The 57,671-nt window shown below is 43.8% G+C and carries 50 protein-coding genes (2 of these 50 cut by a window edge); 26 read left to right on the plus strand and 24 right to left on the minus strand.

Annotated features, from left to right (window positions below; translation table 11 throughout):
* Positions 1 to 595, minus strand: the 5' portion of a protein-coding gene (locus K2Q13_RS03450) for a Maf family nucleotide pyrophosphatase (protein ID WP_292919266.1). It extends 5 nt beyond the left edge of the window; 595 of the gene's 600 nt are visible here — the first part of the coding sequence; the start codon lies at positions 593 to 595; the stop codon falls past the left edge of the window.
* Between the two features lie 72 nt (positions 596 to 667).
* Between K2Q13_RS03450 and K2Q13_RS03455 the strand changes: the two genes are divergently transcribed.
* The 10 genes from K2Q13_RS03455 (at position 668) to K2Q13_RS03500 (ending at position 10,515) form a co-directional block, all read left to right on the plus strand.
* A complete protein-coding gene (locus K2Q13_RS03455; RefSeq protein ID WP_292919267.1) occupies positions 668 to 1,168 on the plus strand; it encodes a YceD family protein in 501 nt (166 codons plus the stop codon).
* Positions 1,169 to 1,186: 18 nt separating this feature from the next.
* Positions 1,187 to 1,366 (plus strand): 50S ribosomal protein L32, encoded by a 180-nt coding sequence (gene rpmF / locus K2Q13_RS03460; protein WP_292919268.1) that lies wholly within the window; start codon positions 1,187 to 1,189, stop codon positions 1,364 to 1,366.
* Between the two features lie 66 nt (positions 1,367 to 1,432).
* Complete coding sequence (plsX, locus tag K2Q13_RS03465) at positions 1,433 to 2,473, plus strand: phosphate acyltransferase PlsX (RefSeq protein ID WP_292919269.1); 1,041 nt, start codon at positions 1,433 to 1,435, stop codon at positions 2,471 to 2,473.
* Positions 2,473 to 3,429 carry a beta-ketoacyl-ACP synthase III gene (locus K2Q13_RS03470; protein ID WP_292919270.1) on the plus strand — a complete coding sequence of 319 codons (957 nt, stop codon included), beginning with the start codon at positions 2,473 to 2,475 and terminating at the stop codon, positions 3,427 to 3,429. Before plsX ends, K2Q13_RS03470 begins: the two co-directional genes overlap by 1 nt.
* Positions 3,430 to 3,431: 2 nt before the next feature.
* Positions 3,432 to 4,376 carry an ACP S-malonyltransferase gene (gene fabD, locus K2Q13_RS03475; protein WP_292919329.1) on the plus strand — a complete coding sequence of 315 codons (945 nt, stop codon included), beginning with the start codon at positions 3,432 to 3,434 and terminating at the stop codon, positions 4,374 to 4,376.
* Positions 4,377 to 4,422: 46 nt separating this feature from the next.
* Entirely contained in the window at positions 4,423 to 5,166 is a 744-nt protein-coding gene (gene fabG / locus K2Q13_RS03480) for a 3-oxoacyl-ACP reductase FabG (RefSeq protein WP_292919271.1), read from the plus strand.
* A 185-nt stretch (positions 5,167 to 5,351) separates the two neighbouring features.
* A complete protein-coding gene (gene acpP / locus K2Q13_RS03485) occupies positions 5,352 to 5,594 on the plus strand; it encodes an acyl carrier protein (protein ID WP_103965054.1) in 243 nt (80 codons plus the stop codon).
* Positions 5,595 to 5,632: 38 nt separating this feature from the next.
* A complete protein-coding gene (gene fabF / locus K2Q13_RS03490) occupies positions 5,633 to 6,874 on the plus strand; it encodes a beta-ketoacyl-ACP synthase II (protein WP_292919272.1) in 1,242 nt (413 codons plus the stop codon).
* A 17-nt stretch (positions 6,875 to 6,891) separates the two neighbouring features.
* Entirely contained in the window at positions 6,892 to 7,887 is a 996-nt protein-coding gene (gene mltG / locus K2Q13_RS03495) for an endolytic transglycosylase MltG (RefSeq protein WP_292919273.1), read from the plus strand.
* Positions 7,888 to 7,932: 45 nt separating this feature from the next.
* Positions 7,933 to 10,515, plus strand: a complete 2,583-nt coding sequence (locus K2Q13_RS03500; protein WP_292919274.1) for a glycosyltransferase family 39 protein — start codon at positions 7,933 to 7,935, stop codon at positions 10,513 to 10,515.
* Between the two features lie 274 nt (positions 10,516 to 10,789).
* Here the strand turns inward: K2Q13_RS03500 and K2Q13_RS03505 are convergent, their stop codons facing one another.
* From K2Q13_RS03505 to K2Q13_RS03520, 4 genes are all read right to left on the minus strand, one after another.
* A complete protein-coding gene (locus tag K2Q13_RS03505) occupies positions 10,790 to 11,824 on the minus strand; it encodes a methyltransferase (protein ID WP_292919275.1) in 1,035 nt (344 codons plus the stop codon).
* Between the two features lie 65 nt (positions 11,825 to 11,889).
* A complete protein-coding gene (locus tag K2Q13_RS03510; protein ID WP_292919276.1) occupies positions 11,890 to 12,393 on the minus strand; it encodes an SRPBCC family protein in 504 nt (167 codons plus the stop codon).
* Between the two features lie 174 nt (positions 12,394 to 12,567).
* Positions 12,568 to 14,106, minus strand: a complete 1,539-nt coding sequence (murJ, locus tag K2Q13_RS03515) for a murein biosynthesis integral membrane protein MurJ (protein ID WP_292919277.1) — start codon at positions 14,104 to 14,106, stop codon at positions 12,568 to 12,570.
* A gap of 106 nt (positions 14,107 to 14,212) precedes the next feature.
* Positions 14,213 to 14,938, minus strand: coding sequence for a hypothetical protein (locus K2Q13_RS03520; RefSeq protein WP_292919278.1), 726 nt, complete (start codon positions 14,936 to 14,938; stop codon positions 14,213 to 14,215).
* Between the two features lie 167 nt (positions 14,939 to 15,105).
* Between K2Q13_RS03520 and K2Q13_RS03525 the strand changes: the two genes are divergently transcribed.
* Genes K2Q13_RS03525 through K2Q13_RS03535 form a run of 3 tightly spaced genes read left to right on the plus strand, consistent with a single transcriptional unit; the run spans position 15,106 to position 17,071 of the window.
* A complete protein-coding gene (locus K2Q13_RS03525) occupies positions 15,106 to 15,435 on the plus strand; it encodes a hypothetical protein (protein ID WP_292919279.1) in 330 nt (109 codons plus the stop codon).
* Positions 15,436 to 15,462: 27 nt separating this feature from the next.
* A complete protein-coding gene (locus K2Q13_RS03530) occupies positions 15,463 to 16,314 on the plus strand; it encodes a DUF692 domain-containing protein (RefSeq protein WP_292919280.1) in 852 nt (283 codons plus the stop codon).
* On the plus strand, positions 16,259 to 17,071 hold the full coding sequence (locus tag K2Q13_RS03535; protein WP_292919281.1) for a putative DNA-binding domain-containing protein: 813 nt from the start codon (positions 16,259 to 16,261) through the stop codon (positions 17,069 to 17,071). The genes K2Q13_RS03530 and K2Q13_RS03535 overlap by 56 nt, the downstream gene beginning before the upstream one ends.
* Positions 17,072 to 17,145: 74 nt before the next feature.
* Here the strand turns inward: K2Q13_RS03535 and K2Q13_RS03540 are convergent, their stop codons facing one another.
* The 10 genes from K2Q13_RS03540 to K2Q13_RS03585 form a co-directional block, all read right to left on the minus strand.
* Positions 17,146 to 18,015 carry a hypothetical protein gene (locus K2Q13_RS03540; RefSeq protein WP_292919282.1) on the minus strand — a complete coding sequence of 290 codons (870 nt, stop codon included), beginning with the start codon at positions 18,013 to 18,015 and terminating at the stop codon, positions 17,146 to 17,148.
* A gap of 168 nt (positions 18,016 to 18,183) precedes the next feature.
* Entirely contained in the window at positions 18,184 to 18,783 is a 600-nt protein-coding gene (locus tag K2Q13_RS03545) for a YfiR family protein (protein ID WP_292919283.1), read from the minus strand.
* Positions 18,771 to 20,810, minus strand: a complete 2,040-nt coding sequence (locus K2Q13_RS03550; protein ID WP_292919284.1) for a TonB-dependent receptor — start codon at positions 20,808 to 20,810, stop codon at positions 18,771 to 18,773. Before K2Q13_RS03550 ends, K2Q13_RS03545 begins: the two co-directional genes overlap by 13 nt.
* A gap of 610 nt (positions 20,811 to 21,420) precedes the next feature.
* The gene (locus K2Q13_RS03555; protein ID WP_292919285.1) at positions 21,421 to 23,376 is read right to left on the minus strand and encodes a diguanylate cyclase; all 1,956 of its coding nucleotides are present in this window, start codon (positions 23,374 to 23,376) and stop codon (positions 21,421 to 21,423) included.
* Positions 23,363 to 25,483, minus strand: coding sequence for an EAL domain-containing protein (locus K2Q13_RS03560; RefSeq protein ID WP_292919286.1), 2,121 nt, complete (start codon positions 25,481 to 25,483; stop codon positions 23,363 to 23,365). The genes K2Q13_RS03555 and K2Q13_RS03560 overlap by 14 nt, the downstream gene beginning before the upstream one ends.
* The gene (locus K2Q13_RS03565) at positions 25,480 to 28,233 is read right to left on the minus strand and encodes a response regulator (protein ID WP_292919287.1); all 2,754 of its coding nucleotides are present in this window, start codon (positions 28,231 to 28,233) and stop codon (positions 25,480 to 25,482) included. The genes K2Q13_RS03560 and K2Q13_RS03565 overlap by 4 nt, the downstream gene beginning before the upstream one ends.
* Positions 28,233 to 28,664, minus strand: coding sequence for a YfiR family protein (locus K2Q13_RS03570; RefSeq protein ID WP_292919288.1), 432 nt, complete (start codon positions 28,662 to 28,664; stop codon positions 28,233 to 28,235). The genes K2Q13_RS03565 and K2Q13_RS03570 overlap by 1 nt, the downstream gene beginning before the upstream one ends.
* 227 nt (positions 28,665 to 28,891) lie before the next feature.
* On the minus strand, positions 28,892 to 30,895 hold the full coding sequence (locus K2Q13_RS03575) for a TonB-dependent receptor (RefSeq protein WP_292919289.1): 2,004 nt from the start codon (positions 30,893 to 30,895) through the stop codon (positions 28,892 to 28,894).
* Between the two features lie 185 nt (positions 30,896 to 31,080).
* Complete coding sequence (locus tag K2Q13_RS03580) at positions 31,081 to 32,937, minus strand: ABC transporter ATP-binding protein (protein WP_292919290.1); 1,857 nt, start codon at positions 32,935 to 32,937, stop codon at positions 31,081 to 31,083.
* A 6-nt stretch (positions 32,938 to 32,943) separates the two neighbouring features.
* Positions 32,944 to 34,185, minus strand: coding sequence for a TraB/GumN family protein (locus tag K2Q13_RS03585; protein WP_292919291.1), 1,242 nt, complete (start codon positions 34,183 to 34,185; stop codon positions 32,944 to 32,946).
* A gap of 237 nt (positions 34,186 to 34,422) precedes the next feature.
* Between K2Q13_RS03585 and K2Q13_RS03590 the strand changes: the two genes are divergently transcribed.
* The gene (locus K2Q13_RS03590) at positions 34,423 to 34,866 is read left to right on the plus strand and encodes a hypothetical protein (protein WP_292919292.1); all 444 of its coding nucleotides are present in this window, start codon (positions 34,423 to 34,425) and stop codon (positions 34,864 to 34,866) included.
* Here the strand turns inward: K2Q13_RS03590 and K2Q13_RS03595 are convergent.
* From K2Q13_RS03595 to K2Q13_RS03610, 4 genes are read right to left on the minus strand one after another with little or no spacing between them, the layout of a single operon-like run.
* Complete coding sequence (locus K2Q13_RS03595) at positions 34,857 to 36,602, minus strand: hydrogenase maturation protein (RefSeq protein WP_292919293.1); 1,746 nt, start codon at positions 36,600 to 36,602, stop codon at positions 34,857 to 34,859. The two genes, K2Q13_RS03590 and K2Q13_RS03595, sit on opposite strands and share 10 nt — an antisense overlap.
* 10 nt (positions 36,603 to 36,612) lie before the next feature.
* On the minus strand, positions 36,613 to 37,671 hold the full coding sequence (gene hypE, locus K2Q13_RS03600; RefSeq protein WP_292919294.1) for a hydrogenase expression/formation protein HypE: 1,059 nt from the start codon (positions 37,669 to 37,671) through the stop codon (positions 36,613 to 36,615).
* Positions 37,671 to 38,825, minus strand: coding sequence for a hydrogenase formation protein HypD (gene hypD, locus K2Q13_RS03605; protein ID WP_292919295.1), 1,155 nt, complete (start codon positions 38,823 to 38,825; stop codon positions 37,671 to 37,673). The genes hypE and hypD overlap by 1 nt, the downstream gene beginning before the upstream one ends.
* A 23-nt stretch (positions 38,826 to 38,848) precedes the next feature.
* Complete coding sequence (locus K2Q13_RS03610; RefSeq protein ID WP_292919296.1) at positions 38,849 to 39,079, minus strand: HypC/HybG/HupF family hydrogenase formation chaperone; 231 nt, start codon at positions 39,077 to 39,079, stop codon at positions 38,849 to 38,851.
* A 145-nt stretch (positions 39,080 to 39,224) separates the two neighbouring features.
* On the opposite strand from K2Q13_RS03610, the gene K2Q13_RS03615 reads away from it, so the two are divergent.
* Complete coding sequence (locus tag K2Q13_RS03615; RefSeq protein ID WP_292919297.1) at positions 39,225 to 39,731, plus strand: L,D-transpeptidase; 507 nt, start codon at positions 39,225 to 39,227, stop codon at positions 39,729 to 39,731.
* A 271-nt stretch (positions 39,732 to 40,002) separates the two neighbouring features.
* On the plus strand, positions 40,003 to 40,293 hold the full coding sequence (locus K2Q13_RS03620; protein WP_292919298.1) for an Lpp/OprI family alanine-zipper lipoprotein: 291 nt from the start codon (positions 40,003 to 40,005) through the stop codon (positions 40,291 to 40,293).
* A gap of 263 nt (positions 40,294 to 40,556) precedes the next feature.
* Here the strand turns inward: K2Q13_RS03620 and K2Q13_RS03625 are convergent, their stop codons facing one another.
* Positions 40,557 to 41,543: a L,D-transpeptidase family protein gene (locus K2Q13_RS03625; protein WP_292919299.1), complete on the minus strand. Its 987-nt coding sequence runs from the start codon at positions 41,541 to 41,543 to the stop codon at positions 40,557 to 40,559.
* A 678-nt stretch (positions 41,544 to 42,221) separates the two neighbouring features.
* Here K2Q13_RS03625 and K2Q13_RS03630 point away from each other — a divergent pair.
* The 3 genes from K2Q13_RS03630 (at position 42,222) to K2Q13_RS03640 (ending at position 44,568) form a co-directional block, all read left to right on the plus strand.
* Entirely contained in the window at positions 42,222 to 43,427 is a 1,206-nt protein-coding gene (locus K2Q13_RS03630; RefSeq protein ID WP_292919300.1) for a porin, read from the plus strand.
* A 118-nt stretch (positions 43,428 to 43,545) separates the two neighbouring features.
* Entirely contained in the window at positions 43,546 to 43,986 is a 441-nt protein-coding gene (locus tag K2Q13_RS03635) for a hypothetical protein (protein ID WP_292919301.1), read from the plus strand.
* Between the two features lie 3 nt (positions 43,987 to 43,989).
* Positions 43,990 to 44,568 (plus strand): DUF2806 domain-containing protein, encoded by a 579-nt coding sequence (locus K2Q13_RS03640; protein ID WP_292919302.1) that lies wholly within the window; start codon positions 43,990 to 43,992, stop codon positions 44,566 to 44,568.
* Here the strand turns inward: K2Q13_RS03640 and K2Q13_RS03645 are convergent.
* Together K2Q13_RS03645 and uvrA are read right to left on the minus strand one after the other, a co-directional pair.
* Positions 44,552 to 45,823 (minus strand): glycerate kinase, encoded by a 1,272-nt coding sequence (locus K2Q13_RS03645; RefSeq protein ID WP_292919303.1) that lies wholly within the window; start codon positions 45,821 to 45,823, stop codon positions 44,552 to 44,554. The genes K2Q13_RS03640 and K2Q13_RS03645 overlap by 17 nt on opposite strands.
* Positions 45,820 to 48,639 carry an excinuclease ABC subunit UvrA gene (gene uvrA / locus K2Q13_RS03650; protein WP_292919304.1) on the minus strand — a complete coding sequence of 940 codons (2,820 nt, stop codon included), beginning with the start codon at positions 48,637 to 48,639 and terminating at the stop codon, positions 45,820 to 45,822. Before uvrA ends, K2Q13_RS03645 begins: the two co-directional genes overlap by 4 nt.
* Positions 48,640 to 48,705: 66 nt before the next feature.
* Here uvrA and K2Q13_RS03655 point away from each other — a divergent pair, with 66 nt between their 5' ends.
* Together K2Q13_RS03655 and ssb are read left to right on the plus strand one after the other, a co-directional pair.
* Complete coding sequence (locus K2Q13_RS03655) at positions 48,706 to 50,088, plus strand: MFS transporter (RefSeq protein WP_292919305.1); 1,383 nt, start codon at positions 48,706 to 48,708, stop codon at positions 50,086 to 50,088.
* Positions 50,089 to 50,541, plus strand: coding sequence for a single-stranded DNA-binding protein (gene ssb / locus K2Q13_RS03660; RefSeq protein WP_292919306.1), 453 nt, complete (start codon positions 50,089 to 50,091; stop codon positions 50,539 to 50,541).
* A gap of 137 nt (positions 50,542 to 50,678) precedes the next feature.
* Here the strand turns inward: ssb and K2Q13_RS03665 are convergent, their stop codons facing one another.
* The gene (locus tag K2Q13_RS03665; RefSeq protein ID WP_292919307.1) at positions 50,679 to 50,885 is read right to left on the minus strand and encodes a hypothetical protein; all 207 of its coding nucleotides are present in this window, start codon (positions 50,883 to 50,885) and stop codon (positions 50,679 to 50,681) included.
* A 175-nt stretch (positions 50,886 to 51,060) separates the two neighbouring features.
* On the minus strand, positions 51,061 to 52,200 hold the full coding sequence (locus tag K2Q13_RS03670) for an FAD-dependent oxidoreductase (RefSeq protein ID WP_292919308.1): 1,140 nt from the start codon (positions 52,198 to 52,200) through the stop codon (positions 51,061 to 51,063).
* Between the two features lie 216 nt (positions 52,201 to 52,416).
* Between K2Q13_RS03670 and K2Q13_RS03675 the strand changes: the two genes are divergently transcribed.
* The 5 genes from K2Q13_RS03675 to K2Q13_RS03695 form a co-directional block, all read left to right on the plus strand.
* Positions 52,417 to 52,932 carry a peptidoglycan-binding domain-containing protein gene (locus K2Q13_RS03675; protein ID WP_292919309.1) on the plus strand — a complete coding sequence of 172 codons (516 nt, stop codon included), beginning with the start codon at positions 52,417 to 52,419 and terminating at the stop codon, positions 52,930 to 52,932.
* 496 nt (positions 52,933 to 53,428) lie between these two features.
* Positions 53,429 to 54,547: an adenosyl-hopene transferase HpnH gene (gene hpnH / locus K2Q13_RS03680; RefSeq protein WP_292919310.1), complete on the plus strand. Its 1,119-nt coding sequence runs from the start codon at positions 53,429 to 53,431 to the stop codon at positions 54,545 to 54,547.
* Between the two features lie 47 nt (positions 54,548 to 54,594).
* On the plus strand, positions 54,595 to 55,734 hold the full coding sequence (locus tag K2Q13_RS03685; protein ID WP_292919311.1) for a glycosyltransferase: 1,140 nt from the start codon (positions 54,595 to 54,597) through the stop codon (positions 55,732 to 55,734).
* The gene (locus K2Q13_RS03690; RefSeq protein WP_292919312.1) at positions 55,712 to 56,347 is read left to right on the plus strand and encodes an ABC transporter substrate-binding protein; all 636 of its coding nucleotides are present in this window, start codon (positions 55,712 to 55,714) and stop codon (positions 56,345 to 56,347) included. The genes K2Q13_RS03685 and K2Q13_RS03690 overlap by 23 nt, the downstream gene beginning before the upstream one ends.
* Positions 56,348 to 56,384: 37 nt before the next feature.
* A protein-coding gene (locus tag K2Q13_RS03695; protein WP_292919313.1) for an MMPL family transporter crosses the window boundary here: on the plus strand, positions 56,385 to 57,671 show its start. It continues 1,377 nt past the right edge of the window; only the first 1,287 of its 2,664 coding nucleotides appear in the window; it begins with the start codon at positions 56,385 to 56,387; its stop codon lies beyond the right edge, outside the window.

Genomic DNA, 57,671 nt, shown 5'->3' on the forward strand with positions numbered 1-57,671 from the left:
TTATCTTGACTCCTTCAAGAGTCAGCATGTCGATTAAAGTGATGAGAGGCAATCCGATCAATCCGCTAGGATCATTTCCCGTCATTCGTTCAATCAGTGCAATGCCGAGTCCTTCAGATTTTGCGCTGCCGGCGCATTGATAAGGCTGTTCTTTTAACAAGTAATTCTCAATTTGTTGATCGCTCAACTGGCGGAATTTCACATGGTATGGAATAACACGTATTTGTAGCTTATCCGTGAAACTATTGAGGACACATACGGCAGTATGAAAAACGACTTCCTTTCCTCGGGTTTGTCGTAATTGCTCCACCGCATTAGCATGATTCAACGGCTTGCCAAGACGAACATCCCCTAAAGCTGCCACTTGATCTGAGCCAATAATAAGCGCCTGTGGATAAGTTTTGGCTACTGCGCGGGCTTTTGCCTCAGCTAACCGTGCCGCCGTTTGTTCGGGTAATTCGTCGATTAGCGGCGTTTCGTTAATTTGCGGATTGCTCGTTTCAAAAGAAATTTGCAGTCGTTGAAGCAATTCTTTGCGATAGATCGAGCCGGATCCCAGTATAATTTGTTGCGTAAAGTCGTTTTGTGTTTTCAAAATTTCCTTCTGTATTTTTTTGACACTGATGAGTAAAAAATATAACATGCGCGCCTTATGTCTGTTAGGTTAATGATAGACCCTCTAGATTTTGTTCAAAATGCGGGTATACGTCATGGTAGAATCCCGGTGGCTGATCTTGCGCGTCTGCATGACTTGCTGTTTGATAAAGAAGGGGAACTAATCTATCAAATTAGTGGCCAATTCGACAAGAATGCAAAGCCTGGCTTGCAGCTGGAAGTAAAAGGCAGAATTCATCTTAATTGTCAGCGCTGCCTAGAGAAACTGGCTTGCAAAATTGATCTTAAGACATTTTTGTTGCTGGCAAAAAATGAAGTAGAGCTGCAACAGGTTGACGAAGACGATACTATTGATGCTATTTTAGCAACACCTGACTTGGATATGGTCAATTTAATTGAAGATGAAGTAATTCTCAGTTTGTCGATTTCATCGCGACATGCAGAGGGTGAGTGTAGCCCGCTTAAACTAAAGTCAATTGAAGATAATCTGATCGACAAAAAAAAAACAGCACATCCCTTTGCAGCATTGGCGGCATTAAAAAAGACAAATTAAGCTTAAGGAGTTATCGCAATGGCAGTTCAACAAAACAAAAAATCACCATCGAAACGCGGCATGCATCGCTCGCATGATTTCCTAACTAGCCCACCATTAGCCGTGGAACCAAGTACGGGAGAAATTCACTTGCGTCACCATATTAGTCCGAACGGATATTATCGTGGCAAAAAAGTCGTTAAAACTAAAAACGATTAATAATTTCTCTCTATTGCTACGACATACCTGAATATAAGTTTTTCGCAGCCACAAGAGCACTGATAATTGGATATTACGGTAGCGATAGATTGTATGGGGGGTGATCATGGCCCACATGTCACAGTTCCGTCCGCACTCGATTATTTGCGCAACGATCCTGAGGCTAATATTATCCTTGTTGGCATTCCCGATGCTATCGAAGCTGAACTACGTGCCGCAAATTCTGAACTCGGAACAAGAATACGTTTGCATCCAGCAAGTGAAGTGATCGGTATGGATGAGTCTCCGGCAGTAGCGCTGCGTGGCAAGAAGGACTCTTCCATGCGAGTTTCCATCAATCTGGTTAAGACAGGCGAAGCACAGGCCTGCATCAGTGCCGGAAACACAGGTGCGCTATTGGCAACTTCCCGTTTCGTGTTAAAAACGATTCCCGGTGTTGATCGTCCGGCACTGGCTGTAGTTTTGCCCACTAGCATTGGCCATACTTATGTTTTAGACATGGGTGCAAACGTTGACTGTACCGCGGAGCACTTATTTCAATTTGGAATCATGGGAGCATCCTTGGTGTCTTCGGTGGAAAACAAGGCATATCCAAGCGTTGGGTTACTCAACATTGGTGAAGAAGAAATTAAAGGAAATGAGATAGTCAAACAGGCAGCTGAATTATTGCGCGCTAGCGGACTTAATTTTTATGGTAATGTCGAGGGCACCGATATTTATAAGGGAACGACTGATGTTGTGGTTTGCGATGGATTCGTTGGCAATATCACCTTAAAAACATCGGAGGGCCTGGCACAAATGCTAGGAACTTATTTGCGCGAAGAATTCAAACGCAATTTGCTGACAAAACTAGCGGGTGTCATTGCGATGCCTGTCATTAATTCGTTCAAACGCCGCGTTGATCACCGTCGCTATAATGGCGCCAGTTTTTTGGGCTTGCGTGGGATAGTAATTAAAAGCCATGGTTCCGCAGATAAATATGCTTTTGGCTTTGCTATAAAACGAGCTGCTGATGAAGTTCGTGGCGGAATGTTGCGGCGGATTAGCGAACGGGTGGCTGAGTTTTCTCAGCATCCACAAATATCTTCTAAAGAAATTACAAGATAATGTTTTCAAGAATTACTGGAACAGGTAGCTATTTACCGGAAAAAATACTTACCAATCTTGATCTGGAGCGTATCGTTGATACCAGTGATGAATGGATACGAACACGAACCGGCATTACCCAGCGGCATATTGCCGCTGAGGATCAGGTTGCCAGTGATCTAGCGTTGTATGCGTGCCAGAATGCCATGCTGGCTGCCGGCGTCACCGGAAAAGACATTGATCTTATCATTGTTGCCACTACCACACCCGATATGATTTTTCCAAGCACTGCCTGTATTCTGCAAAATAAATTGGGTATCGAGAACTGCCCGGCATTTGATGTGCAAGCGGTTTGCAGTGGCTTTATTTATGCACTGGCAACAGCTGATATGTTTGTCAGTTCAGGAAAATGCCGCAATGCCTTAGTCGTTGGTAGTGAAATTTACTCAAAAATACTCGATTGGAGCGATCGTAACACCTGTGTTTTGTTTGGCGATGGTGCGGGGGCGGTGGTATTGTCGCGCAGTGATCGACCCGGAATTTTATCAACACATCTGCATGCCAGTGGCAGCTATAGTAATATTCTGTCTGCCCCTGGATGCATCAGTGGCGGTAAAGTGCAAGGTACGCCTTACATCAGCATGGAAGGTAATGCCGTTTTTAAATTCGCGGTCAAAGTTCTGGAAGAGGTTGTGCACGAAGCAGTCGCAGAAAACAATCTGCAGTCCACCGATCTTGATTGGTTAATTCCTCATCAGGCTAATATCCGGATTATTCAATCAACTGCAAAAAAATTGGGGTTGTCCATGGAAAAAGTAGTAGTAGCAGTGGATAAACACGGCAACACTTCAGCAGCTTCCATTCCACTTGCGCTTGATATTGCCGTGCGTGACGGACGCATTCAGCCTGATCAATTGATTCTGATGGAAGGTGTTGGCGGTGGTTTTACATGGGGAGCAGTTTTGCTGCGTTGGTGATCATGAAATTTGCATTTGTATTCCCGGGTCAAGGGTCGCAATCGATTGGAATGATGCATGGGTACACAGATTTACCCATTATTCAAGAGACTTTTCAAGAAGCTTCCGATATCCTCAAGCAGGATTTCTGGTCGATGGTAAATTCCGGGCCTGCGGAAGACCTTAATCTCACACTAAATACCCAGCCCCTCATGCTTGCCGCAGGAGTGGCTGTATATCGCGCTTGGATTAGTTTGGGTGGAAAAGAACCAGTATTCCTGGCTGGACATAGTCTGGGCGAGTACACCGCGCTGGTTGCGTCGGAAGCGCTGAGTTTTGCCGATGCACTATCATTAGTGCATTTTCGTGCACAAGTTATGCAGCAAGCTGTGCCGGAAGGTATTGGTGGAATGGCTGCGATTCTTGGGCTGGATGATGAAGCCATCACAGCGATTTGTCGCGACATCACAAATAAGGGTAATGGAGAGTCTCTTGAGCCAGCCAACTTCAACTCACCAGGTCAGATCGTTATCGCGGGACACAAAAATGCAATTTTGCAAGGAATAGAATTAGCCAAATCCAAAGGGGCAAAGCGTGCAATTATGCTGCCCATGAGCATTCCTTCACATTGTTCTCTAATGAAACCGGCAGCTGAAAGATTACAGTTGCAATTGCAACGTGTCACGTTGCAAGCGCCTAACATTCCAATTCTGCATAATACTGATGTGAAATCACATTCAGATCCAGCGACAATCAAAGAAATTCTAGCTCAACAGCTCATAAGGCCGGTACATTGGGTGGACACTATCCGAGCTTTTGCGGCTGCTGAAATTACGCATGTTATCGAATGTGGTCCCGGCAAGGTATTGGCTGGATTGAATAAACGCATCGATCAAAATTTACAACAATTGTCATTGACTGATAGTGAAGCAATCAAGCAAGCTATTAACGATGTAAGGGCATTATGAACAATGTTTATTTGCAGCAAATCATCATGACTCTATGAAAGGAGATATGATCTTGGAGAATAAGATTGCTTTGGTAACTGGCGCTAGCCGCGGAATCGGACATGCTATCGCATTAAAACTAGGGCAGCTTGGTGCGGTAGTTATCGGTACGGCAACTAGCGAAAGTGGCATGACTGCGATTAATCAATACCTGGATAAGGCGGGCATTAAAGGCACCGGCGTCGTTTTAAACGTGAATGATGCCGAGCAAATCAACCATGCTATTCAAACCATTCGTGAAAAATTTGGTGAAGTGGAAATATTGGTGAATAACGCCGGGGTTACGCGTGATAATCTGCTGGTTCGTATGAAAGATGAAGATTGGGATGAAATCATGGAGACTGATTTGAAATCAGTTTTCCGATTAAGCCGCGCGGTTCTTCGCGCAATGATGAAGGCCCGATATGGCCGTATTATTAATATTTCTTCTGTTGTCGGTGCAATGGGGAATACGGGGCAAACGAACTATGCAGCTGCTAAAGCAGGAGTATTTGGGTTTAGTAAATCATTGGCGCGTGAAGTAGGTAGTCGCAATATTACCGTCAACTGTGTTGCTCCAGGCTTCATCGATACGGATATGACGCGCTCCCTGCCGGATGCGTTTCAACAAAACTTGATTCAGCATGTTCCCTTGGGGCGATTGGGGCGACCTGAAGAAGTTGCTTCAGCCGTTGCATTCCTTGCTTCGTTTGCGGCAGGCTATATTACGGGCACGACGTTGCATGTTAATGGTGGAATGTATATGGATTAGCACATAGATAAATAGAAATTAATTCAATCAATTGTGGAAGTAAGTTAATCACAAAAAATATTTTTATAATGTAAAACTGAATAAAACTAGACAATAGTTACATCCTGTACCATGTTTCGATTCTGTTGGCATGTAAAATTTGTTAGAATAAATAAGTTTTTCTTACTTGAGAAGGAAATACCCAGATGGAAAATATTGAGCAGCGGATTAAAAAAATTGTAGCTGAGCAACTTGGCGTTAATGAAGCAGAAGTCAAGAATGAATCATCTTTTGTCAATGATTTGGGCGCAGATTCGCTTGATACGGTGGAATTGGTTATGGCATTGGAAGAAGAGTTCGAGTGCGAAATCCCAGATGAACAAGCAGAAAAAATAAATACCGTTCAGGAAGCGATCGATTACGTCACCGCCAACACGAGTGCTGGTTAGTTTCTGGTTTTTTATATGTACATGGAAGTGGAGTAATTTTGTCCAAACGTAAGGTAGTGGTGACCGGATTGGGTATCGTGTCACCTGTTGGAAACACAATTTCAGGCGCATGGGAGAACATTATTGCGGGAAAGTCTGGCATTACTAGGATTTCCCGCTTTGATGCGTCTGGTTTTACTTCACAGATTGCTGGCGAAGTAAAAGATTTTGATATTCACCAATATCTCTCAGCGAAAGAAGCACGCCGCATGGATATTTTTATTCATTATGGTATGGCTGCAGCTATACAAGCAGTTAAAGATGCAGGTATCGATGAAATTTCTCAGTTAGATGCGGAAAAGATCGGTGTAAATATCGGTTCGGGCATTGGCGGATTGTCGATGATTGAGAGTACCGACATCGCATATCATGCGGGTGGGCCACGTAAAATATCTCCCTTCTTTATACCCAGCACTATCATTAACATGATTGCGGGAAATTTATCCATCATGTATGGCTATAAAGGCCCCAACCTAGCCATTGTGACAGCATGTACTACAGCTACGCACAGTATAGGTCACTCAGCGCGTATGATTGAATATGGCGATGCCGATATCATGGTGTGTGGTGGTGCCGAATCTTGTGTAACGCCTCTTGCTATCGGCGGGTTTGCCGCCGCTAAAGCTTTGTCAGTACACAATGATGAACCAGAAATTGCAAGCCGCCCTTGGGACATCGATCGTGATGGTTTTGTCCTGGGTGAAGGTGCCGGAGTTTTAGTATTGGAAGAAATAGAACATGCTAAGCGTCGCGGCGCTAAAATTTATGCTGAATTAGCCGGTTTTGGCATGAGCGCAGATGCATTTCATATGACAGCACCTTGCGACGATGGTGAAGGCGCCGCACGCTGTATGTCTAACGCACTGAAAAACGCCGAAATCAGTACCGCAGAAGTTGATTACGTTAATGCACACGGCACATCTACACCATTAGGTGACATTGCCGAGACCATTGCGGTCAAGCGCTGTTTTGGTGACCATGCAAGTAAACTTGCTGTTAATTCTACAAAATCAATGACAGGGCATTTATTGGGTGCCGCTGGTGGTGTAGAAGCTATTTTTTCAGTACTGGCGACGTATCATCAAATTGCCCCGCCGACTATCAATCTTGTCAATCAAGATCCGCAATGTGATCTTGACTATATCCCCAACACCGCTAGAAATATGAATATTAAAGTTGCATTATCAAACTCCTTCGGGTTTGGAGGAACCAACGGAACGCTCGTTTTCCGCCGCATATAAATTTTATCCATTGGCGCATGCAAAAGCTAAAACGCCTACTTTTTTCTGGGACATTGATAGCCATTTTGCTTGCTTCATGGTTCTATCTTCATGTTCATTCAAGTGTTAGCCTCCCTGCAATTCCTTATGATATGTCTATTCCGGTTGGTGCCAACCTGAAGCAGGTTTCTCAGCAACTAGAAGACGCCGGGGTTATTCTGAACAAATGGACATTTATACTATTGGCACGCTATCAGAATCAGGAATCTGCAATCAAAGCGGGTGATTATAGATTTAAGGAAAATCTTACTCAGGTTGCATTATTAAAGTCTCTGATCAAAGGTGATGTGATACAAAATGAAATAAGATTCATTGAAGGGTGGACGTTTGCTCAAATCAGGCAAGTATTGAATGAGCATCCAACAATTAGGAATTTTACGACTGGACTGAGTGAGCAGGAAATTCTGCGCGTAATAGGTGCAGTTGAAACCTCCGCTGAAGGTTTGTTTTTCCCTGATACTTATTATTTTGTTAGAGATAGTAGTGATATAGAGATTTTGCAACGCGCCTATCAGAATATGCAAAACCACTTGGAGAGTAGCTGGATAGTTCGTGCAGAATCATTACCATTAACCACGCCTTATGAGGCGCTGATACTGGCTTCCATTATAGAAAAAGAAACCGGCTTGGAAAGTGATCGCGCTGAAATCGCAGGTGTATTTATCAACCGGTTACGCAAAGGCATGCGTTTACAAACTGACCCAACCATTATTTATGGTTTGGGTGAACAGTTTGACGGTAATTTGCGCAAAAAGGACTTGTTAACCGACCAGGAGTATAATACTTATACGCGTTCTGGCCTGCCACCGACTCCTATTGCCATGCCAGGTCTTGCCTCAATCCGCGCAGCTCTTAATCCAAGCGTAACGGATGCGCTCTATTTCGTTGCAAAAGGTAATGGAGAATCTCAGTTTTCAACCAATTTGACGGACCATAATAAAGCAGTAAATAAATACCAGAAGCAACAAAAATAACATTATGCTGCCATTAATAAGCATCACTTTTGAGCTGTGAGCTACATGACACAATTTTCCATCGTAGTGCCCACGCTGAATGAATCCGAGAATATTGATTTACTTTTAACCCGCATCTTTGCATTGGATTTTGTTCCAAATTCTTTTGAAGTAATTATTGTTGATGATGGCTCAACCGATGGTACTCCGAATAAAGTACTTAACTGGGCAAATCAATCAAATGTTCGACTGATCGAACGCCGAGAGACACCGGACTTAACTGCTTCGATACTATCTGGTGTTGCTGCGGCTAAGAGTGACGTCATCGTTGTTATGGATGCCGATCTCAGTCATCCGCCTGAGCAATTACCAGCTATCGTTGCCCCGATATTAAATGATTCTCATGATGTGGTTGTTGGCAGTCGTTACATTGCGGGAGGCAGTACTGAAAATTGGCCATTGTATCGACAGCTCTTATCTCGCGTGGGTGGCTGGATAGCGCGACCCATCTGTGATGTGAATGATGCCACATCCGGTTTTTTTGCATTTCGCCGGAATCTGGCCAAAAATATTTCAAGTCACGCACATGGTTACAAGATTCTGCTTGAATTGCTCATGGCTAATCAGGGGAAAATTCGTGTAACAGAGATACCAATTTGCTTTCGCGATCGGACCTATGGCACTTCAAAGCTATCTTTATTTCACCAGCAAGCTTATATACAACGTTTGATCACGTTAGCAGGAGGAACGGCCACGATCAATACGGCAGGACGTTTTGCAGCAGTTGGACTGTTAGGTGTATTGATAGATGCTTTTGTTTTTCATTGGATGATCAGCCGTGAAGCCGGGCTTGCTCTGTCCCACTTCATCAGTTTTTTTGTTGCTGCAACCTTCAACTATGCCCTTAACTCTAAGTGGTCATTTCGTGAACATCATGAAGGCTGTTTACGCTGGCACCAATTTGGTCGATTTTTAACCGTTGGTACACTCGCGCTATTATTACGCGGGGGCGTGCTGGCTTTTCTAGTTTATGTTTGGCATGTCCCGCCTCTATTGGCCATTTTCCCGGCTATAGTTACCACAGCAGCGGTAAATTTCTTGGGCTCGGCTTTTTATGTGTTTCCCAATAAAAAGAACCTTCCCTCGTTGGAAATACGCTGGCGTATGGCGGCAATTGGTATTGTATTTTTTGCCATATTGCTACGGCTGGTTTATTTCGGCTTGGCGCAACTCATTCCAGATGAAGCTTATTATTGGCAATATGCGCAACACATGGATCTCAGTTTTTATGATCATCCCCCCGCAGTTGCTTGGTTAATCTGGCTTGGCACATCAATTCTTGGGCACAATGAGTTCGGTGTCCGCATCGGTGCGCTTCTCTGTGGCTTTATCACAATGGGTTATCTGTATGCATTGGCACAGAATTTGTATGATAAATCCACTGCAATGCGCACCCTGTTGTTACTAGTTATCCTGCCGCTCGGCTTTTCTACCGGTCTGTTAACGACGCCCGATGCACCTCTCTTTGCAGCGTGGGCAGCAACCCTCTATTACATGGAACGAGCGCTAGTCGCCCACCAGAATACGGCTTGGCTAGGAATGGGAGTTGCGTTTGGTCTTGGGTTGCTATCGAAATACTCGCTGGGATTGCTGGGGTTAGCCGCATTGGTGTTTGTAATTGTAGATCCATTAGCACGCCGTTGGATGAAACGTCCCCATCCTTATTTAGCAGCACTATTGGCATTGCTTCTCTTTTCGCCAGTGATTATCTGGAACTATCAAAATGATTGGGCGTCTTTTGCATTCCAGTCGAATCGGGTATTGGCAGATGACTATAAGTTTGCAGTCCATTTATTCATTCTCCACATTATCATTTTATTAACCCCTATTGGTTTTCTTGCAGCAATATTTGCCTTATTTTTTATCAAACGCCCCGAGTCTCAGTCTCTCGAACGCAGGCGCCATTTGTTTGTACAAGTTTTCGCCGGCATCCCAGTATTCGTTTGTTTCATACTCAGTACTTTTGATGCGCCCCGATTTCACTGGACTGCGCCGATCTGGCTTGCCCTATTACCAACCATCGCATGGATGATTGTTCATACCGACCATCTGAGCACTCTGTTCAAGCGCATTCAAACAGCATGGCGACCGACCATTATTGCTTGTATCTTTGGTTACGCCTTTGTGCTTCATTTTGTGGTGCTGGGAATACCAGGTATACCCTATCATTTATTCACAGAACACTATTTCTGGCGTGAGACCGCCGCTGAGATCGAGAAAATTGCAGCTGAAGTCAGGAATCAAACGGACCAAGAACCCATCATTGTGGGTATGAGCAAATGGTCTGTTGCCAGTGCGCTATATTTTTATACGCACGGTAATGCAAAGTTGGATATCCGTTCACGTAATATGTTTGGCGGTAGTGGGGCCATGTATGAATTCTGGCTTCCTTCCCAAAACCCCACTGATCGGCCGATCATTCAGGTTGGCATGAAACGCCGCCATTTAGAAAAAATACGGCCAGACATTGATGTTAAAGGAATGCTTAATCACCCCGGCGCGGTTGAATATCGTGTAATCGAACGCCACGGTGAGCCTGTGCGTCGGGTATATTACCGAATTTCCAAAGGATTTAAAGGGATTAATTAGGTTTCTTGGAATACACGCAACCATTCAAAATAGATAGCTAATAATTCGTTCTGTAATTTTCATTTCGACCGGAAATGCTAAAATTTTAATGCACTAGCATGCAGGTGTGCTGGTAGAAAGACAAGTAACGAAAACAAGAATGTAGAAAGTGCGCTGTATTGAGCGCCATTGTTGGCCACGTGGAATTGGGCTACCGAATGGCAAAAACTGTGAGATTCTCTAAAACACGTTTAAATAATCAATGGTATTGGCGGTTGCATGAAATAGGTGCAATTTAAGGCTTGCGGCCCGTTACAATGCTATAGTATCCGAAAGCTCGATGGACTTGAACTTCCTCAAATCCTATCTCCGTTAACATTGATGATAATTCTTGGCCAGAATACTGTCTTCCTTCGGTCCAGCCCATCATCATCATACTAAATGCTGCGGAGGGAAAAGGGCCTGTTTTTTGATCATCATAGAGCATTTCATGGATGACGATTCTTCCACCGGGTTCAAGACTGCTGAAACTCTTTGCCGTTAGAAAATGGCATTTTTCTGGAGGGAAATCGTGATAAATGTTTGAGAAAAGATGTAAGTCTGCGGAAGGCCAATGATCGCTCCAAATGTTGGTTTCTTGCGTCTTAATTCGTTCCTGTAAGCCATATTGATTGATATATTCTTGAGCTACCTCGCATACCTGAGCAAAATCCAGAAAGATTACTTTCAAGTTGGGTAATTTTGATGCTGCACCAATCGAGTGAGCCGCAGAACCTCCTGCAACGTCAAGCATCAGACGATTTTGAGAAAAATCCAAAACTTCGGGCCAAACGAACGCTGAAGAAATACTAATGCTATGCATGCCGCGAGTGAAGCGACGCAGCAATTTGATTTGTTCTTCGTGAGTCTCGAAAATATCACCGCCTCCGTAAGCCTGCGGAGAATCTGTAAAAACTGCTTTTTCCAAGCTTTCAAAGGAGGACACCTGGTAATTGTCAATCATCAGATCCCAGAAAAAACCGAAATAATTAGGACTCGTCTCCAGCAGATATTCCTCTGACACCGCAGTCAGAAAATAACGTCCTTCCTGCAAAGACAGGAAACCCAAAGCAGTAGCGGCCGTCAAAATTGCTTCTGCCGGGCGTTGCTTGATATTTAGTGCATTGCAAACATCGGCTAAGGTACGCGGGCTCTCTGCCAGTAACGGAAATATTTTTAATCGATGAGCTAGTAGTAATGCAGGGTAACCATAAACTGCAAAGACTACATCCCATAACGGACGATCATCAACTCGCGGTACCTGGTTGTTGGAAAAAGCATTTTGTACCATCAATCCTCCTTTTGTTCTGTTGGATGCATAGGACTGTTATACCGTATGATTCAGAATAATTCTAATTAAGAACCCTGCCTGGATTTCTCCGCTTCGAGCAAGCGTTTGATATTTTGCACCGTGCGTTCGGCACCATCCCTAATCGCAACGCGAACCAGTCCTTCAAAAGGTCGCATAATCGGCAGAATTTCAAGCAGTTCAAAAGAAAATGTCAGTTTGGTCGAATGCTCGGGATTGATAGCTTGTAATTCATACGTGCAGCGGAATGGATCAGATATCCCGAGAAGGGTTAGACGCACACCAGGTTCGTAAGCGGATATCTTGAATCTGGATTCTGTGCGGCGTCCTTGATCAGTACGCACTTGTCGTCCTTCAGTACCTAACTGTACCGGGCCTGGGGTCGTTTTTTCAAGCTCTTTAACTTCCGGAGACCATCGAGGATAGTTCTCAAACAAGCCATCCGCAAGATACTGGAAAATCGCTGTGGTAGAACATTCCACCAAGGTATGTGCCCTACCCACGACCGGTTCGGTAGAACCCAAATTGAGCATGGAACCTAAATTAAACATATTACTTGCCTTTACTGACTGATAAACGACTATTCAATCTATTGATCAGAATTAGCCTAGACGGTAAACGAATAAGACATCAATTTCAAGCACAATATCGGATAGTGATAAGTAAGCAAAATTCTGTTTTCAAGTGGGTGATGTGATGTTTGCGAAAGTATGGGGTACAGGCTGCTATACGACTTGTTGTTTGGTAAAGTCTTTTATGCGGAATCCCAACAGCCACAAAGCGGCAAAATAGCTCGAAGCGCCCATGATTATTATCCAGCTTAATCGGCCGACGCGAGTCATGGTGGAATCGGTCAACCAGGAAGCGTCACTACCTGCCGTGAACCATAAAACAATTCCCATACTTGCCAAAGCGATCAGTAATTTGACAAAGAAATTAAGCCATCCAGGTTGCGGTTGATAGATTTTGTGGCTGCATAATTTATAGTACAATAGCCCCGCATTCAAGCAGGCGCCTAGCCCAATGGCTAATGCGAGTCCGGCGTGTTTGAATGGAATGATGAAGGCCAGATTCATGAGCTGTGTGGCGATCAGCGTGATCACGGCGATTTTTACAGGGGTTTTGATGTTCTGGCGTGCATAGAATCCCGGTGCGAGGACCTTGACCAGAATTAATCCGAGTAATCCAATGCTGTAAGCAATTAATGCTTCACGCGTCATCCATACATCGTGCTCAGTAAAGGCACCATGGTAAAAAAGTGTTGTGATTAAAGGTGTTGCTAATAGTGCCAGTGCCAGCGCTGCGGGTAAGGTCAGCAACATCGTCATTCTTAGGCCCCAATCCAGCAGGCGGGAATATTCTTCAGTGCTGTTATTATTGTAATGCCGTGCCAAGGACGGCAGTAGTATGGTACCTAATGCGACGCCTAGCAGGCCAGCGGGGAATTCCATTAAGCGATCGGCATAGTAGAGCCAGGATACACTGCCCGTAACCAGTAAAGAAGCGAATATGGTATTGATCAGCAGACTGATTTGGCTGACCGATACACCGAAAACCGCTGGGCCCATCAGTTTGATTACTCGCCAGGCGCCTGTATCTCGATTGCGGAAACGAATGCGTGGCAATAATTTGAGGCGTAGTAGGAATGGTATCTGGAATACAAGTTGTAGTACGCCACCGATAAAAACTGCCCAAGCTAGTGCAAGAACCGGGGGATCGATAAGCGGTGTGAGCCACAATGCGCATCCGATAAATGACAAATTTAATAATGCAGGTGTGATCGCAGGCACATTAAACCTGCCATAGGTATTGAGTATGCCACCTGCTAACGCGACCAAGGAAATGAATAAAATGTAAGGAAATGTAATCTGCAGTAGTTCAACGGTTAGATTGAATTTTTCCGGATCAGCAGAGAATCCCGGTGCGCTGGCATAGATGATGAATGGCGCTGTCACGATTCCCATCAGCGTGACAACAAACAGCGTAATGCCCAAGAGCATGGTGATATGATCAATCAACTCGCGCGTTTCTTCGGATGTTCGGGTATTTTTGTATTCTGCGAGGATTGGAACGAATGCCTGGGAAAATGCGCCTTCGGCAAATAATCGTCTCAGCAGATTGGGAATCCGGAAGGCGACAAAAAAAGCATCGGTTGCCATTCCAGCCCCAAAAATCCGAGCAATCATGATATCGCGCACAAAACCGAGAATGCGCGATACGAAAGTCATGCTGCTGATCGCAGCGAGCGCTTTAAGTAAATTCAATGGTATTTATCTTTTTCTAGCGGCGGGCAGAAGATTAAACAGCGCTATTATTAAATTTATATTATCTAGACTCTATTAGTCAGTGCGTTTGCTAACGAGAGAGTAATTATTTAAAAAGACTGCCTAATTTTCCTAACAAGCCTGGTTCGGACCAATTCCATTGTAAGCAGTATTCCGCACCCAATTTCGGGTTTTTAACATCAGCTGCAATGGTTGTTTGCCCAGTTACAATCGGTGGCAATAAAGCTTCTTCTTTGCCATCATGCTTACAGAAAAAACGGGTAGTGGAAACGGCGCGGCCTTCAGGCAGTTGTACTGTCATATGCAGATGTTGTGTGTCATCATCGATCACGTGAGAAAGCGTGCCTTGGCTTTGTGTAAAAGCGTCTTGATATTCGCAGGTTAATGTCAGATCGGAGCCATCGATTAATTTTAATTCGGGCGGAATTCGCATGCAAACGTGATAGTTTCCATTTTCTTTTTGTTGATCATATGGTTGTCCATGGTTAATTTTGAAATTGCTGATACTGCCAATCGCGCGGATATTTTTAAACCAGTATTCTGAATTATCGATATGGCATGCGGTTGTCATCTGCGTTTGTGTCAATGTTGCTTTATTGCCGGTATTATCATGAACGGTTAACAATTTTTTTAAATCTGAAATGGTGAAAGCAGATTTGTTTTGCCTGAATTGATCAAGAATCAGCAGTGCTGCACAAATCGTAAAAATTAATCCAACAACGAAAAATGGGGTAAGCAGGGCAACCAATGCACCAAAGACAATGATCGATACATTGATGTAAAAAATCAGCTGGTTGGGTTTATTAAACATTCAAATCTCCTTAGATTATCAAGCATATTCTTATAGTATTTTTTGCAGCGCTGAGTTTAACAGAGAGCCGCAAGCAAAAAAAGCAACAAAGAAATCAACAATTGTTTAACAATTTGGGGTTATTATTATGATCCGATCTTATTCATCTTTTTTATGGAGAGAAAATCATGTCGAAAAAAATCATTAAACCTATTTCGATTGCTTTAGGCACAGCATTAGTCACCAGTTTAGCAGCAACCAATTTGACTGCTGAGACGCAGACTAATCCGTTTGCAATGAGTGAGCTTTCTAGTGGTTACATGCTTGCGTATGGAGATAGTGCAAAAAAAGCCGGGCAGGAAGGGCAGGCTGACGGCAAGAGTGAAATGAAAAAGGATATGGAAGGCAAGTGTGGCGAAGGTAAATGTGGCAGCAAGAATAAAATGAAGCAAAATATGGAAGGTAAAGACGACGGTAAGAATGCTGAGGGTGAAAGTAAATCCGGTGAAGGTAAGTGAGATTCTAAGAATTAATCTTTTTAATCCATGAGCGGATATCCTGTTCATGGCGTGGGTCTTGGTCTGCGGCGATCGATGATAGATTCGTTGGCAGATCAAACTCCGCAGCAGGTGAATTTCTGGGAAGTTGCGCCAGAAAACTGGATAGGTGTCTGTGGACGCTACGGAAAGAGGTTGCGTGAACTGACCGAGAAATTTTCTTTTATTTGTCATGGATTATCACTTTCAATCGGTGGACCGTCGCCATTGGATGAAGCTTTTCTGCACCGTTTGAAAAGATTCTTCAAAGAGCACCGCATCTGCTATTACAGCGAACATCTCAGCTATTGCAGTGACGACGGGCATCTGTATGATTTAATGCCGATACCTTTTACTGAGGAAGCGGTGCATTATGTAGCGAACCGTATCCGTTATGTGCAAGACATTTTGGAGCGGCGTATCGCAGTGGAGAATGTTTCCTACTACGCAACTCCCGGAAAACAGATGGATGAAATCGATTTTTTGAATGCTGTGTTGCAGGAAGCGGATTGCGATCTACTGCTTGATGTCAATAATATTTATGTCAATAGCATCAATCATCGCTACGATGCCGAAGTGTTTCTGCGCGGATTACCGGCTGAACGCATTCGTTACATTCATGTTGCCGGGCATTATCAGGAAGCGGAAGACCTCATTGTTGATACCCATGGCGCGGATGTCATAGATCCCGTTTGGCGGTTACTCGAGAAAGCTTATCAGCATTTTGGCGTCATTCCGACCTTGCTGGAGCGTGATTTCAATCTGCCGCCACTGGCAGAATTGCTGCAAGAAGTGGATACTATTCATGCGTTACAGTCAAAATGGTCGGCGCAACCCAGTGATTACCTACAACACGGCTGATCGTCCCGAATTTGTACGGCAGCAATACATTTTTGCGGCGCATATCCGCGATCCGGAAAACAATCCGTGTCCTGAAGCACTCGAAGAACGGCGCCTGAAAATATACCGTGAGCTGTTCTATAACAACGTAGAAGGCTTTATCGCCAACAGCTTTCCGGTATTGCGTCAAATCATGTTGGATAAACTCTGGCATGCAATGATTCGGCATTATTTTGCTAGGCACTTGTCACGTACGCCATTATTTCCGGAAATGCCGCGTGAGTTTCTAAAATATCTGGAACGTGAGCGCGCAGCGCAACCAGATGATCCGCCATTTATTTTGGAACTGGCTCATTATGAGTGGGTTGAACTAGCGCTTTCTATATCGGATGAGAAAGTGGAAGTGGCAAAAATAAATCCAGAAGGCGACTTGCTTGATGGGATCCCGATGATTTCCCCGTTAGCCTGGCCATTGAGCTATCGTTTCCCGGTGCACAAAATCAGTCCGGATTTTCAGCCAGGAGCACCCGGAGCGACACAAACACATTTAATCGTTTATCGAGATGCCGATTTTGACGTGCATTTTATTGAAATTAATGCAGTGACTGCACGTTTGTTGCAGTTGATTAGTTGCAATGATCACAAATCTACACGGACATTATTGCAACAAATAGCCGTTGAGCTGAATCATGCGCAACCCGATATTGTCATCTGCAGCGGAATAGGAATATTGAATGATTTGCGGAAACGTCAGGTGATTTTAGGGATTCACGTCTAATACACGCAAGGTGTGCAATATGAGTGATGGGATAACTTCCCAGTAGCTGAGAAGTTATCCTGGGGGAGCTACTTTTAATTGTTTACTTTGATAAAATTGCCGTTCTGCTTGATCCAGACATCTCCGGTGTAAGCATCATTAATCGACATGGCATCGGTTGCAAAACAATCCGTTACACCCTCTGTTCTATAGGTTCCCTTGGTAATATATTTGACCGGAGGAGTTAGCACAATGCCATCAACAGGCAAGCCAGCCAATGTATCCGTGAGAACAGTTGTAATGTCGAGACAAAGATCAGAATTTACGACCAAATTAGCTGTTTCGGCAGGTGCATTGATAGTGCAATGCTTCACGTCCGCTGCAGCATCGACAATAGCTTGGAATGGGTTAGGTAATCCGGGAATACTGGTTGACAAGCCCTCAATACTTGATGAAGTAATGGTGTTACTGCCCAACAACGAAATGCCGCTGGCAGTTGTTTGTTGCGGCACTTTGCAAAGATTGGTATTCGTCAGATCTGGAGCTTGAACACACGTACCATTAGTGGTCATTGTGACAACATTACCACTTTGACTATAACTGACGCCAGCCAGCGCATTGGTGATGTCGCAGGCGGCGATGCCACTATTTCCGCCGGAATTGTTAACTTGAGTGATCATGCTGGATAATGTATTGATTAATATAGGACTATTCCCCCAAGGACCTCCCATCACATAAACGTTGTTGTCATTTTTGTTAACACCCGCATAGACATTAGATTCTGGGTAATAGCGGAATAACCAGGGCTCAATGTTTTGTGTTGCTTGGTGACTGGGGAAGATTTCACGATGCGTATTTTCAGCCCAGTTAAGCAGTTTCTCGGTGTCACTGGCAGTCGTAGCAAAAACGAAACAAATATTCCCGAGTAAAGCGAAAGTGCAAGTAAATAGAATGATCTGTTTCATGGTAATAATCTCCGGTTGCTTTGATAATAAGTTAACTATTCGGATGAATGGGTTAATTGCTCGAAATTCAAGAAATGATGAGAAGCGATTTTATATGTAATGTTTCTTAATCGAAGGCGAGATATAGCTGTAAAAGAGGGGGTAATTCTTGCCAATAAAGTATCTTGATTAATACACTTTAGCGGCTAGTTGGAGTAGTTTGGAACTGAAATCGAGTCCGGATTTCCGTGCAATCGATAAATTAATTTCGAACACAATTTTTTCATTGACTAGGTTCATGTTGATGGTGACGCCATTGGATATGCCGTTAGAACTATCAGCTAAGGTAAGGATAGGCTTATTCTGTAACGTGCTTAAAATACTGGATAGATTGTAGCTAACTGAGTTAGAAAAAAATATGGTCTGACAATCTTCTAGTTGCTCTGGATTGCTTATTCGCAACACTTTAATATTCCGTTTATCAATCGGTCTATTTTGTAACTTATCGATTTCATTGCCGAAATAGTCTTCGCCATAAACACAGAGATGGATGGTTGCATTCGTATTATCGGGCCAATGTGTGAATGCGATGAAGTTATAAATAAAAGCTGCTTTGACTTGATATTCCAGGATGCTGTCGGCTCTGGCGAGTGAATGAGAAATAGGCAGGCCATAACCTAACCATAAAGCTAAAATTGTGTAGCAGGCACATCGACCGATGAATGTACCTGGAAGCTTGATGAGTCGGTTATAAAATTGCATGTCGACGTTTTGGGCTAGAAGCGCCATTGCGCTCCTGCATAAATTCCCCGTGGAATAACCACGGGTACTATAGGAATAAAGTCAGATACATACTCCCTGTGATTTTGACTGAACAGATTCTGACCGACAACGAAAAGCTCAGTATTCTTGGTTGGCCTATAGACCAGCTTTGCATCCATAGTAGCGTAGCCAGGGATATTGTATATCGAGACACCACTGGTATAGCGTAACCAAAGATTGAATTGCAATTTTTCAGATAAATCGTAATTTGAGCGCACTGACAATAGGTGTTGGGGGTTTGCTTTTTTTAAACCGCCTGCGGTTGGGTTAGTGCTACTTAAAAAGCTATTCGAAGAAAAATCTATATTGATGAAACTGTAGTTACCTTGCAGGCGCCAGTTATCTCTTGGTTTCCAATCAATCGATGTTTCGTAGCCATAAGTCAATGCAGATCCTTGATTATTTAGCATAACAGGCTGTAACAGTTGTATCGGTAATCCTGTGCTGAGCGATAATGCACCAAAGCTCAGATCGCGTAACTGACTATAGTCGTTGATAAAACCCGTCATATCGATGGAAGCTTGTGGGGAGAACTGATACCGGTACCCTAGTTCATATGCGATCAATTTTTCTGAATTAAATTTATTGTTGCCGAATAATGTTGCTGTGATAGGAAACGGCAAGTTAGGTAAGTTCAATCCAGCAGCTGATAAAGATGGTGTTACATCAATCTTGCCATCGATTTCACCCCGTGAAGGCGTTCGCACGGCACGAGATACTGCCATCCAAATTGAGTTCTCAGTATTAGGCGTCCACATTAACCGCGCATTGGGTTGTATTTCCATGCCGGTAAAATCGTTATGTTCGAATCGACTGCCTATTGTGAATAACAAGCGATCCGGTATCAGCGTGATGTCATCGCGGATGAAAGTGCTGGGCAAATGATTTGTACGCACACGAGGGGAAAATGTCACTAAATTGGTATCGGCAAGTGTGTTGTGATACAGCCGGTAATTGGCTCCCCAAGTCAGGTTATGTCGATCGAATAACGGAAAACGATACTGCATGTCGATGTCAAAGCTCTCGGCATCAAATTTTCCTATGGGCTGTAAGTTTGCCAGAGTACGGTCATAATAAACCTGCAGCATGAACGATGATTGTTCAGAAATGGACCGGTCCCAGCGAAAACGTACATTTCCACCTTCGCTACGTCCACTTATCTGACCTGTTGGGTTGGTCGAGAGATAGATAGCATCTTTCTCTAAAGTACTTCCGCTGAAATTGGAAAAATAATCACCCTGCAAAGTAAATTGATCAATGCCACGGTTATGGTCAAAGCGGAATCCGCCTCTGGCCGAATGCCATTGATCGTTAGCATTTTCCCCGGATAAGGATTGGGTTTGGCCTCTGGTAAATCCTTTGGCATAGACACGGAAAGGCGTTTCTTCATTGACCATACCGCCGTAGCGTGCGCCCACAAAACCGTGTTCAAAGCTTCCCCCGCCGGCAGTGAAGAGTGTGCCCTGGGTATCGGCGGCTCCCTTGGTGATAATGTTAATAACGCCATTGATTGCATTGGATCCCCAGGAAGTTGCCGCAGGGCCACGGATCACCTCGATACGTTCAATGTCTTCTATGAGCGTATCTTGCTGTTCCCAAATCACACCGGAAAAAACTGGAGAATAAACGCTGCGCCCGTCCATCAGGACTTGTAATTTGTTAGCATAGAGACCATTAAAGCCACGGATACTGACCGCCCATTTATCGGTGCCGACGCGTTCCACATTCACTCCAGGTGCCATTCTTAAAGCATCGGGAATACTGGTGGCGCCAGAACGGCGTATGTCATCCTGCGTGATTACAAAAATAGCGGATGCCACCTGGGAAAGCTTCTGCGGAGTTCTGGAAGCCGTGGTGACCTTGACATTCATTAGCTCGTCGATACTCAAGTTCAGGAATTGATTATCAACAGAATGACTTCCCGCAATGTTAAGTTTTGCAAAACAACCCAGAAGGATGAGAATTGATAAATTCAGAATCAGGTTTTTAGGCATATTTTGATTCATCAAACGAGTTAATTGTAGTGAATTGATTTAAAGGTATTCTCATTGAGGCTGTCAGCTAAGCCTACGATCCAGAGCTATGAGATTTTTACACAATGTATAGGCGTCCTAGAACGAGATATGACTGATAAAAAGTACATATTTCTCGAAACTGAATGAATCTATACAGCGGTGAGAGGTATCAGCTTAGAGCGCTGATATTTAGCAAGGGAACCGTCGGTTACTGATAGATCTTGGTGGCTAGCTGGAGTAGCTTGGAACTGAAATTCAACTTTCGATTCCCCCCGTGGTCTTGCCACGGGGTTGTATATTACACAGATCTACGAACTGATTTGCTGCAGTTTTTTTGCGGATATCGATGGATTACTTGCGATCACAAAATTTGCAAAACAGTATGAGGTCTAACAACTTCAGACTGCGCTGTATCGTTAACTCAGAGATCGAGATCCAAGCGATTAGCTTTCAGTTCGACTATCGTGGTTTTTTGTGAGTAAGGCTTATGGACTTTTCGACGCCAGGGGTTAACATATTACTTGTCCAATAATTACTTTGAAACCTTGATCACAGTTAATGTAGGCTTTCTTTCTTTCAAGGAATGACTTTACTTGGTTTTATCTGCAGATGGATCAATTTTCTCGGTAGATGCAGGCGCAGCCAGAAGTTTATCTTTTAGCGATAGATAGATTCGATTTCGTCCTGCATTTTTGGCTGCATATAGTGCTTTATCGGCCGCATTGACAAGATGATCTTCGTTTTTAATACCGGCTTCCTTGAAAGCAACGCCAATACTTATCGTGATTTGAATATGAACTTCGCCGATTTTGATTTGTTGCTGGCTTATTTGATGTCGAAGTCTTTCTGCAAAAAAGATAGATGATTTTACATCCGTATTTCCTAGCTGACATACAACCAGAAATTCTTCTCCTCCCATGCGGCAAAAGGTATCGCCTTTGCGTGCGGTTTTTCGAATAATCGCAGATACTTCTTTAAGTACTTTATCGCCTATTGAATGACCATAGTTGTCATTGATCTTTTTAAAATGATCAATATCGATGAGCATGACTGCCATCAGTTGACCGGTTCGGTTTGCGACACTCCATGTCTCAGACAGTGTTTCCATGCCAGAGCGCCGGTTGGGTAATTCTGTCAGCATATCGGTCAGGGCATAGTATTCTAATTTACGATTGGTAACCGCTAATTCAGCGGCAAAGCGCTTGAGTTGCTCGCGGTCCTGTTCCCACGCTTCCTGTAATTGTCGGTAGTGCCAGGCTGCTCGCAACCTGGCCCGGAAAGCCTTAATATTTATGGGCTTGGTCACATAATCGTCGACGCCCGCATTAAATGCTTTAATAACTTCTTCTTCATCTTCGATACTGGTGAGCATAATGACGTATAAATTTTGTCCCCATTCAGTTGCTCGTAATGATTTGGTTAATTCAAGACCATTCATGATGGGCATCATCCAATCGGTGATGACTATGTGCGGCAATACCTCCATAGCAAGTGCTAATGCCTGTTGACCATTATTGGCGGTATACACAGTGTGACCCAGAACATTGGAGAGCAATTCCATGGAAAGGATAAGATTGGTTGGGTCATCTTCAACCAGGAGTATTCGTAGTGAAGCGGCGTTGGTTGCATCTTCCGGCCGTGGCGCGGCTGCGCTCATCATTTTATGAAAGGATGGAAGTTGTTCCTGGGCTGTTATCTTAAGTATTTTCCCCCATGTATGCCATTCCCCTATGATTTGGTCGATAAAGTTGCCAAATGTTTCGGTATCCAGACCTATTTTTCCACCCAGTAATAACAGCCCTGAAATGCGCTGATTACGCTCAGATTCTTTGGTTAATGCAAAATCAGCAATCTGTTTCGCCAAGTAAAGCTGATGCAGAATTTGGTGAGGCCGAGAACCTTCAGAAAAACCAGATTCGTCAGGCACCTCATGATAGTAAATCGGTTCCACAAAAATATTTGGGAAGCCAAAATTAATTAACATCGCAGCAGTCAACTCATTATGATCAGTCTTTAAGTGCTGTTGTTCCAATTGGCTCAAAGGGATGTCTGGTGATTGTTTCTGTATGAGCTCGGAATACTGCTCGGGATAAATTGAAGCGAGTGCTAGGCAACCAATGCGCATCATCAAACCGCAAGAAAATAAATCCTCAGATGAAGAAACTTGAGTTGACTTATTCAATTCTTGCATTGCAATTGCCATCAATAGCGAATGAGACCAGAATTCCTGGTAATTAAATCCTTTGTTTGGGCCTTTTGAATATTGATCGATGAGCGAGAACCCCATGGCCAATTGCTTGACGGTGTTTAGCCCGACACGAGAAACGGCTTCTGCTATGGATGAGATTGCGCGCGTGGTTTGTTTAGTTGCATTGGCCCGCTGAATCAAGCGACCTGCAAGTGCAGGATCAGTTTGAATGAGCTTGGTGATTTCGTTGATGGATACATTCTCTTGACGGCAAGCTTCTAGCAGTGCCAGCGCCACGCCTTTAGGACTGGGCAATAATGTGCTAATTTTTAGTTGGTTAAGGTCAGCTATTTTCATGATCGATTGCGCTGGGATTGGATGCCTGAATTGACCACTTCTGGTCGATGATAGAATAAATTTTTTCTGCGGTGATTGGTTTGCTAAAGTAGTAGCCTTGCAGAGTATCACAACCGAAATATTTAAGAGCCTGAGCTTGCTCTAATGTTTCTATGCCTTCGGCAGTCACAGAAAAACCGAGATTCGCTGATAATGAAATCATCGCCAAGACGATTGCAAGATTGTTTTTATTTTCTAACATATCACGAATGAAGCTTTGGTCTACCTTTATATAATTTATGGGTAAGCGCCTCAAATAATTCATAGAAGAATAGCCTGCGCCGAAATCATCCAGGGCAATCTGAATCTGATGCTTCCGTAGCTCGTGCAGTGTAGTCAACGTATTTTCATCATGCTCCATCAAAGCGCCTTCCGTAATCTCCAGGATCAGTTTGCTGGGAGGAAAGCCTGTTTCGGTTAGAATGCCGAGTATTTTCTTCACCAGTTCAGGATCCTTGATCTGCAGAGGAGAGAGGTTGACAGCGACTTGCAAACATTTTCCGTTCTTATGCCATTGAACGGCCTCAGTACATGCTGTGCGCAACACCCACTCTCCGATTGGGAGGATTAAGCCATTTTCTTCTGCTAAAGGGATGAAATCAAGTGGAGAAACAAGTCCTTGTTTTGGATGCTGCCAACGTATCAGTGCTTCTACTGATTGAAAGTTGCCTTTTGCAATATCGAACTGTGGTTGGTAAACAAGATAAAATTCATTGAGCTGCAATGCATTACGTAGATCGTTTTCCAAGTGCATGCGCTTTTCCGCCTGAAGTGTCAGCTCAGCGTTGTAGAATTGGCAATTATCCCTGCCTTCATTTTTGGCATGGTACATTGCTGTGTCTGCATGTTTCAGCAGGGTTTCGGCATCATTACCATCACTCGGGTAGAGAGCAATGCCAATACTTGTAGTGAGTACGACATCACGGCTTTCGAGGTGAAAAGGGTGACGCATAGTTTCACGAATTCGATGCGCTAGAATTAGCGCATCTTCCGTGCGTAATAAATTAGGAATAATAACGGTAAATTCATCGCCTCCGAGACGAGCTAATTTAACTTCTGAAGGATTTTGATTAGTGCGTGATACAAAATCAGAAAGACGTGTGCTATTTTGTAAGCGGTCGGCTGCGCACTTAAGAATAGTGTCTCCGGCATTATGTCCCATTGTGTCGTTGATACTTTTGAATCCATCCAGGTCCAGAAAAAGAATTGCTAATTTGTTATCAGTATAGCGGGCACGTTTAATTTCTCCCTTTAAACGCTCCATAAAAGATTGACGATTTGGCAGTCCAGTTAGAGTGTCATAATAGGCAAGGTGGAAAATTTTACTTTCAGAGTCCTTACGATCAGTAATATCGCGAACGAGGCAAAGTGTTTCTTCAGAATCGATCACAACAATACGATTTTCATAGTATTTAGTTTCATCGTTATCCAGCTTGAGCGGGTAATCGAAAAGCTCAACCGTGCCGTTGTAGCGAGCTTGCCCTGCGGCATCTATATATAAATTGACGATATCTTGAGGCAAGCTTTGATGCAATCGATTTTCCGAATTTCGAATCAACCAGGGCGTAGTATCTGCATCACTGCAGATTTCCAAAATTTTTCCTTGGTTATTGATAATGAACATTGTATCGGGAATGGCACTGAAAATTGCTGCATTGCGCGCGTTAGCAGCTTTGAGTGCGAGCAAATTCAAGTAGGCGCGTTTCAAATACAATACCCGATAGCTAAGTAGATTCCAGTTGATCGGTTTGGGGATAAAATCTGTCGCGCCAACCTCAAAAGCGCGGGTAATGGATTGCATATCATCCATTCCTGTGACCATGATAATAGGAAGTTCATTGCCAACTTTTTCCCGCACGTATGAACAGACCGTATAACCATCCATGTCGGGCATTTCAACATCGAGCATAATCATATCGATAGGTGTTGTTTCAAACAAACGGATGGCTTCTGTTCCATTGCAAGCCAGCGTAACCTCGAAGCCGGCTTTCTCTAGCGCGGCTTGCATCAGGAGTCTGACCGTTGCATCATCATCGGCCAGTAAGATTTTAAAAAGTTTTGCAATCACGATGGTGTAAGTATTTTTCTTATCTCAGTGGTAACGCATTGATAATGTGAGCGCATATTTGCTTGTAGCGCTTTTGCGCGGATTAATTCTCCGGCATGCCCATCAATTTCCAGTTGTTTGAAGATGGCGGATAGGCTTTCAGCACCTATATTTCCCGAACTGGATTTCAAAGCATGCGCCGATTGGCGCAGGCCTTCAGCGTCATTATTCAGAATTGCCTGTTCAAGCTGTCGTAGACCGTTATCAGCAGACTCGAGAAAGGCCTGTAGAATTTTCTGCAGCAGGCTGCTTCCTCCGGTAGGGTCGAGTTCTCGAATCTCCTCAAGCCTAATCGGATTGAGTGCTGAGACAGCGTTACATTCCGACTCTATTGCAACGGGTTCCGAATTTTCAGCATTCATAGGATTGTCTTTTTTTGTGGGTAACCATTGAAGGATTTTTTGTTGTAATTGATTGAGCGAATAAGGTTTAGAAAGGAAGTCATCCATTCCCATTTTTAAACACTGGATCCGATCGTTTTCAGTAGCATTGGCTGTCAGGGCAATGATTGGTATCTTGTTAAACTGTTGCCGAATCTGAACAGTGGCTTCAAAACCATCCATCACCGGCATTTGACAATCCATTAAAATTATATCGTAGTGATTGTTGCGGATCAGATCGACAGCTTGCTTGCCATCATTTGCGATTACAGTATCCAGGCCCAGTCGACTTAACATCGCCTTTGCTACTTCTTGATTGACTGGATTATCTTCAGCCAGTAAAACAGATCCCTTTAAGAGCAGGGGGACAGACGGAGAGGGATTTTGTGCGGATGCAATTGGCTTATCGAGATTGCGTCCCATAACATCCATGATAATATCAATTAATTCTTTCTGGCGGATTGGTTTATTGACGTAGCGAAGAATCCCGGCATTTTCCCTTGCCAGTTGCGTGATATCACTATGGGTTGAAGTTAACATCATCATGCGGGTTTTGCTCCATTCAGGATCGGCATGAATTTTTTCTGCCAACTGCAACCCATTGATTTTCGGCATATGCATGTCCAGAATGGCTAGATGATATGGTTCTTTGTAATCAAGAGCATCTTTCATGGCAGCGAGAGCTTGTTCCGGACCATCAGTACACACCGCTTGAATTTGCCAGTTTTGCAGTTGGAGTTTAAGAATCTCCCGATTCGTCTGATTGTCATCCACAACCAGTACTTTGATGCCAGCTAAATTAGCTATATTAGGTTGGTATGCGTGCTTCAGTGGGGATTTCTCCAATTGAAGATTAATCCGGAACTTGGAACCTTGATCGAGATTACTTTCTACATGAATGTTTCCTCCCATCAATTCCAGTAATCTTTTGCAGATCGTGAGTCCTAGCCCGGTCCCTCCGTATTGCCTTGTAGTCGAACCATCTGCCTGGGAGAAATGATGAAAAATCTTCTCATGATGTTCCGGAGGAATTCCAATGCCGGTATCTTCAACGCAAATTTTGATGTCAACTAAGGATTCGGTTGTTTCACTCAATTGAGTGCGAATCACAACCTCTCCATGTGAGGTGAATTTAATGGCATTATTAATCAGATTTGCAATGATTTGTCGTAGCCGGAACGAATCTCCCCGCACCATAAAAGCTATATTGGGAGGTGAAAATTGTGCCGCTAACTCCAACCCCTTTTTGTCAGCAGGATGAGCAAACATTGTCAGCGTATCTTCAATCAGCTGTACCAAGTCAAAATCAATGATCTCCAGTTCCATATGATCTGATTCAATTTTAGAGAAATCAAGGATGTCATTGATAATCCCTAACAGATGCTGTCCTGAGCTTTGGACTGTTTCAGCAAATCTCTGCTGCTCCCGATTTAGTTGGCTGCCTATAAGTAATTCAGTCATTCCTAGAATCCCATTCATCGGGGTGCGGATTTCGTGACTCATTGTTGCTAAAAATTCGCTCTTAGCTTTGCTCGCAGCTTCCGCCGATTCTTTCGCAAGCACTAATTCAGTTGTTCTTTTTGTGACTTCTTCTTCAAGATGATCCAGGTGATTTGCAAGTTCTTCATCACGATCTTGAATCATTTCCAGCATATTATTGAATCCTTTGGATAGTGTATTCAATTCAACAATAGAACTGGATTTGGTTCGAGTTGAGTAGTCTGCCTGATTAGTAACATGATCCATGGTGGTGGAGAGCTCGTTGAGCGGGTCCAGTACGGATCGGTTCAATCGGTGTAGCATCAGGTTGGCGATCAGTAAGGCAAGTGAAGCTGCTGTGATGGTAATGACAATGTGCCAAAGAATTTGCCAGTAAAGTGGTGCCAAAGAAATTTCCAGGTACAGACCCCCCAAAACCTGGTCATTGAAGCGGATAGGTTGGGTAATTGTTAAGAAATTAAGACTTGCCTTAAAATTTTCTTCTAACGACGGTAAAGTTGGGGGAAGCAATTTACTGGTGACAGAGTATGCTACAAATTGTATTTTTGCCTCGTTGTAAATAGCGGCGGCTTGAATTTCATTGGTATTTTTCAGAGAATGCAATAGCGTTTGAGCGGTGTTTTTATCCTGAAACATTAAAGTGGCCACGGCATTCTCAGCCAATAACTTAGCTGTTGACTGACTGGTTTGTGATAATGAATAAAAACTGATCAAAAAACTGCTACAAATAACAAGAGTTGCAACCAGTAGCATGGCGGTGCACTGTGTGGCGAGACTGATTTGTTGCAATTTTGAGCGAAGCGTGATGGCTGTCGGTGATGAGTTCTTCATTATTGATAGATCTCACTGGCAAAACGTAGTAATTGAGAGCTGAGTTTTAAACCACTTCTCTTTGCTTTGGCGATATTGGCCTCAAATGTAACTTTTCCCTCTTTTACTGCCATGTTAAGCACAATACCTTTCGAGGCGGTACCTGGGGTATCGGCAACGGTAAGAATTGGTTTTCCATTCAGTAGATTAATGACGTGATCGAGATTGCCAATAGCTGATCGGGTGATGAAAATCATTTGACAATTGGTGAGGTCATCGATATTTCTTACATGCTTGATTACTATTTCTTCATTGTTAATTTTCTTTTGTTGTATGTGTTGTAAATATTCTCCGAACGGATTTTCATCATAAATACATAAATTCAAGTTTTGAATATGCCGGTCTGGCCATTCAGTATAGGCAGCAAAATTGTATAAAAAAGCTACTTTCATCCGGTACTCCGTTGGTTGTTCTGCGTAAGTCAGTGGTGAAAAACCTAATATTAAGAAGCAGGATAACGGCATTAGTGAAAGATAAATTGAGATTGGTTGTTTCTCTGTCAGGTAGTTGCTGCATAGAGTTACATATTCCCGTGCTAGGAATATCCAAATCTTTCTGTCCAGGCATTGGATGAATATTAGTCTCAGTTTTATACAAAATAATGCCATATTGAATTATCCTAGAATCGATAATCCAATCTGAGGCGCACAGTGCGGCCTGGCTGTAAGAAAGTATTTTGCCAGTTGGTATCGGCGGCCGGATGCAGATAGTTTTCATTAAACAGATTATAAAAACTGAGCGATGCTTCCAGTCCTTTTATCCGAGGGACATCAGATACTAGATTGAGATTGGAGAGCACATAATTGTCAGTATTAGAGCCGTCAAGCGTTTTACGTTTGCCGTAATATTGCAATTCATATCCAGCCCGCAAGCCGGTTATCAGTGGTATCGGGATAGAAATGTTTATCTTGCCCAGATGATAGGGGGAGTTAGGCAGATGCGAATCCTGTTGTTCTGCGTTTTGAATACCATAACTACTGCGCAGCCGTGCTCCGGAGTCCCAAGCTTTATCCAATGATATTTCCGCCCCTTTAGCTCGTATCTTGCTCGCACTTTGTTGATACTGAGTAAGTTCGCTGACCGGATCTATCCCTAATGTAATGATGTTGTGCATATCCCACACATAAGCTGTGGCGCGCAGATTAAAATTGGGTTGCGCCATATAATCTGCCACGAATTCAGCGGCATCAATTGCTTCGCTGCGGAGTCCTGGATTGGCGACCTGCGATGAGATATCGTTGTAATCACGTTCGAATGCATTGGGAGAGCGGTGCGCGCGCCCATAGAGCGCCTTGAAGGTTGTTTTAGGTGTAGCCTGCCATATGAGTGCGCCACGCGGACTTAACCGGCTGTTAATCCAGGTGTTGTAATCGTAACGCAGGCCGACGGTTGCTGACAATGTTTCGGTAATGCGCCATTCATCCTGGATATACACGCCGGCGCGAACCATAGAACTTCTGATAAATACATTATCATCTGGGTTGTCGAAACTCTGATAGGTTTGATGGATGCGCGTATTATTTTGGTATTCGACGCCGAACATCAGTTTATGATTGTTGATTGCTGTTGAAAGCAGGCGCAATTCAGAACCGTGCCAGTCACTAGGCCCGGTGGAGTGCACATTCTGTCCCTCATACACGTTATAACCATCCCAGTTATATTTTCCGAGAAACATCCGACCCAGCACATTGAGCGTGTTGTTGGCAAAATTATCGCTATATTGGATTTGTGTGTGCAGGCGACGGTCTCGTATAAATTGACCGGCTACTAGGGGATCGGAAAAATATCCACCGGTAGGATCTTCCTTCTTACGATTACCGTAAATGAAATCAAAAGAAAATGGGCCATACGCTGCATTCGCGAATAATTGCTTGACGTTTTCTCCATCCAGGCGGTGTGCTACTCCGGAAATGCCAGCTTCACCAAAATCAAAGAAGCGGTCTACGCCTCGAGCTTGAAGACCGGAAAAGGAAATTAATGCATCTAAACCATTGTCAAATTTTTTACCCATGGTGACACGTTCTTGTGGCATGACTTCCGCAGTTTGATAAGAAGCTGAAAGTTCGACACCTTTTACGTCAGAGCCTTTGCGCGTAATGATGTTGATCACACCGAGCATGGCGTTTGGGCCATAGACGGCACTACCTGGACCCGGAATAAATTCAATCCGATCAATCAAATCAATATCGAGCGGAAAATCCCGCCCCGTAGGTCCCTGATCATAGGTAGCGTCATTGATGCGGTTGCCATTGATCGTAATCAATACGCGGGTATTGAAATCTCCGGGTAAACCCAGACCGCGAGTGCCTAGATAATCGTATTGATAATCATATGTGGTATGAATACCTGGAAGACTGGCCAGTGCTTCACTCAACGTGCGCCAGCCGTAGGTTCTAATATCTTTACGGGTAATCACGCTGACAGCAGCGGCGACTTGCTGTTGTTTTTGCTCATACTTTGACGCACCGACGACACTGATATTCATCAATTGTTCCAGGCTCAATTGCTCTAAGTTTGCTGTAGCAAAGACCAGAGGTGTTTGTGTGAAAAGCAAAACGGATAGCAATCCTGCTCTTGTAGGAAAACGCAGAATAAGCGACTGAGATTTCTGTGGAATGAGCACGATGGGCTGCTTGAGTTCTAAATGTTAATATTTAAACATGTCAAGCGACTTCCCAATATCCGAGAAATAGGAGCTTTATTACCTTAAATCATTAGATGAGAAGGATAGAATTTGATTTGCTCAAGATTGCAGAGTCCCAACTCTCTATAATGCGTTGTGCAGATTGTATTTTTATATCGATTTAGCTAAGCCAGATCATTTTCTAGCAACCCAAGGAATCCACCTGATTGATGATTCCATAATTGCGCATAAAGTTGATTGTTGGCAATGAGTTTTGCATGGCTACCCTGCTCAACGATGCGGCCTTTGTCAAATACAATAAGCCGATCCATTGCAGCGATCGTCGAGAGTCGGTGCGCGATCGCGATCACCGTTTTTCCTTCCATCAACTGGTAGAGGCTTTGCTGAATGCTGGCTTCGACTTCGGAATCCAATGCTGAAGTGGCTTCGTCGAGGACTAAAATGGGTGCATTCTTTAACAGTACGCGAGCGATGGCAACGCGTTGCCGCTGACCGCCCGATAGAGTGACCCCACGCTCACCGACATGAGCGTCATAGCCTGTTCGACCTTTAATATCCCTCAATGATTGAATGAATTCATGCGCCTGAGCTTGTTTGGCGGCTGTGATCATTTGGTCTTCGGTAGCATCCGGTCTGCCAAATAGGATGTTATCGCGCACCGATCGATGCAGCAGGGAAGTGTCCTGAGTCACCATGGCAATATTGGCACGCAGACTATCCTGCGTCACGGTGCGAATATCCTGTTTGTCGATGGTGATGCTGCCTTGCTGCATATCGTAGAAACGCAATAGCAGGCTGACGAAAGTCGATTTTCCAGAACCTGATCGACCTACAATGCCCACTTTCTCGCCGGCAGCAATGTGCAAATTGAGATCATCGAAAATGTTGAGGGATTCTCGATGCTCAGAGTGATAGGAAAAGGAGACATGACTGAAGTGGATGGTGCCTTGATGTACCTGTAATTCTTTGGCATCGGGCAGGTCAGTGACAAGCTGCGGTTTGGAAATCGTGTTGATGCCATCTTGGACTGTACCCATGTTCTCGAATAGCGTGTTAACTTCCCACATGATCCAATGTGACATGCCGGTCAGCCGGATAGCGAGACTCATGACAATTGCTATGGCACCTGGCCCGATATCACCTTGTTGCCAGATCGTCAAACTCAATGCGCCGGTTGCGAATACCATCATCATATTGATGACCCAAACACAAAAATTCAGACCTGTTGATAAGCGCATTTGTGGGTGCACCGTTGCCATGAATTCTTCCATGCCTGCCTGAGCGTACGCTGATTCACGTTGACTGCGTGAAAACAATTTCAATGTCAGGATGTTGGTGTAACTGTCAACAATACGACCGGTCATGAGCGCACGTGCATCGGCTTGTAAGGTGGATATACGTTTTAAACGCGGGACAAAATATGACAGGATGGCAATATATAAAGCAAGCCAAACCAGCAAGGGCACACATAAAACCGGATCTGCATTGACGACCAGGAATAAGGTGGTGGTCAAGTAAACCGATACAAATAGCATGACATCGATCAGCTTGAGTACGGTTTCCCGGACTGATATTGCAGTTTGCATGACTTTGGTGGCGATGCGCCCGCTGAATTCGTGCTGAAAGAATGCATAGCTTTGGTTAAGCAGATAGCGGTGTGACATCCAGCGGACACGCATGGGGAAATTGCCCATCAGTGTTTGGTGGATTACTAATGAGTGCATTAATACTAATAGCGGTATTACTATCAGAATGAAAACTGACATGCCCAGTAAGGTTGGCCATTCCTCTTCCAGAAAGTGCTCGGTTTTCCTTTCTGCCAACCAATCGACCATTTGTCCCAGAACGCTGTAGAGCATGGCTTCACTGACTGCAAGGCAAGTGGTTAGAATCGCTAACAACACAAGATAAGGTTCGATTCCCTGAGTGTAGTGGCGGCAAAACTGGTACAACCCCAGCGGCGGTTCGATGGGGTGTTCCGGAGGGTAAGGGTTGATCAGGCGTTCGAAGAAGCCGAGCATAGCCGTCTAACTTGAGCTAAGCTGCTCGAAAATTCTGAATCCAGCGACATAAGTACCAATCGCAGAACCCAATGTAGATAAAATAAAAATCAGCAAGATACGAGTTACCCGATTGCTCCACCAGCCTTTCAATGTGGTTGTGTCAGTTCTGAGTCGGTTAAAATCGCCAACTTTCGGCTTGCGCAAATAAGTTTCTACGGCGGCCACTACCATACCTGCGCCAATGGTTGGATTGAGTGATGTTAGCGGAGCTGCCAGAAAAGCGGTCAGAATCGAGAGCGGATGCGCAAAAGCTATCGCTGCACCAAGCGCCGAAAGTCCGCCATTGATCACTATCCAGCTAACGACCATAGCTGTTCCCAGTTCCGGGCTGCGCATAAAGCCAATAACAAATCCTGTAAGTATGAGTGCAACAATCAGCCATGGTATAAATTTGAGCCATTGCGAGGAAGGGGGAATAGTATCCAATTGTGCAATTCGCTCTTCCGGATGGGTGATGCTTTGTGTCTCAAGCTGCTGCGCCATGCCATTCAGGTGGCCGGCGCCGATCACTGCGAGGATATGCTGGTAGTTATTTTCTTTGCTTTCTTTGAGTAGGCGGGCGGACATATATTCATCGCGCTCACTGATGAGGGGATGAAATAGATCTTTTTCATTTTCGGCGAATTGTGAAAAAGAACTTTCCAGAACATCACCTTCTTTGAGTTTCTCAATTTCCTCGGCGCTGAATTTTTCTTTGCTGATGACACTGCCTATCAAACCGGCAAAAAGATTCATGCGCTTCCACCAGGGAACGTTGTGATAAATCCGTTTCATCGTTGTGCCGATTTCTCGATCTATCAATAAAACTGGTAATTTAGCATCTTGTGCATCTTTAATGGCGACACGCATTTCAGCGCCCGGCTCAATACCGAACTGTTCCGCCATACGCTGTTGGAAGGCGCCTAATGCGAGACTGGCAGCGACCATGCTGGCTTGTCCTTTTTTGATTACTTGGAATAGATCCATTTTAGCCATAGCGTCGGGGTTGACGATGACTTTGTGTCGGCTTGGGCACAATTCAACTGCCACCGCATCATAATTTCCCGTCGCAATTAACTCCTGCACCTTATCTGCGCTCGCTTTTGAGACATGCGCAGTTCCCAGTAATGTGATGCTGCAGTTGTTGACTTTAATGGTTTTGATTGGCTCAGCATGAATGCTAGATATGCCCGGTTCTTCAGTAGGTTGCTCTTCAATATTGACCATGGGTTATTGGATGAAAATAAATCATTAAGGAATGGCGGATGATACCAGTATTGCATAACAGTACAGTAGTTATCACGACGATAGCTAGAGTGGATGAAATTTGGGTAAGGTTGAGTGATGGAGCAAAAGCATTGGTAGATGTAAAGAGTTGTGGTATCGGTGTACAATTCAACAAAATAGATGGTAGTGTGATAGTTATTTGCACGCATAAATAAATACGAGGGAAAAGTAATTGTCATGAAGAAACTTTTTACTGTTGTTCTTTTTGCCGCAGCTATTATGTTGTCTGGTTGTGTGTCTTCATCAGAAAAACTTAATTCGCCTTATATATCACCCGCACAATTTCAGACTTATAGCTGCGCCGAATTATTGGCTGAGATTGAGCGAATTCAAGCTAGAGTCAGTCAGTTAACAGGTAAATCAAATGGCAATGCGTCGACCAATGATAAGTTGACGTTAGATGCAGATTTATCACTTTCATGGGCAGCGTTATTTGCGTTGGCGGGAACTAAAGAGCAAGAAGCTGAATATGCGCAACTTAAAAGTGAGTATGATGCGATACAACAATGGGCGGCTATTAAACAGTGTCCGGGTGTGATTCCTCCCGCTGAAAAACCTCCTGAATTTGATCCCGATCTGGTGGAGACAATTATACCAAATCCGGTCGCTAGTCAAAGGTAGCTGTGATGGAGCCGTGTGTTGTTGATAGAGGTTTGTGAAAATCGGCGATGCTGGGCAAGGTAGCGGGGTGTCCAAGCATGGGGGCTTTTGTGCACAAAATGATAACGTGCGACGTGATAACTGGGGTCAAAGCCATAGAAATTTAGTTGCATATGCTTAAGTTCATGATCACGGTAGCTCTGTAATGGCTTTTGCTGCTCGTCCGATTGGCGCTGATGTATTTTTTTTTGCAGGAGCGACGGGAAATCTAGGCGAGCTGCGAGTGTTTCTGCAATGCTCATTATTTTTTTTCTGAAATCTTCCGGATTTAAATTGAAGCAGTCATCAATCAGTCCAATATTTCTGGCTTCTGTGGCGCCGACAGGGAGGCGATTTTGTATCAATAATTTCGCATTCGATGAACTGACTCTCCGAGGTAATAAATAGGTCCAGTACTCCGAGCCGTAAAGGTTTCCCATGCTTTTATAATGCGGGTTCAGGATGATACTGGCGCGCGTAAAAATATAATCAGCAGCCAGTGATAAGAAGACTCCTCCAGCACCAGCATTGCCTTGCAGTGCTGCAATCGTGAGCTGTCGATTGCTAGTAATGATGGTTTGTACCAGATTGTTCATGGCATTGATATTGCACCAGGATTCATCGGCAGGGCTGGTGGCATTCTCGATATGATTGAGATGAATGCCGTTGCACCAGAAATCAGATCCGCCCATTAGCACGATAACGCGAACTTTGCGTTCAGTCGCCGCGAGATATGCATCTCGCAGGCGATCGCATTGCGTGGTATCCATAGCGCCGTTATAAAATACAAAGTGCAGGTAACCGACATCATTCTTCTGCTCAAACCAAATATCACGATAGGTTTCACTCAGCTTTACTGCAAAGGGGTCTGAGGGTATTTCGGGTACATCATCTAGGTGATTCTTTAAAACCATAGTAGCAGCCAGTTTAAAAGTCTGTTCAGTGCCATTTTTACGTTTCAAATGACCAATCCACACTGCGCCATCAATGGTAGCACGGCAAATCGCATTATTGCGTTTGGCTATGATGGTTCCTGGTTCACCAGTCAGTTTTTCTTCATGGTGGGCATCAAACAGATAATAAGATTCACCAAGCAGCGTATCGAGTACCCCAGGAAATCCATCGGCAGCATGAATTTTTCTTATAACAGTGAGTGTTGTGTCCTGTTGCCAGTCGATGCTACGATCAATTTGTCGGATCGGGCTATGTAAGCAGCCATGCACATCCGAATGTGAGTAATCCAATAGGGTGGGACGATATGATCTGGATAAAAAACGTTTTATTGCTGTCAGTGCTGCGCCGGTTGCAGCCTCAACGACTTCATGGCGATATAAGCTGCTTTTGCTGGCGTAGCGCAGCGGAAAAAATTCTGTTGCCCAGATATCACCGGCATCCATTTCAGCATTGGCTTGTAATACTGTTACTCCCCATTCTGATTGATTTTCCATGATGGCCCAATCCAGCGCGGATGGACCGCGATCTCCGACAATTCCCGGATGCACGATAAAACAGGTTAGTTTGCGCCAGATTGTTTCAGGGATGGCCCTTTTCAGAAAGGGCGCAATAATCAGATCAGGCTGAAACAGCTCGACAGCTTCACAGGTGACAGCATCGTTAATATCAAATTCAATTGAAATGTCGTGCCCGAGCTGGGTTAACTCAACAAACAAGCGTTGTGTCAGGCAGTTGAAGCTGTGTGTGAGGAATAGAATTTTCAATTTGCAAGGCTTAGCAGATACGCGGTAATTGCTCGCCGTTTAACCAATCAACGACACGTTTGCCACCAAAACGAGTTTGCATTTGCACAAAGCAATGCGTGTCTTCGATGATTTCACCCACTATGGCGGCATTTTTGCCCAGTGGGTGGGTTTGCATCACAGTTAGCAAATTTTCAGCATCCTCCGCTGCGCAGATTGCAATAAGCTTACCTTCATTGGCAATATACAATGGATCGAAGCCTAGAAATTCGCAGGCAGCTTGGACTTGTTCGTGAATAGGTAGTTTATTTTCATAGAGCATCATTCCTACCGATGATTGCTGTGCGATTTCGTTGAGTGCTGCGGCAACGCCGCCGCGCGTAGGGTCACGCAGTACGTGGATGTTTGGTGTTGCGCTGATCATTGTGGCGACCAGATCATGCAAGGCGGCGGTATCGGATTCAATGTTAGTTTGAAAAGACAAATTTTCACGCGACGCCATGACGGCGATACCGTGATCTCCCAAAGTGCCGGATACTAAAATTTTGTCGCCAGGCCGCGCATTCTCGCTGGAGATATTTATACCTTCCGGGACCATGCCAATTCCGGTTGTGGTGATGAATACACCGTCACCACTGCCTTTCTCTACCACCTTGGTATCACCGGTAACAATGGGTACTCTGGCTGCTTTTGTCGCTTGCGCCATGGAATCAACAATGCGCTTCAAATCAGCCAGCGGGAAACCTTCCTCCAGAATAAAGCTGGCAGCCAGATAACAAGGCTTGGCACCGGACATGGCGACGTCATTGATGGTGCCATGAATCGATAAGCTACCAATATCTCCGCCGGGGAAAAATAAGGGCGTTATCACATGGCTGTCAGTAGATATGACCATACGTCCATTAAAACCCGGAAAGCAAGCTTGATCATTCATTGGTCTTAAGAATTCATTATCGAACGCTGCAACAAACATCTGTTGAATCAACTGTGCCATCGAGCGACCACCGCCGCCATGGACCATCTCGATACAGCCATGTTTCAAGTCAAGCGCGCGCGTGTAACCAAATTTGACTTTTACTTTGTTGGGCATTAATTCTCCGATGTTGCAGGATGTGTATGATTTTTTTCGCGAAAGCGACCATAACTGTAATGAGCGGCGCAAGCGCCCTCCGAGGACACCATGCAGGAACCGATCGGGTTCTCGGGGGTGCAGACTGTTCCAAAAATTTTGCAATCTTGCGGCCGTTTGACTCCGCGTAAAATGGCGCCGCATTCGCAAGCTTTGTTGTCGGCGATCGATAGTGCTGGAATTTGAAAACGACATTCTGCATCAAAGTCGGCATAGCCTGATTTGATTTTTAGCGCGCTGTAGGGCACTAATCCCAGGCCGCGCCATTCGAAGACTCGACGCAATTCGAATACTTCAGCTACGAGTGATTGCGCTTTGATGTTTCCGGTTGGCAAAACTGCCCGAGTAAATTCGTTCTCAACTTCTGCGCGGCCTGAATTGATTTGGCGTATTAGCATCAGTATGGCTTGCATTACATCGAGAGGTTCGAAGCCTGCAATGACAACAGGTTTCTGAAATTCTTCGGCAAAATATTCGTAGGGGCGGCTGCCAATTACAACGGATACATGGGCTGGTCCGATAAAGCCATCTAATGGAACTACGCCAAATTCGCGGACTTCAGGTGACTGCAGAATATGGGAAATCGCTGAGGGTGTCAGGACGTGATTGCAAAATACCTTGAAATTATCCAGACCAAGCGCTTGTGCTTGTTTGATTGCAACAGCCGTCGGCGGTGTGGTGGTTTCAAATCCAATGGCAAAAAATACCACCTGATGTTGCGGATTCTCTTGTGCAATTTTTATCGCATCTGCGCTGGAGTAAATCATACGCACGTCTGCACCTCGTGCTTTTGCTTTCTGTAAACTTATGCCGCTTGCAGTGGGTATGCGCAACATATCACCGTAACTGCATAATATCAGATCCTTTGTCTGAGCCAGTTGGATTGCATTTTCCACGCGGCCCATAGGTAAAACGCATACTGGACAACCAGGGCCATGAATCATGTGCACATTGTCTGGTAATAGGTCGACTAGACCGAAACGCGAGATGGCGTGTGTATGGCCGCCACAAAATTCCATGAAATGGTAATGACGTAGAGGGTTTGCTTCAGCTGCGATATTGGTTGCGATGTTCTGTGCTAAAGTGCCTTCACGGAATTCATTAATGTATTTCATGTCGTGTTGTTCGCTTTATCGAATCAGGGGCTTCTGTTGATGGAGGAGATTTCAGCAAACATTGCTAGAGTCAGTTCTGCTTCTGCCGGGTCCAGTTTTTGTAGTGCAAAACCTGCATGTAAAATAATATAATCTCCAGGAACAATATCTTCGACGAGTGCCAGAGAGATTTCTTTGTGAATGCCGCTTATATTTACTAGCGCATGATTGTTAGCTGTCAATTGCTCAACGTAGGCAGGAATAGCGAGACACATACGCGTTTAATGTGAGTTTCTAGAAGCTGAAATTATGACATAATTAATCATTCCAACTAACGAATAGACTTGAAAAGTGATTTGGCTAAATTTTCTTAGATATTTCTTAAAAATTTTGATAATTGGATTGTTTGTCTTTTCAGTTATGCAAAATACTGTTCGAGCTGATAACGGAGTATGGATTGATGTAGATACGGCAGAACAAACATTGTTAGTGATGCAAGGCGATAGTGTTAAAGCAATTTTTGAGAATGTCGCCATTGGCCGTTATGGCACTACTTGGTCTAAGGTGACTAAAGATGACAAAACACCTCTGGGTAGATTTAGAGTCGGCTGGGTTAATGAGAAAAGCCGCTATTATCGTTTTTTTGGTCTTAATTATCCCAATCTTGACACGGCAAATCGTGCGTTGGAAGAAAATAGGATTGACGAAGAAACGTGGTTGTCAATCAAGCAAGCAAAAAGTAGAGGCAGAACACCTCCACAGGATACATCGCTTGGTGGGCATATCGGAATACATGGTATTGGAAGAGGCGATCAAGAAGTTCATCATAAATACAACTGGACAAATGGTTGTGTTGCGTTGACAAATGAGCAAATAGATCAGCTGGGTAAATGGATTAAACCTGGTATATGGGTGAACATCCGTTAGCAGTAGTATACCCAATTCATATGATTTTTATGACTTTGTTGTTAGCTGCTTGAGTTTAAACCTGCAGAAGAATATGCAATTTTATTATACGCTTAATGTATAACTTGTTGTGTTTGTAGCTAGGCTGTTGGTAAATTTGTCATAAAATCCATTTATTTTGCGAAAGAAATCGGATAAGATTCCAATGTGTTGCTGGTATTTTCTATCAGCAGCTAGTAAAGTTGTGGATATTTGTGCATATTGAATAGAATAAACAACTGAGGAGATCGGAATGAAAGGAAAAATTCAGCATCCAGTACGTATGTTAACACTGGCAGTAGTGGCAGGTGCTTTTATTGGATTGACGGGTTGTGCTACGACTGGTCAATTAGAAGAATTGCAAAATAAACATATCGCTGATATTGCTTCTGCGAAGGCTGATGCAGCTGCTGCTAAACAAGCTGCGGATGCTGCCAATGCAAAAGCAAATGATGCAGTGCGTATTGCAGACGAAGCAAACAGACGTTCATTGGATACAGAATCAAAAATAGATCGTATGTTTAAGAAAGCTATGCATAAATAATCAGTTAATTGTTATTGTATTCAAAAAACCCCTCTTTGGAGGGGTTTTTTTTATCATATTTATAATGGCTATGTAACAGTTTAACTGCTGATTTTTTCAGTGCCCTGATAATAAATGACTTTTTGATTGCATAAAACTACATAGCCAATTGATTATAAATAAACCATGTGATTCTATAAGTCATTTTCAATAATTAGTTGTGACATAGCCTTTATAATTATTAAACTGTCGCTTTGTGTGGTTGGCGTAGAAAGCGTGGAAAACTAATTAATGAGATTTCGTGTATGAAGTTGAGCTTGAGAACGGGAAATTAAAACGGGCATTCCGCTTTTTTCAAGTATTGCCTGTTTTAGGGTTTCTTGATCGATTTCAAAATCTCCGGGAATATTTCTTTTACTATTCTTTAGCAAAAGAAAGTCATTAATTGTGTTGATTACTATTTGTTGGTAGTTAGTATATTTTGATTCGTCTTCTTCCAGTGGTGGATGAAGTTCAATGAAAAGCGAATCTAATAACCAGCCAAGTTTAATGGGTTGATTGACCACTTGTACTTGTGTGCCGACCGGAACTTTGTCAAATAGCGCTTCAATGTCCTCTGGATACATTCGCACACATCCAGCTGAGACGCGCATTCCCACGCCAAATGGTTTGATAGTGCCATGTATTAGATAGCTACCACTACCAATACTTAATCTCAGGGCATGTCGCCCCAGTGGATTAGTCGGGCCTGGCGGTACTATGCTGGGGTAAGGCTGCTCACCATTTGCAATTCTGTCCATTTGGATCGATTTTGGAGGTATCCAGGTTGGGTCTTTCTTTTTTTCAATTATTCTGGAGATGCCTAAAGGCGTTATCCAATCCATTCTGCCGATCCCGACTGGGTGAGTAATGACAGTAGGCTTTTCCCCTTTTTTAGGCTCAGGAAAATAATAAATTCTCATTTCGGGCAGATTTAATACTAAACCCTTTCGTTCGGCCTGAGGAATAATGTAGCGGCTAGGTAGGATAACTGTAGTGCCATCTTCAGGTAACCAGCGGTCAACATCAGGATTGGCTAACAAAATCTCTATTTGACCAATATCATATAGTCGGGCTATATCAAGCAATGTTTCCGAACTACTAGCGTGCATGGTTCTTATTTGACCGAAAATATCAATGTCGGGTGGAGGAAGAGTCCATGTCTCGGCTCGAGCAAAAGTGATCGCAAAAAGAAAGGTTGTAGCAGAAAGAAGTAGATGAATTTTGTTCATGATCATGTCATAACAGCATCATTAAAATTAGTGAGGAAGTGAAATGATAACCGAAACTTTCTTATTAGTAATATAAAAAACGAGCGTAACTATGGGGCATTTACGAAATTTGACAATTGACGGAATCACTCAAGCTGTTTTATGTACTACCTGCTTGATTTGATAGATAATAGAATAGAATTTTTTCGACTCGATTTTGTATGATGTGTAAGTAATAGTGGTGTTTCACAAAAAACTTGTAAATTTTGTAGTTTTAACCTACAAATTCTGAACCTTAAAGTGTGAGAATTGCAAATATTGGTTCAAATATACCCTGCAGCTCGTATCGTACTTTAGGCTTGAGAAATATATAATTAAGTGAATTTCTTTAAGTATTTGTTATATAAAGTTATCATTTTTGTTGGTGGATGGAATAAATGCTAATTTAAGCCCGAGTAAGATATATAAGAGCTAGGGTTATAGTCAGAAAAACAACAGCAGTGTTGCTTGAATGCAACATCGTGATGGCTAAATTTATAAAATATGCTCGTTTTTCTTGCAGAATACTTATGTGTTCGGCACAATCAAATCAAACCCTCCGAGTCGGGGGGTCCGGACAAGCGGGGTGCATTCCACTGGAGTGTAGTAGGGCAAAAAAGGACGGCCCCAATCGTTTTAACATTAAAGGAGAACTTCCGTATGAAGAAGAAACTTATATCACTGGCAGTAGCTGGTGCACTTGCAGCCCCGATGGTTGTGTTAGCACAAGGAGTAGGAACGAATGTAACACTTTTTGGTAGTGTGCAAGCCGAGTATGCTACAGTCAACAAAGACGGTCAAAGCAGTCAAGCTCTCATTGGTGATGACACAGGCCGTTCAAGAATGGGGATGCATGTAACTGAGAATTTAGGCGGCGGCTTGAAAGCAAAAGCGCATGTTGAATATGGTTTTAGTACAGGTAGCGGTGCATTGGGTGTTGCACGGGAACGTTGGGTGGCGCTGGCAAACGATAGCTGGGGTGAAGTGAAATTTGGTCGTGTTCAATCACCATTTAAAGATTTCGCAGGCGGTATGACGATTGATCCATTTGCATACACAACTCTGCAAGCTGCAGGTAGCGGTGGTACCATGACTGCTTCTGCCAATGGCTTAGGTTCTGGTGCTCAAAGTTTTGTAAACAGCGCTGTTCGGTTTGATTCGCCACGGGTTGAAGGGTTTAGCTTTGCAGGTATATTAATGCCTGGCGATTCTAACCGATTAGATGCGGCAAATTTTATCTCTCCGACAGATACTTTTCAAGGAAGTCAATCAAATTCAGGTGGTGAAGATGGTGAATGGGACTTCCAAGTCGCAGGTAAATATGAAGCGCAAGTTGCAGGTCATAATCTAGGCTTATTCGGCGGATATTCTCGCGATAACCTGAGCACCCGACAAAGAACAACTCTACCTTTAACGAACAACGAGCATGTCTGGCGTGGTGGTGCACTGTGGAGTTTCCAAAACTTCAAACTCAGCGGTCAATATGAAAGAGTCGACAATGCAATAGGTGCAGCAACCTGTTCCAATGCTGCTGCTTTAGGTAATCCTGGCACTGGTGTCGGAGATACTCGTTCGCACTGTAACTCAGCGATGAATCTAGGCGGTGATGGTCATCTATGGTTTGCCAGCGGTCAGTATGATTGGGGTAATACTAGCTTTATCGCTCAAGGTGGTATGTCAGAAGCTAATGCAACCGCCACTGCAATTAGACGTGATATGAGTACCTTTACCGTTGGTCTGATACATAACCTCAGCAAACGGTCAAGTCTCTTTGGTGGCTATCAGCGCGGTATGATGGACGACAAAGCAGTTAATGGACTTAGAGATCATAACACCTATACTGTAGGTATGCGTCATAACTTCTAAACCAAGTTAATCTCGTAAAAAAGGCACCAAATGGTGCCTTTTTTATTGTCAGAAAGAAATATAATGAATCTTTATTGTTTGCTAAATATCGATTGATAATTATGGAGGATTTTCAAATATGAGTATGAAAAAGTGGACCGATGAAGAGCTGGTTTCTACACGAGATAATCTTGAGTCCTGGAACAAACGAAGCAATAGTTCTGGTTCTAAGATGTGGCTATTTACAGCCATATTAGGTGCATTTGCAGTTTCAACAGGTGTTGTATTTATTTTCTTTGATGGAATTGATGTATTGAGCATCTTGTTAATAATTATGGGTACTATTACGTGTGCATCATGGTATAAGAGTGAAAAGCAACGGAAAGATAATGTTGCTTTCCTGGGTGAAATTAATAGAGAAATTAAGTCTCGCAAGATTAAAGATGCGCCAAAATCCAAAAATAAAACAAATGTGCAGGCAAATGAAGTTGATTGTTCAGAATCAACAGATGTAGGGGGTACAGAATCACTTGCTGAAGTAAAGAGCCCAGAAAAAACAGAGGAAAAATCAGAAAAATAGCTTGTGCGTGAAGATGATCCAGCCATCAATGAAATCGATCGATTCATTATTTATGGAAGAGATCGTGCAAACAAAAGAGCATTGCCGATGGATGATTTAAATATGCAATTCGATTTAACGCAAAAAGATAAGCACATTTTTGTGACGTTATGTCAATTTTCATGGGTGCAAGGCGAACCATTGCCGCTTATTTTTGACGTGGAGAATGAAGTTTATTCAAGGCAAGGAATTACTCTGTCAGTATTAAAATATCTCGAGAGTATCGGCTTAATTGCATTTGAGAGTGGAGGCTTTGTGAAAAAAGGATTTGGAAAACATACGCGACTTTTTTATTGCGATAAGCCGACTAAAATAGGTTTCCAGAACAATGAGAATAATTTTTTGGACTTGGGACACGTGCTATTAACAGCGCGAGGTAAAGAGTTAGCTTTAACCATTCCAGCGATCAGAAATCAGCAGTTTTATGAATACGTCATTCGCAGTTGGTTTGAGCAAGGATTGGTTTTGTCATCAATACAAATTGACCGCAATTGGAAACCTGATATGGTTGGCCGCGTGTGTGCGATTAGAGTACCAGGATAGCGCGATAATCATTAACATTGGTATGTGTGGGGCCAGTAATGACTAAATCATTTAATTGCTGAAAAAACGTATAGGCATCGTTATTCGATAAAAACGATACAGGGTCCAAATTAAGTCTATTTGCGCGAATCAGAGAATCCGGTGTGATGAGTGCTCCAGCATTGTTTTCAGTCCCATCCAATCCATCCGTATCGCATGCCAATGCATATACTTTATCAAGCGCAGAGAGTTCGATTAATAATGACAATAGGAACTCGGAATTGCGCCCTCCTCGGCCATTCTCTTTCAAGGTGACAGTCGTTTCACCGCCCGATAATAGAGCCAAAGGCGGTCTTAGCATTTGCGGATATAGTTTTATTTCTCTGGCCAATGCGGCATAGCTTTTGGCAATTTCACGAGATTCTCCGGTTACTGTATCACCAAGTATTAAAGTATTGATCCCATGCTCTTGGAAATAATTTGCAGCCGCAACCAGGGATTGATGAGCATTTGCAATAATTCTGTTTTCGACTTGATTGAAGATGAGAGAGCCAGGCTTGGGTGTCTCAGCGATAACGCCTTCTTTGCCCTCCAATAGCATTTGTCGCACTATTGCCGGTACAACCAAATGATAGCGGTCAAGTACAGCAAGCGCGTCGGCAAACGTGGATGGATCGGGGGAACAGGGGCCGGAAGCGATATGGGTTACTTCATCACCGGTAACATCGGAAATAATTAAAGCCAGTATGGGAGCTTGGCACGCGGCAGCAAGCCTACCGCCTTGGATCGCGGATAAGTGTTTGCGGACAGTGTTAATTTCCTGGATACTTGCTCCGCAACGCAACAGCTGGTGGGTGACTGCTTGAAGATCTTGCAGTGAAATGCCTTCAATTGGTAAAGATAACAGACTGGATCCGCCGCCGCTGAACAAACAAAGTAATAGATCCCCGGATTCTAATGTTTGAACTGCTGCGAGAATTTCTTGCGCTGCTCGCTCACCATTTTCATCCGGTATCGGATGACCCGCTTCAACAACTTTGATTTTTTGTGTGGGTAATGTATGCCCGTAGCGAGTGACGACCAAACCATCAATCTGAGCAGCGGCAGGCCATGCATTCTCAACCACCATTGCCATTGCAGCAGATGCTTTGCCAGCGCCAATAACGAGTGTGCGACCTCGAGGGGGATGAGGAAGATGCAGCGGAATGATGTGATTAGGGTTGGCAGTTTTGACGGCTACTGCAAAGCTTTCCAGCAAATGATTGCACGGATTCATTTTACCAACATGGATTGTAGATAATGACCCGTAAAACTGTTTTTATTGCCTGCAATTGCTTCCGGCGTACCTTCTGCAATAATACATCCGCCACCATCTCCACCTTCCGGGCCTAAGTCAATAATCCAGTCGGCTGTTTTGATGACATCCAGGTTATGTTCGATGACTACCACAGTATTACCATGATCACGCAGTCTGTGTAATACTTTCAGCAGTAGATCGATATCCTGAAAATGTAGACCAGTCGTGGGTTCATCCAGAATATACAAGGTCCGGCCTGTGTCGCGCTTGGAAAGCTCCAGTGACAGTTTTACCCGCTGTGCCTCACCGCCGGAGAGTGTTGTGGCGGATTGTCCCAAGGTAATATAACCGAGGCCCACGTCCAGTAATGTATGTAATTTTCGCGCAACCACTGGTACTGAGCTGAAAAATTCAAATGCATTTTCCACGGTCAATTTCAGAATTTCATTGATATTATTGCCTTTATACTGAATCTCCAGGGTCTCGCGGTTATATCGATGGCCATGGCATACATCGCAGGTAACGTAGATATCTGGAAGGAAATGCATTTCTACTTTAATTACGCCATCACCTTGGCAAGCTTCGCATCGACCACCTTTGACATTGAATGAGAACCGGCCGGGCGCATAGCCGCGTTCGCGTGCTTGAGGTACGCCAGCAAACAATTCCCGGATCGGAGTGAACAGTCCGGTATAAGTTGCGGGATTGGAGCGCGGCGTACGACCAATCGGACTTTGATCCATATTGATGACTTTATCGAAGAAAGCCAGGCCTTCGATATGTTGATAGGGCGCCGGTTCAGCATTGCTGCCATAAAGATGGCGAGCTACTGTGCGATGTAGCGTTTCATTAATAAGCGTGGATTTGCCGGATCCCGAAACCCCTGTGACACAGACAAAGAGACCTATCGGGAGAGTCAGTGTAACGTTTTTTAGATTGTTTCCAGTGGCGCCATCAATTCGAAGCATTCGATCATCGGCGGGAGGGTGACGTTTTTCAGGTATCTTGATTGATAATTTTCCGACTAGATACTTGCCCGTCAGAGAAGCATTATTTTCCCGGATAGACTGTGGCGTACCTTGAGCAACAACGAGCCCGCCGTGTTCGCCGGCTCCCGGTCCCATATCCACAACATAGTCTGCAATCTGTATGGCATCTTGATCGTGTTCAACCACGATGACACTATTACCCAGATCACGTAGTTTTTTGAGTGTATCGAGCAGACGACCATTATCGCGTTGATGTAAACCGATGGAAGGTTCATCTAAAACGTACATGACGCCCGTTAGGCCGGAACCGATTTGACTGGCCAATCGGATACGTTGAGATTCACCGCCGGACAACGTATCCGCGGAGCGATCCAAAGATAAATAATCTAGCCCTACGTTGTTGAGAAATTGTAAGCGGTTGGAAATTTCCTTGATAATACGCTCAGCAATTGATTGCTTGTGACCCGATAACTCGATGTGATCAAAAAATTGCTTGGCTTTTTTTAGTGGAAAAGCGCTGATCTGGTAAATTGCCTGCCCTGCCACATGCACATGCCGCGCAGCCTGGCACAAGCGTGTACCCTGGCACTCTGGGCAAGTTTGCGCATTGAGATATTTGGCCAGTTCTTCCCGTACAGCTTGAGATTCGGTTTCTTTATAGCGACGTGTCAGGTTGGGAATGATCCCTTCAAAAGGGTGAGTTTCCTGCCGCTTGCGACCGCCTTCTGTCAGATAGGAGAAATGTATTTTATCTTTACCTGAACCATGCAGGATAATGTTGCGAATAGCTTCATCCAGTTTCTCAAATGGTGTCTCCAGATCAAAATGGTAATGTGTTGCGAGATTTTTTAGTAACTGAAAATAAAATTGATTGCGCTGGTCCCAGTTTTTTACCGCGCCGGCAGCCAGTGACAAGTGGGGGAATGCTACGACACGTGCTGGATCAAAGAAAGTGATTTGCCCCAAGCCATCGCATTTATTGCAGGCACCTAATGGATTGTTAAAAGAGAATAATCTGGGTTCCATTTCCGACAACGAGTAACTGCACACCGGGCAACTGAATTTGGCTGAAAACAGATGTTCATGGCAGTTATCTATCTCAATTGCCAAAGCGCGTCCATCGGAATGGCGTAACGCGACTTCGAATGATTCAGCAAGCCGTTGCTTAGCATCCGGGGAAATCTTCAAGCGATCAATTACCACTTCAATGGTATGTTTCTGAGTTTTCTGCAACTTTGGCAATGCATCGATTTCATAAACTTCGCCATCGATTCGCAAACGAACAAAACCTTGTGCACGCAGCTCATCAAACAACTCTACTTGCTCGCCCTTACGTTCCACGATTAACGGGGAAAGAATCATCAAACGTGTGTCGAGTGGTAGCTGTAACACATGATCTACCATTTGCGATACGCTTTGTGCGGTCAAAACAATATTATGTTCAGGGCAAAAAGGATCGCCCGCGCGAGCGAATAGCAAACGCAAATAATCATGAATTTCAGTGACCGTCCCTACCGTCGACCGTGGATTATGCGAGGTTGCCCTCTGTTCGATAGCGATTGCGGGAGAGAGTCCCTCGATCAAATCAACATCCGGTTTTTCCATCAATTGAAGGAATTGTCTTGCATAGGTCGAAAGAGATTCCACATATCGACGTTGGCCTTCCGCATAAAGCGTATCGAATGCAAGCGATGATTTGCCTGATCCTGATAGCCCGGTAATGACAACAAGCTTGTTACGCGGCAGATCAAGATGGATGTTTTTCAGATTGTGCGTGCGTGCACCGCGTATTTTTATGGATTCCATGAACTATCTATGTATGAGTCAACCTGCTAATATACCCAACTTTTTTAAAATATAACAATCTGATTCATGTCTGCTTCATCATCTGAAAAAATGTCTCCGGGGGAATTACGCGCAACCATTGGTTTGGCCGGTGTGTATGGCTTGCGCATGTTTGGACTGTTTATCATTTTGCCGGTATTTGCTTTTTATGCTGAGGACTTGCCTGGCGGAGACAATTATACGTTAGTCGGAATTGCACTAGGAGCATATGGTTTAACGCAAGCTGTGCTGCAAATTCCCTTTGGTTGGTTGTCTGACCGTATCGGACGTAAGCCTGTTATATATCTTGGGCTGATTTTATTTGCTATTGGTAGCTTGGTCGCAGCTATGGCAGTTGATATATATTGGGTAATAGTGGGACGTATTATTCAGGGGGCCGGGGCAATATCCGCCGCTGTAATGGCTCTTGCGGCGGATCTTACGCGAGAAGAGCATCGTACTAAAGCGATGGCGACGATCGGTATGACCATTGGTACAGTTTTTGCCATTTCCCTGATTGCTGCTCCGATTTTGAATCAATGGATAGGCGTGCCGGGAATTTTTGCCATGACCGGTATACTGGCGTTACTTGCAATGCTTGTGGTAAAAAAAATCATTCCTGATCCGCATATCAGCAGGTTTCACTCCGATACCGAAGTATCACCTACGAGCTTTGCAAGTGTATTGCAGAATACGCAGTTGTTGCGTTTAAATTACGGAATTTTTGCGTTACACGCCACATTGATGGCGCTCTGGCTTGTTGTGCCGCTGACTTTGCGGCAAGCCGGAATGGCGGCGGGTGATCATTGGCAGATTTATTTGCCTGTTTTATTGCTGTCGATTGTTTTTATTATCCCCGCAATTATTTACTCCGAGAAGAAAGCCAAGTTAAAGCATGTATTTGTTGCAGCAATTGCTATTTTGCTAATGGGTCAGATATTGTTGGCTATGACGTTTGATTCACTATGGGGTACAGCTATTGCCTTGTTAGTTTTTTTTACGGCATTTAATTTATTAGAAGCCAGCCTACCTTCATTAATTTCCAAGATCGCCCCCGTGGGCGCAAAGGGAACGGCAATCGGAGTTTACAGTAGTACTCAGTTTCTGGGTGCTTTTGCCGGTGCGGCGGCTGGTGGTTATTTATTTGGTACGTATGGAAGTTACGCGTTATATACGTTCTGCGGATTATTGCTGGTGGTGTGGCTGGTATTGGCTGCAACGATGAAGGCGCCTGCTGCCGTGCGATCCAGGATGTATCCTGTGGATGAAATGGATGTTGATCAATCACGAGAACTATCGCGTCGGCTTGCAGCAATACCCGGTGTCTATGAAGCATTAGTTATTGTTAATGAAAGAGTGGCCTATCTGAAAGTAGACATGAAAGGCTTTGATGAAGAAAAGGTAATTCAATTGCTTGGGGAGAGAACATAGATGGCTTCAGTCAATAAAGTTATACTCATTGGTAATTTGGGTAAAGACCCGGAAACTCGTTACATGTCAAATGGGGATGCGGTTACTAATATTACATTGGCCACTACAGACACTTGGAAAGACAAGAATGGAGAGAAGCAGGAAAAAACCGAATGGCATCGTGTAACTTTTTATCGCAAGCTTGCCGAAATTGCTGGAGAATACTTAAAGAAAGGTCGCTCTGTTTATATTGAAGGAAGATTAGAAACTAGAAAATGGACTGATAAGAGTGGTGTGGAGCGCTATACGACTGATATTATCGCCAGCGATATGAAAATGTTGGGTAGTCGACCAGGAAGCAATAGTTTTGAATCAACTTCTGATCAAGATGAAGGCAATTCGGTTCCTGGTCGATCTTCTTCAGCTAAAAGTTCAAGCGGATTTGATGATATGGATGATGATATTCCATTTTAATCGAATGGTTGAATATATTATACTCAGTCGTTTCAGGTTTAATTCTTCATTTCGGAGTGTGCGAGCCGATTGAAAGTCGGTATTTAGGGTGCGTACTTAAACCTTGCTGTTTGCAACGAGGAGCTTGATTTAATCTATTAACGTTTGTCAGGCAAGCGGGACACCCCATTCCGAAGTTCGATAGGAGCTATATTGGTTTGACGACTAGGAGGCAATGAGAATTCGATACTGGCGATATTGCCGCCGATCTCCCTGGCCATATTTCTAAATTCGAGCGCTAGCATACATTTTGGAACAATAAATGTTTGCTTAAATCCAGACTTAAAATGAACAAGAATTTTCATGGCTTCTTCCAGGTAAGTTTTATTTATTAAATGGTTAGTCGGTTAATTAACAGCAATGATGCTGTTTCAACGACTTAAAAAAAACAAACTTTAGCCTGGAGTTATGATTCTTGTATGTCCCTATTGATTGGGATGCGATTGATACAGTTTGTACCGATGGTATCTCGGCGTATGATCATTTCAGATTGAAGCTTGTTATGAAGCTGCGATCGATATAGTTTTTCCAAAGCCAAACCCACTTTCCATGTGCAAAGAAAGCCCCCCGAGAAGCAACCGCATGGCGTTCTCCTGTGGTTAATAAGCTCAAGAAGTATCGCTGCGGTTTGTAAGGCTGAAGAGAGTCATGTCCCACTAATTGCGTCGAAATATTTTTGGCTAGAAATGGTCCCTGACGAACTGCATAGACACCGGCTTTAGGTAAGGGCATCGGTGTAAATGCAGCGCAATCGCCTGTTGCAAAAATATCTGAGTGTGAAATGCTGCGAAGATATTCATCAACCTGAATAAAGCCATTGTCATCGCATGCCAGTCCGCTTTTTTCCAACCAAGGCTGCGCGTTTGCATGGATGGCCCAAGCAAGGAAATCATAGTCATATTGTGTATGGTCATCAAGCACTAACTGATGTTCAAGTGCAGAAACTACATATTTTCCCTGGATTAGTCGGATTCCAAGCGTTTGCAAATGCCGGTGAAAGAAATTCTGTACTTTCTTGTTGTGTGAATTAAGGATGTGTGAATCAGCGCAAATCAAGGTGAATTCGGCGCGGATAGCAGTTGTATTTGCCAATCTATAGTGCAAGGCGAGTAATATTTCTATCCCGGCGGCACCCCCACCAACGACGACAATGCGTTGCAGGTGACTTGATCGTTGCTGCGTTGTAAGCCAATGTTGCCACTGCTGCAGAAATTGTTTGATGGGTTTTACCGGGGAACCATAAATAATTGCACCGGGGATGCTGTGTAGCGCAGGTTGCGAGCCTACATTGATCGACAAAACATCATAACGTAACGAGCGATTATCTTGGCAATCAATTTGTTTTTTTGATGGATCCAGATGCGTAACTTTGCAATGGATAAATTTTATACCAGCCCATTGACAGAGTATTCGCAAATCGACATGGCAATCCTCATGTGCATAATGTCCGGCAATGAGTCCGGGTAACATGCCAGAATAGGGTGTCAGCGTATCGCTACTGATCAGCGTTATGCGAACATTGGTAAGTGGCTTCATGGCTAGTCGTTTAATTGCAATGATATGACTATGGCCACCGCCGATCAGTAGTAAATCTTTGTTGCTTTGTGTTAAGCCTATCATTATTAACTTTTTTATGTTGCGTTCTTATTGGAAAAATGTGATAGTTCTCACCGCAACATTATAAGTTAATACAAAATGCGATAAGTAAAATCACAAGTATGTTGCTTGGCTTCGAAGAGGAATCGAGTATTGCATTGAAATTGAAAGAGTATTTTATTCAGTACGAGTTCCTAGAAGCAGCATAACGATTTGTTTAATATTTTTGGGGGATTAGTAATGAATTTTATCAAAACGAGTACATTAACATCTTGCTTTGTTCTTTTTTTGTCTGCAGTGCTGTTAATAGGTTGTAAGCCAATCTACGAAAAAAAACCAATACCAGCTAAAGAAGATAAGGTGGCAGCAGAAGCACCAGCGACAGCGCCTGAACCTGAATTCGAATATGAATCTGCGGCACTTGTACCCACTGAACCAGCTATGATTGAAGATGTGCAAAGTTTGCAAACCTTGGATTCAGCAGAAAGTGATGTTGATACTATAAGTGCCGACGTTGAGGTTAACGAAGCGCCGGAGCCTGTTATTGATGACGGTGATGATGTCGTAAAACCTGATGCTGCAATGACGCGTGATATTCAGCAGGCGCTTGTAGATGCCGGATTTAATCCTGGTCCAGTTGATGGAAAGAGCGGTGGTAAAACTGTAGCGGCGATTGAAGCATTCCAGAAAGAAAATGGCATTACATCTGGGAAAATAGACAAACGGACATTACGTGCGCTAGGCGTTGAGTTTTAAGAGGCAGCGAATTTATTAGTTAAAAAACACCAAGAGCTATAAGCTCTTGGTGTTTTTCATTGGTGTATATCGATAATTAATCAATGAGTTGAAAAATATTTGCTATAGTAAGCAATCATGTTCTATAGTTAAAAACTGACTTTCAGGGTGCTTTCAGATTAAAATATAGAGGTATAGCGGTTGAAGTTAAGAAAATTTATGTTTTGAGGGTTTTTATCAGATATATTCAAATTTTCTCATTATGTATATTAGTGCGTTTAGTGAATTATTGAAAACGTTCTCAGGTAGTCGATACAAGGAAAAATGACCGAAAAGCGCAGCTGATGCTTAATATGCTGGCATCGTGAGCTTGCTTTATAACTGTAGCGCAGTGCAGATAGTTTGGAATGGTTTGCTAATGGATATGAAAGGCGGGCTGATTATCAGTTTTGTTTCATACTTAATTGTAAGTTAGATTGTTAAAAATTTGTTTTTGAAGTACTTTTGGAGGTTATTCATGGGTGTTCCCTTACGTCAACAGATCGCGGTAGGTACGTACTTGATCAAGCAGAAATTAAAAGGAGTGAAAAAATATCCTTTGGTACTGATGTTGGAGCCTTTGTTTCGATGTAATCTGGCTTGTGCTGGTTGTGGAAAAATAGCACACCCCGAAGATGTGCTTGATCAACGCCTTTCCTATGAAGAATGCATGCAAGCTGTAGATGAGTGCGGCGCTCCAATGGTATCAATTCCAGGTGGCGAACCATTGCTTCATAAAGAGATGCCGCAAATTGTGGCAGGTATTATTAAGCGTAAGAAATATGTTTATCTATGTACCAATGCATTGTTGTTAAAAAAACGTATTGACGATTATACGCCATCACCCTATTTGACTTTTTCTGTTCATCTGGATGGCATGCAAGAACGCCATGACGCTTCAGTTTGTCAGGAGGGAGTTTTTGATCGTGCAGTTGAGGCGATTAAGCTGGCGTTAAGTAGGGGATTCAGGGTCACGGTAAACTGCACGTTGTTTCAAGGCGAGACACCGGAAGATGTGGCTGAATTTTTGGATTATGCCATGGAGCTGGGTGTCGAGGCTGCAACGATTGCTCCCGGATTTAGTTACGAGAAAGCGCCGCAGCAGGATGTTTTTATTAAAAGCCAGGATACAAAGATATTATTCCGCGGTATCTTTGAGTTGGGTAAGAAACTTAAACGCAAATGGCGCTTGAACCACTCAGCATTGTATTTGGATTATCTGGCAGGTAACCAGGATTACGAATGCACACCTTGGGGTAATCCGACGCGCAATGTTTTTGGATGGCAGAAGCCATGCTATCTGTTATCGGATGAAGGTTACGCAAAAACCTTTAAGGAGCTTCTTGATGATACGCCCTGGGAAAAGTATGGAACGGCTAATAATCCGAAATGTGCGCAATGCATGGCGCACTGTGGATATGAAGCGACAGCTGTAGAAGATACTTTGCACCATCCCTGGAAGGCGCTGATTGCATCATTAAAGGGACCTAAAACATCAGGGCCTATGGTTGCTGAGCCAACCCCAAAATGGGCAACAGGAGAAAATAAAACGTCTAAAAAGCTTTCCGATATACCTGTGACACTTGTTAATAAGTAGATATAGATTGTACTAATTCTACATTTTAAAACTCAGTGTAACTAAGAATGTTAGTGGAGTTAGTACTCTATCTATCTATTTTTGGCACTTTTTGCTGGTGGATGTTGGTATTATTTCCATGGCGTCCTTGGAGTACTTGCGAGAAAATCGAAACACTAGCACACGAGAAAGTTATTTCCAGCGAAACGCTGAGTGATATCACTGTTTTAATTCCGGCGCGTAATGAAGGCCCTTATATCGGGCATACATTGCACGGGGTTAGAGCGCAAGGCGAGAATGTGCGTGTCATTGTGATCGATGATCAGTCCGTCGATGATACAGCAGAGCAGGCTAGGCAATGCGGAGCACAAGTGCTATCGGGTACTGCGCCGCCAGCGGGTTGGAGTGGTAAGCTGTGGGCGTTAGAACAAGGGTTGCGAGAAATTAGAACACATTATACATTGTTGCTGGATGCTGATATTGAACTGACCCCAGGAATTATTTTTGAGTTACGGCAAAAAGCGTGTAATGAGAACCTGGCACTAGTATCACTTATGGCTAAGCCACCTATGGATAATTTTGTAGAGCGCTTATTGATGCCAGCATTTATTTTCTTCTTCAAACTATTATATCCATTTGGGCTAGCAAATAGGCCGGAATCACGCGTTGCCGCCGCCGCAGGCGGATGTATTTTGGTAAAAACACAAGCATTGCGTTCCACGGGTGCTTTTGCCAATTTGCATGATGCGTTGATTGATGATTGTACTTTGGCTGCGCATATTAAGCGTGCCGGGTTACGTACTTTTATAGGGCTTAGCCATGGAGCACGTAGTCATCGCGGCTATCATAAACTAAAACCAATCTGGGAAATGGTCGCGCGCACTGCATATACGCAATTAAAATATTCGCCCATTTTGCTGATTATCTGTACATTGATCATGATTTCCATGTTTTTGGTAGCACCTTTTGCTTTTATGTTCTCGTCTTACTTGGAAATTTATCTAGTGAGTATTCTGGCATGGGCTGCTATGTTTTTTACTTATTTACCTACTTTAATTTATTATCAGCGTTCCCCGCTTTGGGGGATTACCTTGCCGATCATCGGTATTTTGTATCTTGCCATGACTTGGACGTCAGCATTGCGGTATCGGAGGGGGGAACGTGCTTTGTGGAAAGATCGTCGTTATGAAAGTAAAACAAATACTTAAATTGATAGGATGGTATCTGATTTTAGTGGTGCTGCTACCAGTTCCTACAGCATTGAGTTCATCCAATTCAGAAATAGGTAGTCCGGAACAGGTAGTAGTGCATTTGCAATCATCTCTACTCGATGTTATGCGAGAAGGCGAAAAATTCAGTTACGACGAGCGCTTCAAATACTTGCAGCCTGTCATTGATCAAACTCATGATATTGATCTGATTATTAAGACAATATTGGGCGCGACTTATTGGTCGCAGCTGGATAATGCACAACAGGATCTAATCGTTGAAACTTTTCGTCAATTGAGTATAGCAACGTATGCGGGGCGTTTTGTTCAGCATGAGGGTGAACAATTTCAGATTATCGAGCAACGTACCTTGCCGCGAGATCAAGTGTTGGTGCGGAGTCAATTAACCAAGTCGGATGGCGGTACGGTAAATTTTGATTATGTGTTGCATCAAGTTGCAGGGGATTGGCGTATCGTTAACATCCTGTTTGACGGTGTGAGTGATCTGGCAATAAAACGCGGTGAATATCGAGCCATTCTGCAACGGGATGGCTTTCAGGCGCTGATCGAAATGCTCAAGGAAAAGGTTGCGCTGACGCGACAGAACCCATAATGATTTTTATCTCTTTCCTCCAAAAGATTGATAAGACGTGACTAGTTCATCGAGTTCTAGTTATCGTTTTTTTGCTCGTTGGGCAGGCATATCTTATCGCTACGCTATCTGGATTATTCTGCTCATACTAGTTGTAGTTACACTAGGCGCGTTTTATATAGTTAACAATCTTGGTGTTCATACGGATACAACCGATATGCTTTCCGAAGATGTTCCTTTTCGCGCAAATCATATCCGGTATCTACAATCATTTCCTCAATACGAAGATACACTGTTGCTGGTATTGGATGCTCCCACACCTGAGCAAGCGCATATAGCAGCAAAACGTTTTACTCGTTATTTGCAAGATGATGTTACACAATTTCCTAGTACTTATTATTTAACGGGTGAACCCTTCTTTGAACAGAATGGGTTGTTCTACAAGGATTTGTCTGAGTTAGGCCGAATTACCGATTATTTGGCTGCGGCACAGCCACTGGTCGCACGTTTGGCTGATAATCCCAATTTATTCACTTTTTCTTCGGTTCTGACAGATGCCGTTGAAGAATTACGCAAGGGGCGTAAATTAGAGTTGGAGCCAGTATTCAGTGGCATCAGCGCAACATTGGAAGCGCGGCTTGCGGGTAAATCTCGCGCGCTATCATGGCAGGCGTTATTAGGGGGCGAAGAACAGAAAGACACTTACCAGGAATTGATTATCGTACAGCCCAAGCTCGACTATTCTCAAATTTTTGCTGCTGAAGGACCTATTGACGCGATTCGCACTACGGCGAAGGGTATGGGATTTGCTCCAGATGCAACTGAAAAATTGCGCATTACAGGAGAGGTGGCGCTGGCTCATGATGAACTTAATAGTGCAATGCACGGTGCTCAAGATGCCGGGTTATTGGCACTTATCATGGTTGCTGTGGTGCTGTTAATTGCATTTCGCTCAGCAGGTGCAATATTCACCATCATAGTCAGCTTGCTTCTTGGTTTATTGCTGACGGCCGCTTTTGCAACCGTTGCCGTCGGTCATCTAAACCTGATCTCCATTGCGTTCGCAGTATTATATATAGGTCTGGGGGTTGATTTTGCGATTCATTTCCTGCTCAGACTTGAAGAAATCAGAAAGCCTGATCAGACTGTTCCCGAAGCAGTATATAAAACGGGTGGTGATATGGGGCAATCGCTGCTTATCTGTGCGCTGACCACTGCGATCGGTTTCTATGCCTTTATGCCAACGACCTATCGAGGTGTTGCAGAACTGGGTTTAATCTCGGGAACGGGTATGCTCATAAGTTTTCTGATTACGATGACGATGATACCTGCCTTGCAAAGGTTT

Origin of the sequence: Nitrosomonas sp. (assembly GCF_019752095.1) — a bacterium.
Lineage (GTDB): Bacteria > Pseudomonadota > Gammaproteobacteria > Burkholderiales > Nitrosomonadaceae > Nitrosomonas.

What these genes read in the sequence shown, in the direction of transcription:
- K2Q13_RS03570 (WP_292919288.1), bottom strand. Translation starts at nt 28,664, where the DNA reads ATGAAAGTAGCTTTTTTATACAATTTTGCTGCCTATACTGAATGGCCA.
- K2Q13_RS03535 (WP_292919281.1), top strand. Translation starts at nt 16,259, where the DNA reads ATGCGTTACAGTCAAAATGGTCGGCGCAACCCAGTGATTACCTACAAC.
- K2Q13_RS03670 (WP_292919308.1), bottom strand. Translation starts at nt 52,200, where the DNA reads ATGATAGGCTTAACACAAAGCAACAAAGATTTACTACTGATCGGCGGT.
- K2Q13_RS03690 (WP_292919312.1), top strand. Translation starts at nt 55,712, where the DNA reads ATGAAAGTAAAACAAATACTTAAATTGATAGGATGGTATCTGATTTTA.
- K2Q13_RS03665 (WP_292919307.1), bottom strand. Translation starts at nt 50,885, where the DNA reads ATGAAAATTCTTGTTCATTTTAAGTCTGGATTTAAGCAAACATTTATT.
- K2Q13_RS03500 (WP_292919274.1), top strand. Translation starts at nt 7,933, where the DNA reads ATGACACAATTTTCCATCGTAGTGCCCACGCTGAATGAATCCGAGAAT.
- rpmF (WP_292919268.1), top strand. Translation starts at nt 1,187, where the DNA reads ATGGCAGTTCAACAAAACAAAAAATCACCATCGAAACGCGGCATGCAT.
- K2Q13_RS03455 (WP_292919267.1), top strand. Translation starts at nt 668, where the DNA reads ATGATAGACCCTCTAGATTTTGTTCAAAATGCGGGTATACGTCATGGT.
- K2Q13_RS03645 (WP_292919303.1), bottom strand. Translation starts at nt 45,823, where the DNA reads ATGAATCCGTGCAATCATTTGCTGGAAAGCTTTGCAGTAGCCGTCAAA.
- hypE (WP_292919294.1), bottom strand. Translation starts at nt 37,671, where the DNA reads ATGCCCAACAAAGTAAAAGTCAAATTTGGTTACACGCGCGCGCTTGAC.
- K2Q13_RS03510 (WP_292919276.1), bottom strand. Translation starts at nt 12,393, where the DNA reads ATGTTTAATTTAGGTTCCATGCTCAATTTGGGTTCTACCGAACCGGTC.
- K2Q13_RS03655 (WP_292919305.1), top strand. Translation starts at nt 48,706, where the DNA reads ATGTCTGCTTCATCATCTGAAAAAATGTCTCCGGGGGAATTACGCGCA.
- fabD (WP_292919329.1), top strand. Translation starts at nt 3,432, where the DNA reads ATGAAATTTGCATTTGTATTCCCGGGTCAAGGGTCGCAATCGATTGGA.
- K2Q13_RS03470 (WP_292919270.1), top strand. Translation starts at nt 2,473, where the DNA reads ATGTTTTCAAGAATTACTGGAACAGGTAGCTATTTACCGGAAAAAATA.
- K2Q13_RS03625 (WP_292919299.1), bottom strand. Translation starts at nt 41,543, where the DNA reads ATGAACAAAATTCATCTACTTCTTTCTGCTACAACCTTTCTTTTTGCG.
- K2Q13_RS03590 (WP_292919292.1), top strand. Translation starts at nt 34,423, where the DNA reads ATGAAGAAACTTTTTACTGTTGTTCTTTTTGCCGCAGCTATTATGTTG.
- K2Q13_RS03620 (WP_292919298.1), top strand. Translation starts at nt 40,003, where the DNA reads ATGAAAGGAAAAATTCAGCATCCAGTACGTATGTTAACACTGGCAGTA.
- K2Q13_RS03545 (WP_292919283.1), bottom strand. Translation starts at nt 18,783, where the DNA reads ATGGCGCTTCTAGCCCAAAACGTCGACATGCAATTTTATAACCGACTC.
- K2Q13_RS03675 (WP_292919309.1), top strand. Translation starts at nt 52,417, where the DNA reads ATGAATTTTATCAAAACGAGTACATTAACATCTTGCTTTGTTCTTTTT.
- K2Q13_RS03540 (WP_292919282.1), bottom strand. Translation starts at nt 18,015, where the DNA reads ATGAAACAGATCATTCTATTTACTTGCACTTTCGCTTTACTCGGGAAT.
- K2Q13_RS03520 (WP_292919278.1), bottom strand. Translation starts at nt 14,938, where the DNA reads ATGTTTAATAAACCCAACCAGCTGATTTTTTACATCAATGTATCGATC.
- K2Q13_RS03685 (WP_292919311.1), top strand. Translation starts at nt 54,595, where the DNA reads ATGTTAGTGGAGTTAGTACTCTATCTATCTATTTTTGGCACTTTTTGC.
- uvrA (WP_292919304.1), bottom strand. Translation starts at nt 48,639, where the DNA reads ATGGAATCCATAAAAATACGCGGTGCACGCACGCACAATCTGAAAAAC.
- K2Q13_RS03580 (WP_292919290.1), bottom strand. Translation starts at nt 32,937, where the DNA reads ATGCTCGGCTTCTTCGAACGCCTGATCAACCCTTACCCTCCGGAACAC.
- fabG (WP_292919271.1), top strand. Translation starts at nt 4,423, where the DNA reads ATGATCTTGGAGAATAAGATTGCTTTGGTAACTGGCGCTAGCCGCGGA.
- hypD (WP_292919295.1), bottom strand. Translation starts at nt 38,825, where the DNA reads ATGAAATACATTAATGAATTCCGTGAAGGCACTTTAGCACAGAACATC.
- K2Q13_RS03630 (WP_292919300.1), top strand. Translation starts at nt 42,222, where the DNA reads ATGAAGAAGAAACTTATATCACTGGCAGTAGCTGGTGCACTTGCAGCC.
- K2Q13_RS03565 (WP_292919287.1), bottom strand. Translation starts at nt 28,233, where the DNA reads ATGAAGAACTCATCACCGACAGCCATCACGCTTCGCTCAAAATTGCAA.
- K2Q13_RS03610 (WP_292919296.1), bottom strand. Translation starts at nt 39,079, where the DNA reads ATGTGTCTCGCTATTCCTGCCTACGTTGAGCAATTGACAGCTAACAAT.
- K2Q13_RS03615 (WP_292919297.1), top strand. Translation starts at nt 39,225, where the DNA reads ATGCAAAATACTGTTCGAGCTGATAACGGAGTATGGATTGATGTAGAT.
- K2Q13_RS03635 (WP_292919301.1), top strand. Translation starts at nt 43,546, where the DNA reads ATGAGTATGAAAAAGTGGACCGATGAAGAGCTGGTTTCTACACGAGAT.
- acpP (WP_103965054.1), top strand. Translation starts at nt 5,352, where the DNA reads ATGGAAAATATTGAGCAGCGGATTAAAAAAATTGTAGCTGAGCAACTT.
- hpnH (WP_292919310.1), top strand. Translation starts at nt 53,429, where the DNA reads ATGGGTGTTCCCTTACGTCAACAGATCGCGGTAGGTACGTACTTGATC.
- K2Q13_RS03585 (WP_292919291.1), bottom strand. Translation starts at nt 34,185, where the DNA reads ATGGTCAATATTGAAGAGCAACCTACTGAAGAACCGGGCATATCTAGC.
- ssb (WP_292919306.1), top strand. Translation starts at nt 50,089, where the DNA reads ATGGCTTCAGTCAATAAAGTTATACTCATTGGTAATTTGGGTAAAGAC.
- K2Q13_RS03555 (WP_292919285.1), bottom strand. Translation starts at nt 23,376, where the DNA reads ATGAAAATAGCTGACCTTAACCAACTAAAAATTAGCACATTATTGCCC.
- K2Q13_RS03525 (WP_292919279.1), top strand. Translation starts at nt 15,106, where the DNA reads ATGTCGAAAAAAATCATTAAACCTATTTCGATTGCTTTAGGCACAGCA.
- K2Q13_RS03505 (WP_292919275.1), bottom strand. Translation starts at nt 11,824, where the DNA reads ATGGTACAAAATGCTTTTTCCAACAACCAGGTACCGCGAGTTGATGAT.
- K2Q13_RS03550 (WP_292919284.1), bottom strand. Translation starts at nt 20,810, where the DNA reads ATGCCTAAAAACCTGATTCTGAATTTATCAATTCTCATCCTTCTGGGT.
- mltG (WP_292919273.1), top strand. Translation starts at nt 6,892, where the DNA reads ATGCAAAAGCTAAAACGCCTACTTTTTTCTGGGACATTGATAGCCATT.
- K2Q13_RS03530 (WP_292919280.1), top strand. Translation starts at nt 15,463, where the DNA reads ATGAGCGGATATCCTGTTCATGGCGTGGGTCTTGGTCTGCGGCGATCG.